This is a genomic window from Stenotrophomonas sp. I18B00994 (genome assembly GCF_014145825.1).
Taxonomy (GTDB): Bacteria; Pseudomonadota; Gammaproteobacteria; order Xanthomonadales; family Xanthomonadaceae; genus Stenotrophomonas; species Stenotrophomonas maltophilia.
On record NZ_JACIUW010000011.1, the window covers coordinates 1 to 57,201 of the forward strand.

Genomic DNA, 57,201 nt, shown 5'->3' on the forward strand with positions numbered 1-57,201 from the left:
CTGTACATCAGCGCGTCGAGCATCGCCCAGCACAACCTGAGGTTGCCGGCCAGCGGCCGGCACTACCAGATGAAACCAATTTTGCATCGCAGCACGACGCCCGATCTGGGATAGGCTTGGGGCCTGGATCCGTTGACCGAGGCCTGTGCGTCGCCGATGAACGAGTACCGCAGCAGCATCGAGTTTGCTTCTCCCGATCTTCCGCTTCGCGATGATGTGCGCCGGCTTGGCGCACTGGTCGGCGACCTGCTGGTCGAACAGGTGTCGGCCGCGTTTCTTGATGACGTCGAGGACGTGCGTACCCGCGCCATCGCCCGTCGCGAAAACCAGGCGCCGCTGTCGGAGCTGGCCGATGGCCTGGCCGGGCGCACGCCGCAGCAGGCCGAGACCATGGTGCGGGCCTTCAGCACCTACTTCCAGGTGGTCAACATCGCCGAGCGCGTGCATCGCATCCGCCGCCGCCGTGACTACCAGCGCGCCGGTACCGCGGGTGCGCAGCCGGATGGCCTGCAGGATGCACTGCAGCACTTGAGGGCGCAGGGCGTGGGCCTGGACGAACTGGCGCAGTGGCTGCCGCGCATCGACATCGAACCGGTGTTCACCGCGCATCCGACCGAAGCCGTGCGCCGCGCGCTGCTGGAGAAGGAGCAGCTGATGGTGGCCAGCCTGGTCGACAACCTCGACGGCCAGCGCACGCCGGGTGAGGCTGCCGCCGATGCCGCGCGCTTCCGCATGGCGCTCACCGCGTCGTGGCAGACCACCGATTCTTCACCGGTGCGGCCGACCGTCGATGACGAGCGCGAGCATGTGGGCTTCTATCTGGTGCAGGTGCTGTACCGGGTGATCCCGGTGCTGTACGAATCGCTGCAGCAGGCGCTGCGCGATACCTATGGCGAAGAATTGCCGCTGCCGCGGCTGCTGCGCTTTGGTACGTGGGTGGGCGGCGACATGGACGGCAATCCGAACGTGGATGCCCACACCATCCGCAATACGCTGGATGCGCAGCGGCAGGCGGTGCTCGGGCGCTACCAGAAGGAACTGCTGCAGCTGGCCAGCCTGCTCAGCCAGTCCACCGAGCGGGTAGGGGTGAGCGATGCGCTGCAGGCGCGCGTGGCGCAGTACCAGCAGCTGCTGCCGCAGGTGCAGTCGCGCCCGCGCCATGCCGACATGCCGTACCGCCTGCTCAATGACCGCATGCGCGCGCGCCTGCAGGCGACGCTGGACAATGGCGAGGGCGCCTACGCCGGCCCCGCCGAACTGATCGACGACCTGCAGCTGATCCTCGACAGCCTGCTTGCGAACCGTGGCGAGCACGCTGGTGGTTTTGCCGTGCAGCGTCTGCTGTGGCGGGTGAAGACCTTCGGCTTCCATCTGGCGCGGCTGGATGTGCGCCAGGAGTCGAGCGTGCATGCGCGCGCGCTGGCCGCCGTGCTGGGTGGCGAAGAGGCCTGGCAGGCGCTGGATGTGGCGGGCCGAGCGCGGCTGCTGAGCCCGCATGCCAGCGGTGAAACGGCATTGCCCAACGGCGACGACGAGGGCAACCAGCGGCTGGATGCGGTGTTCGCCGCGCTGGCCGATGCGCGTGCGCGGCATGGCAGCGATGCGCTGGGCAGCTACATCATCTCGATGGCGCACGACCGCAGCGACGTGCTGGCCGTGCTGGCGCTGGCGCGGCGTGGTGGCCTGGTCGATGCCGATGGCGGCGTGCCGCTGGACATCGCGCCGCTGTTTGAAACCGTGGACGATCTCAAGCGCGGCACCGCCACGCTGCGCGACCTGCTGGAGGATCCGGTGTACCGCGCGCACCTGCGTGCACGCGATGATGTTCAGATGGTGATGCTGGGCTACTCGGACAGCAGCAAGGACGGTGGCATCGCCGCCTCGCGCTGGGGCCTGCAGCGCGCGCAGGTGGAACTGCTGGAGGTGGCGGCCGAGGCGGGCATCCGGCTGACCTTCTTCCATGGCCGTGGCGGCTCGATCAGCCGTGGCGGTGGCAAGACCACGCACGCGGTGGATGCTTCACCACGCGGCAGCATCGATGGCCGCCTGCGAGTGACCGAGCAGGGCGAGGTGATCCATCGCAAGTACGGCATCCGCGCGCTGGCCCTGCGTTCGCTGGAACAGGCCACCGGTGCGGTGCTGCGCGCCAGCCTGCGCCCGCGTGCCGCCGAGCCGCGCGAGGATGAGTGGCGACCGGTGATGGATGCGGTGGCTGCGGCCAGCAGCGAGGTGTATCGCGGGTTCGTTGGCCAGGCCGGCTTCATGGATTACTTCCGTACCGCCACGCCGATCGATGTGATCGAACGGATGACGCTGGGCTCGCGTCCGTCGCGCCGGCTCGGCCAGGACGCAGCACTGGGCAACCTGCGTGCGATTCCCTGGGTGTTCGCCTGGAGCCAGGCGCGTGCCGTCATTCCCGGCTGGTACGGCGTAGGCAGCGGCCTGCAGGCGGCGGTGGATGCCGGCCACGAACAGACCCTGCGCGAAATGGCGCGTGACTGGCCGTTCTTCCGCACCTTCCTGGATGACATCGCGATGGTGCTGTCCAAGGGCGATATCACCATCGCCGAGCAGTTCTCGCTGTTGTCGGGCGGCCTGCACGACCGCTTCTTCCCGCAGGTGCAGCGCGAACTGGAACTCACCCGGCACTGGCTGCTGGCATTGATGGACCAGCAGACGCTGCTGGACCACGATGCGCGACTGGCGCTGTCGATCCGCCTGCGCAATCCCTATGTCGATCCGATCAGCGTGCTGCAGGTGGACCTGCTGCAGCGCTGGCGGGCCAGCGGACGCGAGGATGACGATCTGCTGCGCGCGCTGGTGGCCTGCGTGAACGGTGTTTCGCAGGGCGTGCAGAACACCGGGTGAGGTGTCGCGGTAGTGCCGGCGACGGCGGGTTCGACGCCAGCAGTTCCAGATGGCGCTGTTCCATTTCCTGGCGCAGCTGGCGGCGGATCAGCGCGGCAGCCTGGCGGCGCTTTTCGTCCGAGGTGACCGGCTGCAAGGGTGGCACCGGCGTCGGCCGGCCTTCCTCATCCACCGCCACCATGGTGAAGAAGCAGCTGTTGGCGTGGCGCACGCTACGCTTGAGGATGTCCTCGGCCACCACCTTGATGCCGATCTCCATCGACGAGGTGCCCGTGTAGTTCACCGATGCCAGGAAGGTGACCAGCTCGCCCACCGCGATGGGCTGGCGGAACATCACCTGGTCCACCGACAGGGTGACTACGTAGCTGCCGGCGTAACGGCTGGCGCAGGCGTAGGCGACCTGGTCGAGCAGGCGCAGGATCGCACCACCGTGGACCTTTCCGGAGAAATTGGCCATTTCCGGCGACATCAGCACGGTCATGGACAGCTGGTGGGTTTTCAGTTCGGTCGACATGCGGCGGATTGTATCGGCAACCGCGCGATTGTTTCCGGAGGCCATGAAAAAGCCGGCCAGCGGCCGGCTCTACCAGAAAGCAGAAGGGCCGCTTGCGCGGCCCTTCCTCAACGTCAGCCGACTAACAGTCGGCTCTACCGGTCGGCTCTACCCGCCGGCTTTACTTCAGCTTCGCATCGGCGCGCAGGGCGGCGGCGCGGTCGGTCTTCTCCCAGGAGAAGGCCGTGGCGTTGACGGTCTCGCCTTCGCCGTTGAGGTAGCTGAACTCCTTCGGCTTGCGGCCGAAGTGGCCGTAGGCCGCGGTCTGCTGGTACATCGGGTGGATCAGGTCCAGCATCTTGATGATGCCGTACGGGCGCAGGTCGAAGTGCTTGCGGATCAGCTTCTCGATCTTGTCGTCGCTGATCTTGCCGGTGCCGAAGGTGGTGACCGAGATCGAGGTCGGCTCAGCCACGCCGATGGCGTAGGAGACCTGCACTTCGCAACGGTCGGCCAGGCCGGCGGCAACCACGTTCTTGGCGACGTAGCGGGCCGCGTAGGCCGCCGAACGATCGACCTTGGACGGGTCCTTGCCGGAGAAGGCGCCACCACCGTGACGGGCCCAGCCGCCGTAGGTGTCGACGATGATCTTGCGGCCGGTCAGGCCGCAGTCGCCCACCGGGCCGCCGATCTCGAACTTGCCGGTCGGGTTGATGTGGAACTTGGTGCCCTTGTGCAGCCACTTGGCCGGCAGCACCGGCTTGATGATCTCTTCGCGGACGGCCTCGATGAGGTCCTTCTGCTTGATGCCCGGGGCATGCTGGGTCGACAGCACCACGGCGTCGATGGCCGAGACCACGCCGTTCTCATAGCGCAGGGTGACCTGGCTCTTGGCGTCCGGACGCAGCCACGACAGCGGCGAGTTCTTCTTCTTGCGGATCTTGGCCTGCTGCTCGACCAGGCGGTGCGACAGGTGGATCGCGGCCGGCATGTAGCTGTCGGTCTCGTTGGTGGCGTAGCCGAACATCAGGCCCTGGTCGCCCGCGCCCATTTCTTCCGGCTTCTTGCGGTCCACGCCCTGGGCGATGTGCGGCGACTGCTTGCCGATCAGGTTCAGCACGCCGCAGGTGGCGCCGTCGAAGCCGACGTCGGAGCTGTCGTAGCCGATGTCCGTGATGACCTTGCGGGTCAGGGCTTCCAGGTCGATCCAGGCGCTGGTGGTGATTTCACCGGCCACGATGGCAACGCCGGTCTTGACCATGGTCTCGCAGGCCACGCGGGCGCGCTGGTCCTGGGTCAGGATCGCGTCCAGCACCGCATCGGAGATCTGGTCGGCAACCTTGTCCGGATGGCCTTCGGAGACCGACTCGGAGGTGAAGAGATAGCTGGACATCAGGCGTAATATCCCTTGATTCGGATGGAAAGATGGGCGCGCATGATACACGGGGTGCGCCGCCTGTGCATTGTGAACCTGTACCGGTTGCCGGTGGTTAAGCCCGCGTAGGCCCGGCGAGGGCCGTCCTGACGGGATTGGGCCCCGGCTTCGAGGCCCAGTGTTCCAGCAGCGTGACAGCGGGCCGGGTGGCGAGGTGGGGCGGTTGCGGCCCCTCCGGCCGGGGGCGACCGTCATCGTTCTGCCCCGAAACCGCCATCTGGCTGCCGCCTGCCGGGCGCAGGCTGTCGGCCAATCCGGCCGCCGGGCATGAGTGGATCCGCCATGCAGGAACTTGAACAGCGTCTCCAGCAACGCTTTCCCGATTGGTTCCATGGCCGCCGTGGCCAACTGGCGCGGCCATTGCTTCGCAGCGTCGGGCGCTGGTCGCGGTTGGACCAGATCGAAGCGTTCCTGCAGCGCAGTGCAGGATTGCGCGGATTCGGCTTCGTCGCCGCCGGGCTGGAGTTCATCGATGGCCAGTACCAGGTGGATCCGGCCGCGTTGGCGAAGATCCCGGCCACCGGTCGCTTGCTGATCGTCGCCAACCACCCGTCCGGCGCACTGGACGCGCTGGCCCTGCTGGACGCGGTCGGCCGCATCCGCCGCGATGTGCGGATCGTGGCCAACGACCTGCTGGGGGCGATCGCGCCACTGCAGGACCTGCTGTTGCCGGTGCGCATCCTCGGTGGCAAGGCCCAGCGTGGCAGCCTGCACGCTGTGGAGGAGGCGCTGGCCGCCGAGCAGTGCGTGATCGTGTTCCCGGCCGGCGAGGTCTCGCGCCTCTCGCTGCGAGGCATCCGCGATGGTCGCTGGCAGCGCGGGTTCGTCCGCTTTGCCCGTGCCGCCGGGGCGCCGGTGCTGCCGGTACGGGTGGAAGCGCGCAATTCGGCGCTGTTCTACGGCGCCTCGACCCTGTTCAAGCCGGCCGGCACCGCGCTGCTGGCGCGCGAGATGTTCACCCGCCGCGGCCGCCCGCTGCGCCTGAGCATCGGTGAGCCGATGCAGCTGGGCAAGGGCGGTGACCCGGGCGCGCAGCTGCTGTCGGTACGCCGCGCGCTGTATGCGCTGGGCCGCAATGGCGCGGCCGGCAATGCCGCTGCCTTCGCAGGCCCCGAGCCGCTGGCGGCCCCGGTGCCACCCTCGCAGGTCGCCGCTGGGATTGCCGCAGCCACCCAGCTGGGCCAGACCGCCGACGGCAAGCAGATTCTGCTGGCCACTTGTACTGCCGATTCGCCGCTACTACTGGAGCTGGGCCGCCTGCGCGAACTGACCTTCCGCCAGGTGGGCGAGGGCACTGGGCGCAGCCGCGACCTGGACGATTACGACCCGCAGTACGAGCACATCGTGATCTGGGACGCGGCCGCGCAGCGCATCGCCGGCGCGTACCGGATCATGCGCGGCGCCCATGCGCTGGCCCGGCACGGACTGTCCGGGCTCTACAGCGCGTCGCTGTTCCGCTATTCCGACGATGCCATCACCCACATCGCCGAAGGCCTGGAACTGGGCCGCAGCTTCGTGGTGCCCGACTACTGGGGCAGCCGCAGCCTGGACTACCTGTGGCAGGGCATCGGTGCCTACCTGCAATGCAGGCCGGGCATCCGCTACCTGTTCGGCGCCGTGTCGATCAGCGCGGCGCTGCCACGCGATGCGCGCGAGCAGCTGGTGGCGTACTACCAGCGCTATTACAGCGGTACCGCTGGCCTGGCCGAATCGAACCGGCCGTTCCAGTACTTCGCCGCACCGCCGAGTTTCGGTGAGCTGGATGCAGGCGCCGCGTTCGACGTGCTCAAGGCCAACCTGGCCGCACTCGGCACCGGCGTGCCGACGCTGTATCGCCAGTACACCGATCTGTGCGAACCCGGTGGCGCGCGCTTCCTCGCCTTCGGTGTGGACCCGGACTTCAGCGATTCGATCGACGGCCTGATCGAAGTGGACCTGTGCGCGATCCGGCCGAACAAGCGCAAACGCTACCTGCGCGATGCGGGGACGCCGGCATGAGCGTGCTGGCGAACCTGTCGCCGCACCGGCGCGCAGTGTTCGTCTCCGACGTGCACCTGGGTTCACGTCATTGCCATGCCACCGAACTGGCACGTTTTCTCTCGCAGCTGCGCTGTGAGCGTCTGTACCTGGTCGGCGACATCATCGACCTGTGGTGGATGGCCCATCGCCGTGCCAACTGGCGGCAGTCGCACAGCGAGGTCATCCAGGCCCTGCACGCGCTGCGCCGTGCCGGCACCGAGATCATCTACATTCCCGGCAACCACGATGCCTCGCTGCGCCAGGTGTGCGGGCTGATGCTGCCAGCGATGCAGGTGCGCCGCCGCGCCATCCACGTGACCGCCGATGGCCGTCGCCTGCTGGTCGCGCACGGCGACGAGTACGACGGCGTGACCCACTTCGGTGGCCTGCAGGAGAGATTCGGCGACTGGCTGTACTACCGCATCCTGACCGGCAACCAGGCCTTGAATGCAGTGCGGCGCCGGCTGGGCATGCGCTACTGGTCGCTGTCGGAATTCCTGAAGAAGCGCAGTGGTGCCGCCGAACGCTACATCGAGCGTTTTGTGCAGGCCGGGCTGGATGACGTGCGCCGGCGCGGACTGGATGGCATCGTCTGTGGTCACATCCATCGCGCTGCGTTGATCGAACGCGATGGCCTGGTCTACGCCAACGACGGCGACTGGGTGGAGAGCCTGACCGCGCTGGCCGAAGACCACGATGGCGCGCTGCGCCTGCTCGATCACAACGGCCAGACCCTGGTGAAACTGCCGGGCGCGCGGTTGTCGCAGGCGGCGTAACCCGTTCCGTAGAGTCGACTGTCGCGTGTAGCGCGTGGTTTCCGCAGCCTGATGGGAGAGCAGTCGACCAGCAGTCGACTCTACAGACGCGGTGTCCGGGAGTGAGACGGCGCGCCCGCAAGCCGCTAGCATCGGCCCATGGATTCCCTGACCCAGATCGTGCTCGGCGGCGCCGTCGCTGCTGCCATCGCTCCGCCCGGCCATCGCCGCGCGGCCCTGCTGGCCGGTGCCGCGCTCGGCACCCTGCCGGACCTCGATGCCCTGTGGTTGGGCTTCACCGCCGCCGACCCGGTGGCGAACATGATCGAGCACCGCAGCTTCAGCCATTCGCTGCTGGTGCTGCCCTGGGTGGCGGCACTGATCTGGTGGTTGTTCAGGCGCTTCGGCAACGGCCGCGTCGCGCAGTCACCGGTGCGCTGGTTCTGGGCGATCCAGCTGGCGCTGGTCACCCATCCCGTGCTGGATGCGTTCACCGTCTACGGCACCCAGTTGTGGTGGCCGCTGCGCCCACACCCGACCATGGGTTCCAGTGTCTTCATCGTCGATCTTGGCTACACGGTGTGGCTGCTGCTGGGTTGCGTGCTGGCCTGGTTTGGCCGCGTCCGCCCCTGGGCTGGCAAGGTGCTGGGCGTGGCGTTGCTGGTCAGCAGCGCCTACCTGGGCTGGGGCCTGATCGCAAAGGCCCAGGTCGACCGTGCTGCCCAGCAGAGCCTGGCGGCGATGGGTCTGGGCGATGCACCGCGCTTCTCGGTGCCGATGCCGTTCAACACCCTGCTGTGGCGCGTGGTGGCGATGACGCCGAACGGCTACGTGGTGGGCGACCGCTCGCTGGTGGCCGACCATGGACCGATGCAGTTCGAAGGCCATGCGTCCAAGGTGCAGGCGTTGCGCGAAGCAGGGAGCATCCCGGCAGTGCAGCAGCTGACGTGGTTCAACCGTGGCTTCATGCGTGCACAGGTGGTGGATGGGCGGCTGGTCCTGAGTGACCTGCGCATGGGGCTGGAGCCTGACTACACCTTCAACTTCGCCGTGGCCGAGCAGGTCGACGGGCAGTGGCGACCGATCACACCCGAGCAGGTGCGGACGGATTACAGCAGCCCGGCCGCGCGCGCGGATGCCGGGCGCCGGCTGGCGGCGATATGGCAGCGGATCTGGCACGAGCCTGCAGCCTCCGGGACTGGTGCGGCACACCCGTAGATCCACGCCATGCGTGGATGGCGGGACCATCGGCAGTGCTGCGTTGGCTCAATACACCGTCGCGCGGCCCTGCACGAACGAGTAGAAGAACACCGCGTTCGGATCGTTCTGCACCAGGCGGAACTCGCGGCGCATACCTTCCACGGTTTCCTCGTCCACCGAGCCGGCCTGCAGCAGCTGGTCGGCGGCCGACAGCAGCAGCTGTTCCCAGAACGCGATCATCGTCTTGCGACGCGCCGGCTCGCGGTTGTCCAGGTGGATGGTCTTGATCTCGGTGTGCACGTCGCGGAAGCCGCCGGCCAGCAGCAGGTTGCCCAGTTTGGCGCCGACGAACGGGTCGCCCCCGTGGTCGTACTGGAAATCGTTGAAGGCCATCCAGTAGCGCCAGATGTGCGGCGAGTACGGATCGAGCAGGAACGAGGCATTCATCACTTCGGTGATGTACACCGGCGAACCCGGTGCCAGCACCCGGCGCACTTCGCTCAGCACACGTGCGGGTGACGGCACGTGCTCCAGCACCCAGCACAGGAACGCCGCGTCGAAGCTGCGTGCCTCGAACGGCAGCTCACCGGCATCGGCCTGCTGCAGGGTGTAGCGGTCGCTGCACCACGGCGTGCGCGCCAGGTTCTCGCGCGCGGTGGCCAGCTGCGTTTCGCTCAGGTCCACGCCGGTCACGTGCAGCTCGGGGAAGCGGCGCAGCAGGATCTCGGTCTGTGCGCCCACGCCGCTGCCGACTTCCAGCAGGCGCCGCGCGCCGCTGTAGTCGATCTGGCCGAAGATGCTCGATTCCAGCAGCCGGGCCTGGGTCATCAGGCGCTGCTGCTCGGTGCCGGAAAACCCGTGCAGATAGGTCGGGGAGGAAATCGGCGGGGTCATGGTGGGCTCTTGTAGCGTCGAGCTGGCTCGACTGTTCGCAAACGCGGGGCTGGCGGCTCAGGCCGCCGAAGGCAGCGCCGGTTCCCCGGCGATCAGGCGGTCGAAGTATTCGGTGGTCAATGCGATCTGGCTGGCCGGATCCTCGGCACGGTTGACCACCGCGCGGAAAGCGGCATTCTCCGGCCGGTCCTTGGCATACCAGCCCAGGTGCTTGCGCGCGATGCGCACGCCCTGCGGCTCGCCATAGAACGCATGCAGCGCGTGCAGGTGGCCAAGCAGGATGTCGCGCACTTCCGCCAGTGATGGCGGTGGCAGTTCCTCGCCGGTGGCCAGGTAGTGCGCCACTTCGCGGAAGATCCACGGCCGGCCCTGCGCCGAGCGACCGATCATCACCGCATCCACGCCGGTTTCCTTCAGGACGTAGGCGGCCTTCTGCGGCGAATCGATATCGCCGTTGGCGATCACCGGAATGCGCAGCGCGGCCTTGATCTCGCCGATCGTGGCGTACTCCGCCTGGCCGGTGTAGTGCTGGTCGCGGGTACGGCCGTGCACCGCCAGTGCCGCGATACCGCTGTCCTCGGCGATGCGTGCGATCAGCGGGCCATTGCGATGGTCGCAGTCCCAACCGGTGCGGATCTTCAGCGTGACCGGCACGTCCACTGCGTTGACCACGGCCTCGAGGATGCGCGCCACCAGTTGCTCGTCGCGCATCAGTGCCGAACCGGCCCAGGCGTTGCACACCTTCTTGGCCGGGCAGCCCATGTTGATGTCGATGATCTGCGCGCCGTGGTCGACGTTGTAGCGCGCGGCCTCGGCCAGCTGCTGCGGCTCGGTGCCGGCGATCTGCACGCTGATCGGGGCCGGTTCGCCGTCATGGTCCATGCGGTGGATCGACTTGCGCGTGTTCCAGAAGCGCGGATCACTGATGGTCATTTCCGAGGCGGCCAGACCCGCGCCCAGCCGTTTGCACAGCAGGCGGAAGGGCTTGTCGGTGACGCCGGCCATGGGCGCCAGCACGACGTTGGGGGCAATGGTGTACGGGCCGATCTGCATGCGCTCATTGTAGGGCGCGCGCGGCGGTACGGCCGCGTCGGGCGCGGTCCGGTTCAGGCCGATCGGCACCGACCTCATGCCGTACCGGCATCAGCAGATGCTTGACGGTTGCTTCCGCCGCCCCCACGGGCGGGCGATGGTGGGCGGCTACCCCAGGCTCTGCCAGGCCTGGCCGGTACCCAGCGCGAAGGCCAGCCCCAGGCTGAGGCAGACCACTGAACTGACCACCCAGAAGCGCCGGCCGTTGTAGCCGGGCCGGAGCAGGGCCAGCCCGAAGCCCATCGCCGCGCGCAGCAGCAACAGCAGGGCGATGCCCGACAGGACCAGACGGCTGGCCGGCAGCGGCGAATGCCAGCCCGCGGCTGCCAGTGCGTACAGCGTCCAGGCCACCAGCACGGCAGTGATGCCGGCGGTCATCAGCGGCGGCCACCAATGCCCGGCCTGTGCCAGCCGGACCATGCGCTGGCCAGCACCGAAGTACCTGTACCACGCGGCGCCGAAGGCAATGCAGCCGATATGCAGCAGCGCCGCAGCGGCACTGCCTGCGGCCGCGACCAGCAACCAGGGGAATCCGTCCATGTCCTGCCCGTGCAAGGAAGCTGCGCGGATCGTGAGCGAGGGGCAGGATGTGGGCAATGCGACAGGCGGTCGCAGGGGCTGGGCAATGGGCGAAATAAAGGCCCAGGTGCCTGTGCACCCGGGCCTTGTCATCCACGCGTGGCGTGGAATTACTTGGCTTCGGCGTCGGCCGGGGTGAAGCGCGGCATCGCCGCTGCAGCGCCTTCCTTCTCGGTCGAGCGACCGGCGAACTGGTTGGCAAAGCGCACGTGGCGGGCGAACGGTGCATCGGCCACCTGTGCCAGCGACGCAGCCAGCGCACCGTTGAAGGCATCACCGGCACCGGTGGTGTCGATGGCCTGCACCTGTTCGGCACCGACGCGGTAGTACGGCTGGGTATCGCCGCGCAGGTTCTCGTCGGCGTGAGAGACGAACACGCCCACCGAACCCAGGGTCACCACCACCGTGCCGTTGCCGACCAGCTTGCGGCACAGCGCATGCAGGCTGGCGCCATCCAGCGCCGCGACGTCGTTGGCATCCACGCGCTCGCCGACATGGCGGCCGAGCAGGGCGGCGAACTCGGTCTCGTTCGGGGTGATCACATCGGCCAGCTTGAGCAGGCCGATGGTCGAGGGCGCATCGGCCGGCGCGGTGTTGAGCACGGTGGTGACACCGGCCTCGCGGGCCGTGGCCAGCGCCGCTTCGATGGTCTGCACCGGCGATTCCAGCTGCACCAGCACCACCTTGGCACCGGCCAGCAGGGCCTGCTGCTGTTGCAGGAAATCGGTGCCCAGCGCGGCATTGGCGCCGGGGCCGATCACGATCGTGTTGCGGCCACGGGCATCGACGTAGATGCCGGCGGTGCCGGTCGGCTCGCTGCTGGCCTCGGCGATCAGCGCGAAGCCATCATGCGCAGCCAGTTCGCGCGCAGTGGCGCCACCGGCGTCATCGCCCAACGCACACACGAAGTGGGTGTCCGCACCAGCGCGGCAGGCCGCCACGGCCTGGTTGAAGCCCTTGCCACCGGGGCCGGTGCTGTAGCGGCCGGCAATGGTCGCACCCGGTGCCGGCAGCGTTTCGCACCGCCACACGTGATCGACATTGAAGGAACCGACGACAACGACACTGCTGCTCATAGGAAATCTTTTCTCAACCAGGGGTTCAACTGAAGTGCGTCAGCACGCCGGCGATGGTCGCCGTCATGAAGGTGGCAATGGTACCGCCCAGCACCGCGCGCAGGCCGAACTTGGCCAGGTCGTGGCGGCGCTCCGGCGCCAGGCCACCGATACCGCCGATCTGGATCGCGATCGAGCTGAAGTTGGCGAAGCCGCACAGCGCGTAAGTGGCAATCAGGCGGCCTTCGGCGGACAGGCTCACGCCCGGGATCTGGCCGTTCACGATCTGCGACAGTTCGGTGTAGGCGACGAACTCGTTGATCACGACCTTCTGGCCGATCAGCGAGCCGACGGTGGTGGCGTCGGCCCACGGCGTGCCGATCACCCAGGCGATCGGGGCCAGCAGATAGCCGAAGATGGTCGACAGGTTGGTCGGCTTGCCGATGGCAGCGGCCAGGCCGGTCACTTCGCCCACCCAGGTCAGCGGCGCGTTCAGCAGCGCGATAAGGGCGATGAAGGCCAGCAGCATCGCGCCGATGTTCAGCGCCAGCTTCAGGCCGTCGCCGGCGCCGGCCGCAGCCGCGTCGATGATGTTGCTGGAGGTCTTTTCGACTTCCATCTTCACCGTGCCGCGGGTGAGCGGGGTGCCGGTTTCCGGGATCAGCAGCTTGGCCACGACCAAGGTGGCCGGCGCGGCCATGATGCTGGCCGCCAGCAGATGCTTGGCGTAGAAGGCCTGCTGCGCTGGGTCGCCGCCGCCAAGCATGCCCACGTAGGCCGCCAGCACGCCGCCGGCGATGTGTGCCATGCCGCCGATCATCATGGTCAGCAGCTCGGACTGGGTCATCCTGGCGATGTACGGGCGCACGGTCAGCGGCGCCTCGGTCTGGCCGATGAAGACGCTGGCGCAGACGCTGGTGGTTTCCGCACCGGACACACGCATGACCTTGGTGATCGCCCACGCCATCACGCGCACGATCGCCTGCATGATGTTCAGGTGGTACATCACCCCCATCAGCGCCGAGAAGAAGATGATGGTCGGCAGCACCTGGAAGGCGAAGATGAAGCCGTAATTCTTGGTGTCCATCAACGAGCCGAAGATGAAACCGGAACCCTCGTTGACGAAGCTCAGCACCTTGACGAAGCCGTGGCCCAGCGCGTCGAACACGTCGCGCCCGCCCGGCACCAGGATCACCAACGCCGCGAAGGCGATCTGCAGGGTGATACCGGTGGCAACCAGCTTCCAGTCAACCGCGCGCTTGTTATTGGAAAACAACCAGGTGATGCCGATCAGCACCGCCAACCCGAACAGGCCGAAGCCGATCCTGCCCAAACCTTCGACCATGTGAGTGACTCCCCTGGGGCGTCGCGAAAAACGGGAAGCCTAGTGCAGGGCAGGGGCCGGGGCAAGAAAAAGCAGCGTGCGCGCGGCCAACGGTACCGATCAGGCCAGCAACGGCAAGGGCTTGCGGCTGGCGGCGGCAGGTAGAATGGGGGTCGATCCCGGCCCGGATGCGGGCCCGCAGCAGGAGATTCGCATGCAATACCGTCGCCTGGGCTCCACCGGCCTGCCGATTTCCGCCCTTTCCTTCGGCGCCTGGGTGACCTTCGGTGACCAGATCCCGCGTGATGAGGCCCGCAACCTGGTGGCCGCCGCCTGGGATCATGGTGTCAACTTCTTCGACAACGCCGAGGGCTATGCCAACGGCCGTGCCGAACAGGTCATGGGTGACGTGATCGCCGACCTGCGCCTGCCGCGCGACGGTTTCTGCGTGTCCAGCAAGGTGTTTTTCGGCAGCGCCAAGGACCCGCGGCCGACCCAGCGCGGGCTGTCGCGCAAGCACGTGACCGACGCTTGCCACGCTGCACTCAAGCGCCTGCGGGTGGACTACCTGGACCTTTACTACTGCCACCGCCCGGATCCGGACGCGCCGATTGCCGAGACCGTGCATGCGATGGACACCCTGGTGCGGCAGGGCAAGATCCTCTACTGGGGTACCTCGGAGTGGTCGGCGGTGCAGATCCAGCAGGCGCTGGACATCGCCGAGGCGCGCAACCTGCAGGGCCCGTCGATGGAGCAGCCGCAGTACAACCTGCTGCACCGCGAGCGGGTCGAGGTCGAGTACGCGCCGCTGTATGCCGGTGCCGGCCTGGGTACCACCATCTTCTCGCCGCTGGCGTCGGGCCTGCTCACCGGCAAGTACGACCAGGGCATTCCGGCCGATGCACGGCTGGGGCGGGAAGGCATGGAGTGGTTGCAGGACCTGGTGCTGGGGTCCGACGCCGGGGCCCGCCTGGGCCAGGTGCGGCGCTTCAGCGAGGTGGCACGCGCGCTGGGCCACGCCCCGGCCACGCTGGCCATCGCCTGGTGCCTGCGCAACCCGAACGTTTCCAGCGTGATCCTCGGCGCCAGCCGGGTCAGCCAGCTGCTGCAGAACCTGCAGGCACTGGACGTGCTGGAGCAGGTCGACGCGGCCGGCTGGGCGCAGGTCGAAGCCGTCTTCGCCTGAACCCCGGGGCCGACCGGGCCTCAGGGGCCTCGCTCGGGCCGGTTCGGCCGAGGGAACGGGACGGGAACGCGAACGGGAACGGTAGAGTCGCCTGTCAGTCGACTGCTTCGAATAACCGACTGCTTCGAGCAACAGCAGTCGACCAACAGTCGACTCTACACACCTACGTCGCCATTTAATTGATGCGATCTATCGAATTACGGAACTCGATCATTAATCCCATCAATGAAATTGAGAATGGTTGTTGATTGTCAACTGAGAATCATTATCATTTAACTCGTCCCTCGCACGAGTCCAGATGCTCATGAATGCTCAACCTGTACTGCTGCGCCCCGAAACACTGACCCTCCGCGATCGACCGGTCCGCGTCGTTCCGCCGGAAGAGGTCATCGACAGCGAAGCCCTGCTCAAGGGCCGTCGTGAAATCCTGATCCAGCACGGCGACCGCTTCTATCGCCTGCGGCACACCAGCAACGACAAGCTGATCCTGACCAAGTAATCGCGGTCTGGTCGCCCGCCTCCCTCCCTCCTGCCGGCAGCGCCGACAGGGTGGGCGACCCGTCCGTTCCCGCTCTCTCCCCCTCGGTCTACCGCGTGCACCTTCCGGGTGTGCCGGTAACCGGGGGTTCCCCTGCCTGACCGAACGAACCCGATGACCCGCCATACCGCCCTTTGCCTTGCTGTCTGGATGGCGCTGCCGCTGTCCGCCCACGCTGCTGCCCCCGATGCGCGCGAATTCGATCGGGTGCAGGTCACCGCCACCCGCACCGAGCGGGCGGTGAGCGACGTGGCGGCCACGGTGGATGTCATCGACCGTGAGCAGATGGACCGGAACCTGGTGCAGGACATCAAGGATCTGGTGCGCTACGAGCCGGGCCTGTCGGTCACCCGCAGCGCGACCCGCTTCGGCCTGGATGGTTTCCGCATCCGTGGCCTGGACGGCAACCGCGTGCGCATCCAGACCGACGGCATCGTCATGCCGACCCGGTTCGACATCGGTTCGTTCGCCAGTTCCAACCGCAACTTCACCGACCTCGATACGCTCAAGCGCGTCGAGATCGTGCGTGGACCGGCCAGCTCGCTGTACGGCTCCGACGCACTCGGTGGCGTGGTCGCGTTCGTGACCAAGGACCCGGCCGACTATCTCAAGGACGGCAAGAACAGCTACTTCGGTCTGAAATTCGGCTACGACGGTGAGTGGAAGGGCCTGCTCGGCGGTGCCACCGCCGCCTTCGGTGGCGACCACTGGAGCGGCCTGGTCAACGTCAACCATCACCAGGGCCAGGAAACGGACAACAAGGGGACGGTGCGCAGCGACAACGACACCCGCACCGCGTCCAATCCGCAGGATCGCGACGGCCACAGCCTGCTCAGCAAACTGGTCTATGCACCCAGCGAGGACCAGCGCTTCCGCTTGACCGTGGAAGGCAACGAAGACACCACCGATACCAATGTGCTGTCGGCGATTGCAAGCGTTGCACCGCGCCCCGGCGCGATGGCTGCGGCCACTGGCATGACGTCCCACGACACCCAGAAGCGCAACCGTGTGTCCTTCGCCCACGAGATGGATGCGCTGGACCAGCCGTTCGCCGACAGCCTGCATTGGCAGGTGTACGCGCAGAACAGCGAAACCCGGCAGCAGACCGACGAGACCCGCACCGACGGCACCCGCCGCCACCGCGTGTTCTCCTTCGACCAGCATGCCTATGGCCTGCAGGCGCAGTTCAACAAGGCGTTCACCACCGGCAGCGTCGAGCACGCATTGACCTACGGTTTCGAAGGCACCCGTACCGAGATCCGCCAGAAGCGCGACGGCTATCAGGTCAGCAAGGCTGGCGTGGTCAGCAACACGGTGCTGCCGGACACCTTCCCGGTGCGTGACTTCCCGATCAGCAAGACCACCGAGCTGGGCCTGTATGCACAGGATGAGATGCGCTTTGCCGATGGCAGGCTGTCGCTGGTGCCGGGCGTGCGCGTGGACCGCTACGAGCTGAAGCCGGAAGTGGACAGCATCTTCGCCGAAGACAACCCGACCACGGCCGTGGCGCAGCTGAAGAAGACCAGCGTGTCGCCGAAGCTGGGCATGGTCTGGCGCTTTACCGACGAATGGTCGCTGTTCGCCGGTTATGCGCGTGGCTTCCGTTCGCCGCCGTACAACGACGTCAACATCGGCCTGACCAACGTCGCCTTCCGCTATACCGCCATCGCCAACCCGGATCTGAAGCCGGAAACCAGCGACGGCTACGAACTGGGTCTGCGCTTCATCGCGCCGGCGGCGTACGTCAGCGTCAGCGGCTACTACAACGACTACAAGGATTTCATCCAGTCCAACGTCGATACCGGTCGCAACGCACAGGGTTTGACCGTGTTCCAGTCGCAGAACATCGCCGACGCGCGCATCTATGGCGCGGAAATGAAGGCCGGCATCGAGTTCGGCGAACTCAGCCCGGCGCTGAAGGGCTGGGCGCTGCGCAGTGCGTTGGCATGGTCGCATGGTGACAACCGGACCGATGACGAACCGCTGGCCTCGGTCGATCCGCTGCGTGGCACGCTGGGACTGATGTACGACACCGATACCTGGGGCGTCGAACTGGCCGGTACCTTCGTGCAGCGCAAGAAGCGCCTGCCGCCGCCTGCGGCGCAGACCAATCCGAACGCACCGGCGCCGTTCGTCTACCAGCCGGCCGGCTACGGCGTGCTGGACCTGATGGCGCACTGGAACTTCGCGCCGGGTGCCACCTTCAATGTCGGCGTGTTCAACCTGGCCGACAAGCGCTACATCGAATGGTCGTCGATCACCCCGAGCCTGATCACCGATCGCGCACTGAGTGATCGTTTCAGCAGCCCGGGCCGCACCTTCTCCGCCAGCCTTGCCGTTTCCTGGTGACCTCATGAGCCGAGCACTGTCCGCACGCAGGAATGACTCCATCGCCGCGCCGAACAGCGCGGCCTGGCCGACCCCGGCACAGCTGGCCACGCTCGGCACCGTGTTGTGCCTGTACCACGCCGACGGCAACGAGCTGGGCGGCTGGCGCCAGGCCGTACGCGTACACGCCTGCCAGGGCGTGGACAGCGAGGGCCTGCGCGAAAGCCTGTGCTTCCTTGATGGCCGCGGCCGCTGCGTGTGGCGCCTGTACCTGCTGCCCGACAGCGATTTCCTGGCCTGGGACCGTCTGGTCGCGGCGCTGCCGCCGGGACCGGAACACGACAGCGAGGCGAGCGTTGGCGAACGCCTGTGGCGGCGCCTGGCCGGCCATCTCGGTGGCCAGCGCTGGCGGCTGTGTGCGCTGCGCCTGCATGCCGCCGACGACGGCCGCACGCTGGCGGCCAGCCTGTCGACGCTGTCGTCGCTGGGCGCGACCGCCGCGCGACGTATTGCACGCCTGGAAGGTGCTGAAGGCGAGCTGGCGATCGACGACTGCTGCTGTGCCGACGCCGCCCGGCGTCCGGCTCCCCGGATTCCCGGCGACCTGCCGCTGATCCGCCTGTGACCCTCTCCTGATGGAACGCCCGTTGGCCACGGATGGCCCCTCAATGAATCTGCAACCCCGAAGGAAGACCCCGATGAAGCTCCAGACAGCCAGCGCCATGCTGCTGCTCGCCGCCAGCGGCGTGGCCAGCTCGCAGCCCTCCGATATCGCCCGCGACCACGACAGCATCCTCGCCATGCAGGGTGAGTACACCGTGGACTTCGCCTTCGACGAGACCGTGCTGCTGAAGCCGGGCTACGAGCGTGCACCGGCGATGCGCAGCGGCGGCAGCGAAGTGGTCATCGTGGTCGAGGACACGCCGAAGCGCATCGTGCTGCAGCACCTGCTGCTGGATGAAAAGAGCGGCCACATCACCAAGCACTGGCGCCAGGACTGGGTGTACGAAGCACCGAACCGTTTCGAGTTCAGCGCCGACCAGACCTGGAAGGTGCGCAGTATTCCGTCGGCGGTGAACCAGGGCGCCTGGACCCAGTGCGTGTACGAAGTGAGCGACGCACCGCGCTACTGCGGCACCGGCACCTGGACCTACACCAACAACGTGCCGAGCTGGACCAGCGATCTGAGCTGGCGCCCGCTGCCGCGCCGTGAGTACACCAAACGCAGCGACTACAACGCGCTGGCCGTGGTCAACCGCCACACGCTCACGCCCAATGGCTGGACCCACGAACAGTTCAACACCAAGGTGCAGCGCAACGCCGATGGCAGCCAGGTGGAGATCGCACGCGAGTTCGGCTTCAACGACTACGTGAAGACCACCGAGGTCGACTTCACCCCGGCGCGCAACTACTGGAAGGCCACCGCCGGTTACTGGGCCAAGGTGCGCCAGCGCTGGGACGGTTTCCTGACCCAGGCCCCGGGCGTGCACCTGAAGACCAGGATCGACGGCATGGCGATGATCATTCCGCTGTTCACCCAGGCCGAAGCGATCCAGGCCGGCAAGAAGGTGAAGGACACGCAGATCGACGACGTGTTCGCCAAGTACGTGGAAAAGGCCCAGTAGATCCACGCCATGCGTGGATGTGCTTGTTCCTTGAACACTGGCAACGCCGTCATGTGCTCTTGGTAGGTGCCGAGCTTGCTCGGCACGCGCCCCGGTCCGGCGCCGCCTCAGGCCTCGCGCAGCGCCAATGCCGGTGGCGTATGCAGGATCGCCCGCGTACCCCACCAGCCTGCCAGCAGGCTCAGCCCGATGCCGACCACGCCGCCGATCAGCAGGCCCGGCCACGGCGGCAGCAATGGCAGCTCGAACACCTTCTGCGAGACTGCCACGCCGATGGCGGCTGCCGCGCCCACCGCGAGCAACGCGGCCAGCGTGCCCAGTGCGCCGAACTCCACCAGCACCGCACCGCGCAGCTGGCGCCGGGTCGCGCCCAGCGTGCGCAGCACAGCGCTGTCGTAGCGACGCTCGCCCGCCGTGGCCTGCAGCGCGGCCAGCAGCACCAGCACGCCGGCCAGCAGGCTGAACACCATCACCAGCTGCACCGCCTGTGCCACCCGTTCCATCACATCGCGCACCTGCGAGATCACCGCGTCCACGTCCAGCAGCGACAGGTTGGGCTGCGCGCGCACCAGCTCGCCCAGTCCGGCTGCCTTGCCGGCCGGCAGGTGGAATGCCGACAGCAGGTTGTGCGGTGTATCGCCCACCGCGTTCGGGTTCAGCAGCACGAAGAAGTTCGGCCGGAAGGTGTTCCAGTCGGCCTTGCGCACACTGGTCACGGTGAACTCGCGCTCCTGCTCGCCTACTGCAATGGTGATGCGGTCGCCCGGATACACGCCGTAGCGCTTGGCCCAGCCGATTTCAACCGACGCCTCCAGCGCCGTGCTGTCGGGCGTCCAGAAGGTGCCGTTCATCAGCGTATTGGCCGGCGGGAAGCTGCTGCGCCAGCTGAAGTTCAACGGCCGGTTCTCGTCGTCATCATCGCGCTGACCTTCGCCCTGTGCCGCTTGTCCGTCCTGACCGGGCTCGCGATCCACGCGCAACGGCGGCTTGCCGTTGATCGCGATCAGGCGGCCGGTGGCCATCGGTTCGATGCTGGCGTCGTTGGCGCCCAGTCCACGCAGCGCGGCCAGCACGCTGTCGCGCTGTTCGGGCTGGATGTTGATCAGGAAGTAGTTCGGCGTATCCGCGGGCAGGCGTTCGCGCCATTGCTGCAGCAGGCCGGGGCCGGTCACCGCCAGCAGCAACAGCGCGCACAGCGACAGCGACAGCCCGACCAGCTGCATCACCGCCAGCATCCGGCGCCGGGTCAGCGCCGCCAGGCCCAGCCGCCAGTGGCCGTGCAGGCGGTGCTGCAGGCCGCGCAGCAGCTGCAGCAGCACGAAGCCGACCACGCCGGCCGCCACCGCCAACGCGGCCAGGCCGCCCAGCACCCATAGCGCCAGCTTGAGATCACCGGTCACCTGCACCGCCAGCAGCAGGCTCGCCGCCAGCGCTGCTACGTAGGCCAGCAGCGAGGCCGGGGGCAGGGCGGCGAAGGAGCGGTTGAGCACGCGCATCGGCGGCACCCCGCGTAGGCGCAGCAGCGGCGGCAGGCCGAAGCCGAACAGCAGCAACAGGCCGATGCCGGCGCCGGTCAGCGCCGGCATTGCCTCGGGCAGCGGCAAGCGCTGCGGCACCAGGCTGCCCAGCACCTGCACCAGGCCTTCCTGCGCGGCCATGCCCAGGCCGATGCCGAGCGCACAGGCCGGCACCGCCAGCATCAGCAGCTGCAGCGCCAGGCCAAGCAGGATGTCGCGCTGGCGCGCGCCCAGGCAGCGCAGGATCGCCACCTGGTCGATGCGGCGCAGGGCAAAACGGTTGGCCGCCAGCGCGGTCGCCACGCCGGCCAGCAATACCGCCAGCAGCGCGCTCAGGCCGAGGAAGCGCCCGGCCAGATCAAAGGCCTGGCGCACGCCGCGCTGGGTGTCGTCCACGCTAAGCAGGCGAAGGCCTTTCACCTGTGGCAGCAGCCACTCGCGCAGGGACGCGACCTGTCCTGCCGGTCCTGCAAACATCAGCCGGTAGTTGATGCGGCTGCCCGGACCGAGCAGGCCCGTGCCTTCCACATCGGCGCGGTTGACCAGCAGGGTGGGGGAGAGCGTCAGCAGGTCGCCACCGGTATCCGGTTCGGCCTCGATGATGCCGGCGATGCGCAGCGTGCCAGCGCCGAACTCGAGATCGTCGCCGGCCTTCAGTCCCAGTCCCTGCAACAGGCGCGGGTCGGCATAGGCCTGGCCCTTGGGCGGCGTGCCGGCGTTGGCGATCAGCGCGCCACCGGGCGTGCTGCGCACCCGCAGCGTGCCACGCAGCGGATAGCCCGCCTGCACCGCCTTGATGCTGGCCATCTGGCTGGCATCACCGTTGAACAGCACGCTGCCGAAGCTGGCGATGCGGGTGAAGGCCAGTCCACGCCGCTGCGCCTCGTCGACGAATGCCTGCGGCGGGTCATCGCGCCCGGCGATGCCGAGGTCGCCGCCGAGCATCTCCGCCGCGCTGCCGGTCAGTGCCAGGTTGACCCGGTTCACCAGCGTGCCGACCGCGGTCATCACCGCCACGCCCAGCACCAGTGCGGCGAACACGGTCAGCAGGTCACCGGCCAGCGCCTCGCGGCGCAGCGCGCGCCACGCATGCCGCAGCAGGTTCATGCCTGCGCCCCACGCTCGACCGGCAGCAGGCGGCCGTCGTCGATGCGGTGGATGTACTGGCAACGCTGGGCCAGGCGCAGGTCGTGGGTGACCAGCACCAGGGTGGTGCCGCTGCCGGCGTTGAGTTCGAACAGCAGGTCGCTGATGTGCTGGCCGGTGGCGTGGTCCAGCGAGCCGGTCGGTTCGTCGGCGAACAGGATGCGCGGGCGGGTGACGAACGCACGTGCCAATGCCACGCGTTGCTGCTCGCCGCCCGACAACTGGCGCGGATAGTGGCGGGCGCGATGGGCCAGCCCGACCTGGGCCAGCACTTCATCGACCCGCGCCCGGTCTTCGCGCCCGGCCAGTTCCAGCGGCAGCGCGACATTCTCGGCGGCGGTCAGCGCCGGCAGCAGGTGGAAACTCTGGAACACGAAGCCGACCTCACGCGAGCGCAGCTGGGCGCGGGCCTCCTCGTCCAGCGCCGACAGGTCCTGGCCAGCCAGCGCGACGCGGCCGCGACTGGGCAGGTCCAGCCCGGCCAGCAGGCCAAGCAGGGTGGTCTTGCCGGAACCGGAGGCGCCGACGATGGCCACGCTGGTGCCTTCATGGACCTTCAGGGTGATGTTGTCCAGTATGTGGACTTCGCCCTCCGGGCCCTGCACGGACTTGCCGACCTGGTCGACGGCGATGGCGACGGGCGCGCTGCGGGGGGACAGGCTGTCGATGAGGAGACTCCAATGCGCAAGACGGGATGGAGCCGGCGAGCCGGCGCGATGATGGTGCTGCTGCTAGGGTTCCTGCTGCTGCCGGGGCTGGCCTGTGCCAAAGGTCCGGCCGGTACCGTGCTGGTGCTCGGCGACAGCCTCAGTGCTGCCCACAATATCCCTGCCGACGCCGGCTGGGTCAGCCTGCTGCAGCAGCGGGTCAGGCAGCAGTCGAAAACCCCGGCGCGCATCGTCAACGCCAGCATGAGCGGCGAGACCACCGCCGGCGCACTCACCCGCCTGCCGGCCCTGCTGGCGAAGGAAAAGCCGACCGTGGTAGTGATCGCCCTTGGCGGCAATGACGCACTGCGCGGGCTGACCCCGGCGCAGGTGCAGGGCAACCTGGGAAAGATGGTGCAGGCCAGCCAGAAGGCGGGCGCGAAGGTGCTGCTGCTGGGCATTGACGTGCCGCCCAACTACGGGCCGGCCTATCGCCAGCGCCTGGCGGCGGCCTACAAGGCGCTGGCCACGCAGTACAAGGTGCCGCTGCTGCCCTTCCTGCTGGAGGGCGTCGCCCTGCAGCCGGGCATGATGCAGGCCGACGGCCTGCACCCGACCGCACAGGCGCAGCCAAAGGTGCTGGACAACGTCTGGCCGCTGCTGAGGCCGCTGCTCTGAACCGTTTGTGTACCTCTTGACGGAACTTCACATCGCGTCCACCGTCGATCCGGCATGTTTCACAAAGCTGAAGTTAGAGGGAATCACATGCGTCAGACGAAGGAGACCTCCGGCTTGGTGCTGGTGGTCGAAGACAACCGCAACATCTCCGAGATGATCGGGGAATACCTGGAAGGTCGCGGCTTCGAAGTCGACTATGCACAGGACGGCCTGGATGGCTACCGCCTTGCGGCGGAGAACAGCTATGACGTCGTGGTGCTCGACTTGATGTTGCCGCGCCTGGATGGCATCGAAGTGTGCCGTCGCCTGCGCAACGATGCGCGCAAGTCCACCCCGGTGCTGATGCTCACGGCACGCGACACGCTGGACGACAAGCTCACCGGCCTGGGTTTCGGTGCCGATGACTACCTGACCAAGCCGTTCGCGATCCAGGAGCTGGAAGCCCGCCTGCGCGCGCTGATCCGTCGCGAACGTCGCCAGGTCGGTTCGGAAGTGCTGAAGGTGGCCGACTTGGTGCTCGATCCGGTCAGCATGCGTGCGACCCGTGCCGGCACCGAGCTGCAGCTTTCGCCGATCGGCCTGCGCCTGCTGACCATCCTGATGCGCGAATCGCCGCGCGTGGTCACCCGCCAGGAGATCGAGCGCGAGATCTGGGGCAATGGCCTGCCGGATTCGGACACCCTGCGCAGCCACCTGTACAACCTGCGCAAGATCATCGACAAGCCGTTCGACCGTCCGCTGCTGCACACCGTGCAGAGTGCCGGCTACCGCATTGCCGACATCGCCCAGCCGATGGCCTGAGCAGGATACCCGCCGGTGCAGCAGCAGGCCCGGCCGGGTTGTGGCCACGTACGAGGGCAGGGCATGACCGGCCGGCGTTGCCGCCGGTCATCGCCCATGCACCCGCACGGCGTGGCGCGCTGCCTATAATCGCAGCGCTCTGACCGGGACTCCGCAATGCCGCACGGCCTGCCGCGCAAGATCCGTATCGCCTTCATCCTGCAGGCAGTGCTGGCCAGCCTGGGTATCCTGCTGGGTGCGTGGCTGGTCTCGCTGGTGATCAAGCACAGCCTGGTGGGCGCTGCCCTGCGCGAGGAGGCGGCGTACTACTGGACGCTGCACGAAGCGTCCCCGGTGCAGCCACCGCCCAATACCCAGAACATCCGCGGCTACCTGCTGGAAAGCGGGCAGTCGGCACTGTCGTTGCCGGCCAACCTGCGCAATCTGGAGCCCGGCTTCCACGAACTGCCCAAGGACGACCAGCTGGTGCTGGTTGATGTGCGCCCGGCTGGCCGCCTGTACCTGGTGTTCCTGCGCTCGCGCGCAGAGATGCTGGCGTTCTGGTTCGGCATCGTGCCGGTGCTGCTGACCCTGCTGGCGGTGTATGGCGCCAGCTGGGTGACCTACCGCGCGTCCAAGCGCCTGGTGTCGCCGGTGAACTGGCTGGCTCGACGCGTCTCGCGCTGGGACCCGGGGCATCCGGAAGCGGCCGACCTGGAGCCCAACAAGCTGCCGGCGGACATGCAGGGCGAGACCCGGCAGCTGGCGGCCGCGTTGCACTCGCTGGCCAACCGGGTCAGCGCGCACGTGGCACGCGAGCGCAACTTCACCCGCGATGCCAGCCATGAACTGCGCACGCCGCTGACCGTCATCCGCGTTGCCAGCGACATGGCACTGGGTGATGAAAGCCTGCAGCCGCGCCTGCGCCGCAGCCTGCAGCGCATCCAGCGGGCTGGCCGCGACATGGAAGCAGTGATCGATGCGTTCCTGATCCTGGCCCGCGAGGCAGACGTCGAACCGCAGATCGAGCTGTTCGACGTCAACGATATCGTCCGCTATGAAGTGGACAACGCCAACGAACTGCTGGGGGCTCGCCCGGTGTCGGTGCACCTGCACAGCGATGGCCCGGTGCAGCTGCATGCGCCGCCGCGGGTGCTGCAGGTGGTGGTCAGCAACCTGGTGCGCAATGCATGCAGCTACACCGACGAGGGGCGCATCGACGTGCATGTGCACAACGATCGGGTGGTGGTGCACGATACCGGCATCGGCATGTCCCCCGAAGCGCTGTCCCGGGCGTTCGAGCCGTTCTATCGCGCCGAACCCAGCCGGCCGCAGGGTACCGGCCTGGGCCTGTCGATCGTACGCAGGCTGTGTGATCGCTTCGGCTGGAAGGTCAGCCTGGCCAGCGAGCCAGGTCAGGGCACCGAAGCGACGGTGGTGTTCCGCTGACCGGGCGCCTGCTGCCTTGGTAGTTGCCGACCTTGGTCGGCGCTTTCAGCAGGATTCACGCCGGTGTCCCATGCCAACCAAGGTTGGCATCTACCGGAGCGCGTGCGTGGCGCCCTCCGGCGCACGTCCGCCTCAGTTGCAGTTGACCTTCGGCGCCAGCGCCTTGGTCCAGATGTCATAGCCGGCCGGGGTCATGTGCAGCATGTCCTCGCGGAACAGCGTTGCATCCGGCTGGCCATCCGCGCCCAGCATCGGCGTGTAGATATCGGTGAAGCCGGTGTTGGGCAGCTTGGCCAGCGCGGCCTTGATCAGCGTGTTGGCCTCGTTGATCGCCGGCAGCAGGTGCGCACGCGACGGGCTCGGCTTGATCGACAGGTACTCGACCTTGGTCTTCGGCAGGTCGCGATGCACGCGCTGCACGAAGGCGACCACGTCGTCGCGCACCTGGGTCGGGGTGCGGCCGCTGTTGAGGTCGTTGTCACCGGCGTAGAAGAACACCTTGCACGGCGCATACGGCACCACGATCTGGCCGGCATACCAGGTGCTGTCACGCACTTCCGAGCCGCCGAAACCGCGGTTGAATACAGGCTGGCCGGGGAAGTCGGTGGCCAGGTTCTCCCAGAAGCGGATGGAGGAGCTGCCGATGAATTCGATGCCACCGCGGGGCGGCGGGTTGGCCTGGTCGGCGCTGGCGAACCGGGCCATGTCGCCGGCCCAGGCCACGTTGGAGACCTGTTCGGGTACCCGGGGCGACGTGGTCGGGCCCAGGGCCTGGGCCAGCGGTGCGGCGGTCAGCAGGCCCAGCATCAGCAGGCAGGTACGGCGACGGGACATCAGGCGCTCCAGCAGGGAAGGGAACGTCATCATAGAAGCTGGGGCGGGCCGGGGCTTGCCCCTGGCAGTCCATTCACCGGGCCGGTGCCGGGATGCGGCTGGCGGCCTTGTGGCAAAATGGCGGCCATCTGCCTATTCCTGTGCACCCATGATTCCCTGCCGTGCGTCTGAGCGGTCGCTGCGCCGCGCCCCTGTTGCTGGATGTTCCACCCGTGGCTGATCAGTTCGGCCATCTGCCGCGCGGCCCGCGCCGCATCTTCCAGGCCGCCCGCTGGTCCTGGCAGGGCCTGCGCGCCGCCTGGCTGCACGAATCGTCGTTCCGGCTGGAGGTCTACCTGCTGATCCTGCTGGCGCCGGTCGCGGTCTGGCTGGGGCAGACGCCGGTCGAGCGTGCGCTGATGATCGGTTCGATGCTGCTGGTGCTGGCGATGGAACTGGCCAACTCGGCGATCGAGGCGGTGATCGAACGTTACGGCAGCGAAATCCACGAGTTGGCTGGCCGCGCCAAGGACATGGGCTCGGCGGCGGTGTTCGTGCTGATGATGAACGTGCTGTTGTGCTGGGCCCTGGTCGTGGTTCCGCACGCGCTGGCCGGCAGCTACGGCTGAAACCCCATTCCCCCACTGCCTTGAAGAGATTCCATGTCCTTTGAGTTCCTCGCCGACCCCAATGCCTGGGTAACCCTGTTCACGCTCAGCGCGCTGGAAATCGTGCTCGGCATCGACAACCTGGTATTCATTTCCATCGCGGTCAGCAAGCTGCCGGAAGAACATCGCCCGTTCGCACGCAAGCTCGGTATCGCCGTGGCCTGCATCACCCGTATCGGTCTGCTGGTGTCGCTGGCGTATCTGGCGCACATGGCGGCCAACCTGTTCACGGTGGCCGGCATGGGCATCTCCATCCGTGACCTGGTGCTGATCGTCGGTGGCCTGTTCCTGATCATCAAGGGCTGCATGGAGATCAAGGAACTGATCAGCGGCGGCGAGGATGAAGATCCGAGCACCACCAAGGCCTCGGCCGTGTTCGGCTACGTGATCGCGCAGATCGCGGTGATCGACATCGTGTTCTCGCTGGACTCGGTGATCACCGCGGTTGGCATCGCCGACCACATCCCGGTCATGGTCGCCGCCATCCTGCTGTCGGTGTTGGTGATGCTGCTGGCCGCCAACCCGCTGGGCCGCTTCATCGACGCCAACCCGACCGTGAAGATGCTGGCGCTGGCCTTCATCCTGATGATCGGTGCGGTGCTGATCCTGGACGGCCTGGACGTGCACGTGCCCAAGCCCTACATCTACGCCGCGATGGGCTTCTCGGTGCTGGTGGAATGGCTGAACCTGCTGATGCGCCGTCGCGCGCGCGAGCACAACGTGCCGGGCGCCGGCAACTGGTAAGCGCCTCTGGCATGTAAGTCCCTCAGAACCCCCGGCCCGGCCGGGGGTTCTGCGTTTGTGGGGGGGGGCACGGCTCTGCTACGGCGCTGCGGTTTTTGCACTTGCAGCGGGTTTCCGTGCCTCACTTGTGAACCAGAATCAACAGTGTTTTCCCGGGGCGAGGCTTAATCCGCCACAGCAAAGCGCGCAGGCTACGCACTCCCGAATCCCTCCCCCAGGACCCCCCCATGAATTCCAGAGCCGCCTTGCTGGCGCTTGCCGTCGGCGCCTTCGCCATCGGAACCACCGAGTTTGCGCCGATGGGCCTGTTGCCGGTCATCGCCGACGGCGTGGGTGTGGGCATTCCCACTGCCGGCATGCTGATCACCGCTTACGCCGTGGGCGTGATGCTGGGCGCACCGGTGATGACCCTGCTGATGGGCCGCTTCGGCAAGCGCACCGCGCTGATGCTGCTGATGTCGATCTTCGTGGTCGGCAACCTGCTCTCGGCACTGGCCCCGAACTACGGCCTGCTGTTGCTGTCGCGCCTGGTCACCAGCCTCAACCACGGTGCCTTCTTCGGCATCGGTGCGGTGGTTGCCGCCAGCCTGGTGCCGAAGGACAAGCAGGCCGCCGCCGTGGCCACCATGTTCATGGGCCTGACCATCGCCAATATCGGCGGCGTGCCGCTGGCGACCTGGGTGGGCCAGCAACTGGGCTGGCGCCTGTCCTTCGCCGGTACTGCAGTGTTGGGCCTGATTGCGATCACCGCGCTCGGCTTCGCGCTGCCGGCATCTGCACCGGGGCCGCGCCCGGACGTGCGCCGCGAACTGAAGGCGATCCTGCAGCCGCAGGTACTGCTGGCGATGGGCACCACGGTGCTCGGCGCGGGTGCGATGTTCACTCTGTACACCTACGTGGCGCCGGTGCTGACCGAACTGACCGGCGCCTCCAACACCTTCATCGCGATGTCGCTGGCCCTGATCGGTATCGGCTTTACGTTTGGCAATGGCATCGGTGGGCGCATGGCCGACTGGTCGCTTGATGGCGCGACCCGCATCCTGCTGGCGGTCCTGGCCGTGCTGATGTTCGTGCTGCCGCTGGCCTTCATGCACCACGCCACTGCGGCGCTGGGCGTGCTGCTGTTCGGCGCGGCGACCTTCGCCATCGTGCCGCCGCTGCAGATCCGGGTGATGCAGGCGGCGAGCGAGGCGCCGGGCCTGGCGTCGTCGATCAACGTGGGTGCGTTCAACCTCGGCAACGCGGTGGGTGCCGCGCTGGGGGGCGCGGTGATCAGCTCGGGTTTGGGTTACGCGGCGATTCCGGTGGCCGGTGGCCTGCTGGCGGCATCGGGCCTGCTGCTGGCGTGGCTGGGGCGTCCCCGCACTGCGGTGGCTGAAGCCTGCTGAGGGGAGAGGGTTTCCGGCAGGGCTTGCAGCCCTGCACCCGCTGCAATCAACGTCAACGTCAAAAGCTGGTTATCCGTGGGGGGGGGGGGGGGGGGGGGGGGGGGGGGGGGGGGGGTGTCAGCCGCATGGATGCGGCTGCCAAGCCTCCAGGGACGGATTCACGGCGTCCCCCGAACAGCCCACCCGCCCGGCCCAATCACATGATCCCGCTTCCACGAACCACCACCGCAGAGGGGGCTCAGCCCGGTGGCCGGGAAACCTCAATACCCCGCCGCCTGCCCGTCCTTGCGGCTCTCCGAAGCGCCGTAGTAAACCCCGCTCTCGGGATCGCGCATGATCGCCTGGTACCCGCCATAAGGCCCATCGGCGAACACGATGCGATGCCCCTTGCGCATCAGCGCGCGCACGGTCTCGTACGGGAAGCCGGTTTCCAGATTCACTTCACCACCATCGGTCATCGCCGTGGCCTGACCCGTCGGTTCAGTCGAGCCTTCGTGCTGGATGCGCGGTGCATCACCGGCTTCCTGCAGGTTCATGCCGAAGTCCACCAGGTTCATCACGATCTGCGCGTGGCCCTGCGGCTGCATCGCGCCGCCCATCACGCCGAAGCTGGCATACGGCTTGCCGCCCTTGGTGATGAAGGCCGGAATGATGGTCTGGAAGGGGCGCTTGCCCGGCGCGTAGCCGTTGGGATGGTTCTTCTGCAGCACGAACATCTCGCCGCGGTCCTGCAGGATGAAACCCAGACCGGGCGGTGCCATGCCGCTGCCCATGCCACGGTAGTTGGACTGGATCAGCGAAACCATCATGCCGTCGGCGTCGGCCACGGTCATGTAGATCGTGTCGCCCTCCTCCAGCTGCTTCGGCGTGCCCGGCTGCACTTCCTTCAACGCCTTGTCCATCGAGATCAGCGCACGACGCTGCGCGGCGTACTCCTTGGAGATGAGCTTCTGCACCGGTGCCGGCTGGAACGCCATGTCGGCGTAGAAACGCGCACGGTCGGCAAAGGCCAGCTTCTTCGCTTCGACAAACAGGTGCACGTGTTCCGGTGAACCGAACGGGATCTTCGAGAAGTCGTAGCCTTCCAGCACGTTGAGGATCTGCAGTGCGGCGATGCCCTGGCTGTTCGGCGGCAGTTCCCAGACGTCGTAGCCACGGTAGTTGCTGCTGACCGGTTCGACCCACTCGCCATGATGGTCAGCCATGTCCTGGTAGCTCAGGTAGCCACCGTTGGCCTTGAAGTAGTCGCCGATGGTGTGGGCGATCTCGCCCTTGTAGAAGGCGTCGCGGCCACCGTCGGCGATCTTCTGCAGGGTGCTGGCCAGGTTCGGGTTCTTCCACATCTCGCCCTTGCGCGGGGCGTGGCCGTTGATCGTGAACTGCTCCTTGAAGCCCGGGTACTGCGACAACTTGGGCACCGAGCGGTCCCAGTAGTAGGCGATCACCTCGGCCACCGGGTGACCCTCGCGGGCGTAGCGGATGGCCGGCGCCAGGTTGTCGGCCATCGGCTTGCGACCGAAGCGGTCGTGCAGCGCGAACCAGCCATCGACGGCACCCGGCACCGACACCGGCAGTGGACCGGTGGCCGGGATGTCCTTCAGGCCACGGCGCTGGAACTCGGCCAGGGTGAGCGACTTCGGCGAGCGGCCCGAGCCGTTGTAGCCGTAGAGCTTCTGCGTCTTCGGATCCCACACGATGGCGAAAAGGTCGCCGCCGATGCCGTTGCCGGTCGGCTCCATCAGACCGAGCGCGGCGTTGGCGGCAATCGCCGCGTCCACTGCCGAACCGCCGCCCTTCATCACGTCCAGCGCGATCTGGGTGGCCAGTGGTTGCGAGGTCGCGGCCATCGCATGCGGGGCGATCACCTCCGAACGGGTGGCGAAGGTGTGGCCGGTGATGCGGTCGGCGGCGAAGGACAGCGCCGGTACGGCAGCCAATACGGCGGCGGCGAGCAGGGAACGGGCAAGGCGTCGGGACACGGTCGGGTTCCGATGGACGGGTGGTTCCCCGATCTTCGCCGGTGCGGCCTTCAAGCGGTATCGGACAGACGTCATGGACGTTGATCCTTGGGCGGAAAAATCCACCGGATTCCGCGCAAAAACCGCCCCGAAAGGAGTGAATTCGGGTTCACCGAAACACTTTCAGCAGCAACCATCCTTGTGCCGCAAGCAATTGCGCTGGATGCAGCGGAAACCGATAGAAAATCCGTCGCGAGGGTTGACACCGCCGAAATGGCTGTGTTTCTCTCGATCACATGTTGCATCACAACACGCCACCGCGAACCCACATCGAAGCCGCCGACACCGGCGCCGCCTCGCTGCGTTCGATTCTTGTGCTCGTACTTATTACCCAACCAACAGGTGCGGGACGAGCCAGCGTGTAAGCAACACACACACCGGAACTCTTCAAAAACCCGCACCCGCCCCGGTGCGGGTTTTTTCATTTCAGAACCTGGTTTCAGACGCAACCACCATGACCAACGCTCATCGCACAACCCGGACCTGCACCACCACGCCTTGTGGTGGCTGTGCCTGTGCGATGCGCGGCGCCTCCTCCACCGCTTTCCCCTGACCGGCCGGCACGTCACCTCGACGACCGGCCGTTCTTTTTTCTTCCCACCGCAAGGAACCTCCCCCATGAGCACCAACGACCTGCCCCAGACCAAGATCGCCGTCATCGGCTACGGCAGCCAGGGCCGCGCCCACGCACTGAACCTGCGCGAATCCGGCTTCGACGTGGTGGTAGGCCTGCGTCCGGGTGGGCCGACCGAAGCCAAGGCCCAGGCCGATGGCTTCACCGTGATCGCGCCCGCCGAGGCCGTGAAGGACGCCGACCTGGTTGCCGTGCTGACCCCGGACATGGTGCAGAAGAAGCTCTACAACGACGTGCTGGCGCCGAACATGAAACAGGGGGCGTGCCTGCTGTTCGCGCATGGCCTGAACGTGCATTACGGGATGATCGAGCCGCGTGCCGACCTGGACGTGGTGCTGGTCGCGCCGAAGGGCCCCGGCGCGCTGGTGCGCCGTGAGTACGAGATCGGCCGTGGCGTGCCGTGCATCTGGGCGGTCTACCAGGACATCAGCGGCAAGGCCGCGCAGCATGCGCAGGCCTATGCCGCCGGCCTCGGCGGTGCGCGCGCCAACCTGATCCAGACCACCTTCAAGGAAGAAACCGAAACCGATCTGTTCGGTGAGCAGGCGGTGCTGTGCGGCGGTGCCTCGGCGCTGGTGCAGGCCGGATTCGAGACCCTGGTCGAAGCCGGCTACCAGCCGGAGATCGCCTATTACGAAGTGCTGCACGAACTGAAGCTGATCGTGGACCTGTTCTATGAAGGCGGTATCTCGCGCATGTTGGAGTTCATCTCCGAGACCGCGCAGTACGGCGACTACGTCAGCGGCCCGCGCGTGATCGATGCCGGCACCAAGGAACGCATGAAGGAGGTGCTGAAGGACATCCAGGACGGCACCTTCACCAAGAACTGGGTGGCCGAGTACGAAGCGGGCCTGCCGAACTACAACAGGTTCAAGCAGGCCGACCTGGAGCACCCGATCGAGAAGGTGGGCAAGGAACTGCGCGCCAAGATGGTCTGGTTGCAAGGACAGGCTGCGTAACCACGCGGCCCTCCCCCACCCGCTTTGCAAGGTTCCCCCATGAACTCTTCGACACATCGCAGCGCGCCGCCCAACGGCGCGCGCTGGCTGACCCAGGCGCTGGAGGCCGAAGGCGTCCGCACGCTGTTCGGCTATCCCGGTGGCACCATCATGCCGTTCTACGACGCGCTGGTGGATTCGTCGCTGAAGCACATCCTGGTACGCCATGAGCAGGGCGCGGCGCTGGCCGCCAACGGCTTCGCCCGCGCCAGCAACCAGGTGGGCGTCTGCGTGGCCACCTCCGGCCCGGGCGCCTCGAACCTGGTCACCGGCATTGCCGATGCGATGCTGGATTCGGTACCGATGGTCTGCATCACCGGCCAGGTCGGCACGCCGCTGCTGGGCACCGACGCCTTCCAGGAACTGGATGTGTTCGGCCTGACGATGCCGATCGTCAAGCACAGCTGGCTGGTGCGCAGCGTCGATGACCTGCCGCGCGTGGTGGCCGATGCGTTCCGCATTGCCCGTGAGGGTCGCCCCGGCCCGGTGCTGATCGACCTGCCCAAGGATGTGCAACTGGCCGATGCCAGCCATCTGCCGGCGCATGTGCCCAGCAGCGTCGAACCGCCGCCGGCGCCGGCCGAGGCCGCCATCGCCGAGGCCATCGCCGCGCTGGCGGCGGCCGAAAAGCCGGTGGTCTACGCAGGTGGCGGCATCGCCCTGGGTGATGCCGTGCAGGACCTGCGCGACTTCGTCGAGGCCAGTGCCATCCCCACCGTGATGACCCTGCGCGGCCTCGGTGCACTGCCGGCCCACCATCCGCAGTCGCTGGGCATGCTGGGCATGCATGGCACCCGCGCGGCCAACATGGCGGTGCAGGAAAGCGACCTGCTGCTGGTGCTGGGCGCGCGCTTCGACGACCGCGCGACCGGCAAGCTGGCCGAGTTCGCGCCATTCGCCCGCGTCGTCCACATCGATGCGGACGCCTACGAGATCTCCAAGCTGCGCACTGCCGACATCGCCGTGCCTGGCAACGTCGGTCACGCCATCCGCGCCCTGCGTGCGGCCTTCCCCTCCCCCAGGGCCCACCAGGACGCGTGGCGCAAGCGCTGTGCGCAGCACCGCGATCGCTTCGCCGCCCGCTACGACGCACCGGGCCAGCACATCTACGCCCCGGCGCTGCTGAAGCGACTGAGCGAGCTGGCCCCGGCCGATGCGGTGATCGCCTGCGATGTCGGCCAGCACCAGATGTGGGTGGCCCAGCACTGCCGCTTCAACCACCCCCGCAACCACCTGACCAGTGGCGCACTGGGCACGATGGGCTTCGGCCTGCCAGCGGCGATGGGTGCGCAGTTCGCCTGCCCGGAGCGCACAGTGGTACTGGTGTCCGGCGACGGCAGCTTCATGATGAACGTGCAGGAGCTGGCGACCATCGCCCGCTGCCGCCTGCCGGTGAAGATCGTGCTGCTGGACAACAGTTCGCTGGGCATGGTGCGGCAGTGGCAGGAACTGTTCTTCGCCGAGCGTTACAGCGAGATCGACCTGTCCGACAACCCGGACTTCGTAGCCCTGGCGCAGGTGTTCGGCATTGCCGCCACCCGCATCGACAACCGCGACGACGTGGAAGGCGGCCTGGCCGCGCTGCTGGCCGAGCCCGGCCCGGCGCTGCTGCACGTGGCCATCGATGCACGCGCCAACGTGTGGCCGCTGGTGCCGCCGAACACCGCCAACAGCACGATGCTGGAAAGCAATCCCGCCCACGCCCGCCAGGAGACCCCCAATGCAATACCGGCTTGACCTGGTGCTGCACCCGGCCGAAGGCGCGCTGCTGCGCGTGATCGGCATGGCCGAACGCCGCGGCTTTGCGCCGCGTGCGATCAGCGGTGCGCCGGTGGCCACCGACGATGGCCGCTGGCACCTGCAGCTGGTCGTCGATGGCCAGCGCCCGGCGGAAACGCTGTGCCGGCAGATCGAGAAGATCTACGACTGCGTGTCCGTGCAGGTCACCGCCGTGGAAGGAGTATCGCCATGAACACCCGTACCGTAGCGACCACGGTGCCGGTACGGAGGCGTCTTCTTCGCCGTCCGTGCCCGCATGCGGCGGTCTTCCGCACCGCGCTGGTGGCCCATGCCGGCCGCTGACACCAGCCAGGAAAGCGATGTCGGCGACGTAAGCGTCGCCGACGTCCTGGCAGCGCAGGCCCGCCTGCGCCGCTTCCTGCCGCCCACCCCGCTGCACCACGCCGAACGCTTCGGTACCTGGCTGAAACTGGAGAACCTGCAGCGTACCGGTTCCTACAAGGTGCGCGGCGCATTGAATGCACTGCTGGCCGGCCGCGAACGCGGCGACACCCGGCCGGTGATCTGCGCCTCGGCCGGCAACCACGCCCAGGGCGTGGCCTGGGCCGCCTATCGCCTGGATGTGCCGGCCATCACTGTGATGCCGCATGGTGCACCCGCCACCAAGATCGCCGGCGTCGCCCACTGGGGCGCGACCGTGCGCCAGCACGGCAACAGCTATGACGAAGCCTACGCCTTCGCGGTCGAACTGGCACAACGCCACGGCTACCGCTTCCTGTCCGCGTTCGACGATGCCGACGTGATCGCCGGCCAGGGCACGGTCGGCATCGAGCTGGCCGCGCATGCCCCGGACGTGGTGATCGTGCCGATCGGTGGCGGTGGCCTGGCTTCCGGCGTGGCCCTGGCGCTGAAATCACAGGGCGTGCGCGTGGTCGGCGCGCAGGTGGAAGGCGTTGATTCGATGGCACGCGCGATCCGCGGCGACGTGCGCGAGATCGCACCCGTCGCCTCGCTGGCCGACGGCGTGCGGGTGAAGATCCCCGGCTTCCTGACCCGTCGCCTGTGCACCTCGCTGCTGGACGATGTGGTGATCGTGCGCGAAGCCGAACTGCGCGAAACCCTGGTCCGGCTGGCACTGGAAGAACACATCATTGCCGAGGGTGCCGGCGCGCTGGCGCTGGCCGCTGGCCGCCGCGTCGCGGGCCGCCGCAAGTGCGCGGTGGTGTCCGGCGGGAACATCGATGCCGGCGTGCTGGCCGGCCTGCTTACCGACATCCGACCGCGCCCGCCGCGCAAGCCACGGCGACGGCGCAGCGAAACACCCCGCTCGCCCGCCAAGGCCAGCGCGCCGCCCTCCCCCATGCCTTCCCCTTCCCACCTGCAAGCCGCAACGCCCGCTGTCGAGGAGATTTCCCTGTGACCACCATCGAACGAATTACCACCCCGCGCATCCGCATCTTCGACACCACCCTGCGTGACGGCGAGCAGTCCCCCGGCTGCAGCATGAGCCCGCCGCAGAAGCTGGTGATGGCGCGTGCGCTGGACGAACTGGGCGTGGACATCATCGAGACCGGCTTCCCGGCCAGCTCGCAGTCCGACCGCGAAGCGATGGCACTGATCGGCCGCGAACTGCGCCGCCCGAGCCTGACCCTGGCGGTGCTGTCGCGCTGCCTGCAGGCCGACATCGAGACCTCGGCACGCGCACTGGAAGCCGCGGCCAACCCGCGCCTGCATGTGTTCCTGTCGACCAGCCCGCTGCACCGCGAGCACAAGCTGCGCATGACCCGCGAACAGGTACTGGAGTCGGTACGCAAGCACGTATCGCTGGCCCGTTCCTATATCAACGATGTCGAATTCTCGGCCGAGGATGCCACCCGTACCGAGCTGGACTACCTGATCGAAGTCGCGCGCGTGGCGATCGCCGCCGGCGCCACCACCATCAACCTGCCCGACACCGTCGGCTTCACCACGCCGGAAGAAATCCGCGCGATGTTCCAGCAGGTCATCGCCGGCGTCGCAGATGTACCGAACGCGACCAACGTGATCTTCAGCGCGCACTGCCACAATGATCTGGGCCTGGCCGTGGCCAACTCGCTGGCCGCCATCGAAGGCGGCGCGCGCCAGGTCGAGTGCACCATCAACGGCATCGGCGAACGCGCCGGCAACTGTTCGCTGGAAGAGATCGCGATGGTGCTGAAGGTGCGCCAGGCCTTCTACGAGCAGGACAGTTCGATCAACACCCCGCGCATCGTCGGCACCTCGCAGCTGCTGCAGCGCCTGGTCGGCATGCCGGTGCAGCGCAACAAGGCCATCGTCGGCGCCAATGCGTTCGCCCACGAATCGGGCATCCACCAGCACGGCATGCTGCGCCACCGCGGCACCTACGAAATCATGCGCCCGGAAGACGTGGGCTGGGAGGATTCGCAGATGGTGCTGGGCCGCCACAGTGGCCGTGCCGCCGTTGAAGCGCGCCTGCGTGCGCTGGGCTTCTGGCTGGACGAAGACGAACTGAAGCTGGTGTTCGAGCAGTTCAAGGGCCTGTGCGAACAGCAGCGCGTGGTCACCGATGCCGATCTGCAGACGCTGATGCAGGGTGGTTCCAACGCACAGGGCTACCGCCTGGCCTCGATGACCATCAGCGATGTCGGCAGCCGCGCCAACGCACTGGTCGAACTGTCCGACCCGGACGGCAACCGCGTGGCCGAGACCGCGCAGGGCGACGGCCCGGTCGATGCGCTGTTCGGCGCACTGTCGGCCGCCACCGGCGTGCAGCTGATGCTGGACAGTTACCACGTGCACAGCGTCGGCATCGGCGCCGATGCGCGCGGCGAAGCCAATCTGAGCGTACGCCACGAGGGTGTGGAGTACGACGGCACCGGCACCAGCAAGGACATCATCGAAGCCTCCGCGCTGGCCTGGCTGGATGTGGCCAACCGCCTGCTGCGCCAGCGCCAGGCTGCCGCCCACAGCAACACCGACGTTGCCACCGCCGCCACCGCCTGAGGACCCCGCCATGAGCGCCTTCGACATCCCCACCCCGGCCAGCGCCGCTGGCCAGCAGTGGAACGCCCAGGACTATGCGATCGATGCCGGCTTCGTGCCGCTGCTCGGCGGCGCGGTATCGCGCCTGCTCGACCCGCGCGCCGGTGAGCGCATCCTCGACCTGGGCTGTGGCGATGGCGTACTCAGTACCGAGCTGGCGCTGAGCGGCGCACGCATCCACGGTGTGGATGCTTCGCCGGAACTGGTGGTCGCCGCCCGCGCACGCGGTGTCGACGCGCAGGTGATGGACGGCCACGCGCTGTCGTTCGACAGCGAGTTCGATGCAGTGTTCAGCAATGCCGCACTGCATTGGATGACGACTCCGGACCGCGTGCTGGAAGGCGTGCGCCGCGCCCTGCGCCCCGGCGGCCGCTTTGTCGCCGAATTCGGTGGCCACGGCAACGTGGCCACGATCATCGCGGCGGTACAGGCCGCGCGCGTGGCCCACGGCCATGGCGCCAGCACCTTCCAGTGGTATTTCCCGACCGCCGATGCCTACGCCGACCGCCTGCGCCAGCATGGCTTCCAGGTGCAACTGATCGAGTGCACGCCGCGCCCGACCGCACTGCCGACCGGCGTGGCCGGCTGGCTGCGGGTCTTCGCCGCACCACTGCTGGACGACCTGCCGGCCGAGGCCCGCGCTACCGTGCGCGAGGCCGCCACCGCGTTGCTGGCCGAGCTGCCGCGCAATGCCGCCGGCCAGCCGCTGGCCGACTACGTGCGCCTGCGCGTGCTCGCCCGCCGTCGCTGACTTGACCGTTCCGTTTTCTTTACTGATGTTCGCTCTTTCGTACTTCTGCCAGGCATACGCATGACTTCCGCACCCCGCACCCTGTACGACAAACTGTGGGACGCCCACGTGGTGGTTCCCGAAACCGACAGCGCCCCCGCCGTGCTGTACATCGACCTGCACCTGATCCACGAGGTGACCTCGCCGCAGGCGTTCACCGAACTGCGCGAGCGCGGCCTGTCGCCGCGCCGCCCGGACCGCACCAAGGCGACGATGGACCACTCCACGCCAACCCTGCCGCCTGCCGCCGACGGTACGCTTCCCTACGCCAGCGCTGCGTCCGAAGCTCAGGTCGCCACCCTGGCACGCAACTGCGCCGAGCACGGCATCGAACTGTTCGACATGGCCTCGGACAACCGCGGCATCGTCCACGTGATCGCGCCGGAACAAGGCTTCACCCAGCCCGGCATGACCATCGTCTGCGGCGACAGCCACACCTCCACCCATGGTGCGTTCGGTTCACTGGCCTTCGGCATCGGCACCAGTGAAGTCGGCCACGTGCTGGCCACGCAGTGCCTGCTGCAGCGCAAGGCGAAGACCTTCGCGATCACCGTCGATGGCCCGCTGGCGCCCGGCGTCGGCGCCAAGGACGTGGTCCTGCACATCATCGGCGTGATCGGCGTCAACGGCGGCACCGGCCACGTCATCGAGTTCCGTGGCAGTACCATCGAAGCGATGGACATGGAACAGCGCATGACCCTGTGCAACATGTCGATCGAGGCGGGTGCGCGTGCCGGCATGGTGGCGCCGGACCAGGTCACCTTCGACTTCGTCGCTGCTACCCCGCGCGGCCCCAAGGGTGACGACTTCGACGCGGCCGTCGCACGCTGGCAGCAGCTGCGCAGCGATGACGGCGCGCGCTTTGACAGCGAAGTGCACATCGACGCCGCCGACATCCGCCCGACCCTGACCTGGGGCACGCATCCGGGCACCGCCATCGCGGTGGATGCACCGATCCCCGCCGCCAACGATGCCGCCGCACAGAAGGGTCTGGACTACATGCATTTCCAGGCCGGCAAGGCGCTGGCGGGCACGCCGGTGGACGTGGTGTTCGTCGGCTCGTGCACCAATGGCCGCCTGAGCGACATGCGCGAGGTGGCGCAGGTGCTGCGCGGTCGTCGCGTCGCTGACCGGGTGCGCATGCTGGTGGTGCCGGGCTCGGAGATCGTCAAGCGCGAGGCCGAGGCCGAAGGCATCCACGAGATCGTGCGCGCGGCCGGTGCCGAGTGGCGCGAGCCGGGCTGCTCGATGTGCATCGCCATGAACGGCGATCTGGTCGCGCCCGGGCAGCTGGCCGTCAGCACCAGCAACCGCAATTTCGAAGGCCGCCAGGGTCCTGGTTCGCGCACGCTGCTGGCCTCGCCGATGAGCGCGGCGTGGGCCGCGGTGAACGGGCACGTCGCCGATACCCGCGAACTGTTCGCACAGGAGGTGGCGTGATGGCCGGTTTCCGTACCCTGAGCTCGGCCAGCGTGGTGCTGCGCCAGACCAACATCGACACCGACCAGATCATTCCGGCGCGGTTCCTGTCCACCACCGAACGCGCCGGCCTGGGCCGCCACGCGTTCAATGACTGGCGCTGGCAGGCCGACGGTTCGCCGGTGGCCGACTTCGCCTTCAACCAGCCGCACAACGCCGGCCGCAGCATCCTGCTGGCGGGCCGCAACTTCGGCTGCGGCTCGTCGCGCGAGCATGCACCGTGGGCACTGACCGACCTGGGCCTGCGCGCCATCGTCAGCAGCGAGATCGCCGACATCTTCCGCGGCAACTCGCTGAAGAACGGCCTGCTGCCGATCGTGCTGGACGAAGCCGACGTGCAGGCGCTGATGCAGCGCCCGGACGACGAGCTGACCATCGACGTGGCCGCGCGCGAGCTGCGCACGCCCGATGGGCGCGTCTATTCCTTCCCGCTGGATGGCTTCTCGCAGACCTGCCTGCTGGAAGGCGTCGACCAGTTGGGGTATCTGTTGGGCCGTGTCCCTGAAATCGAACGCTACGAGAGTGAGCATGCACGCTGAAATTGTTGTCCTGCCCGGTGATGGCATCGGCCCGGAAGTGGCCGCCGCGGCAGTCGCCGTCCTGAAGTCTGTCGCCACACGCTTCAACCACACCTTCACCTTCAGCGAGCACGACATCGGTGGCATCGCCATCGACCGCCACGGCGAGCCGCTGCCGGCCTCTACGTTGACTGCCTGCCAGGTCGCCAACGCGGTGCTGCTGGGTGCGGTCGGCGGCCCGAAGTGGTCCGATCCCAACGCCAAGGTGCGCCCGGAACAGGGCCTGCTGGCGATCCGCAAGGCGCTGGGCCTGTATGCCAACCTGCGCCCGGTGCGTACCCACGAAGCCGCACTGCACGCCTCGCCGATCAAGGCCGAGCTGCTGCAGGGCGTGGACTTCGTGGTGGTACGCGAGCTGACCGGTGGCATCTACTTCGGCGACAAGACCCGCGACGCCGACAGCGCCAGCGACCTGTGCCGCTACACCGTGGCCGAGATCGAACGCGTGCTGCGCAGTGCCTTCCGCCTGGCCCGGCAGCGCCGCGGCAAGGTCACCTCGGTGGACAAGGCCAACGTGCTGGAGACCTCGCGCCTGTGGCGTGACGTGGCCGCGCGCATCGGCCGCGAGGAATTCCCGGACGTTGCACTGGAGCACCAGCTGGTCGATTCCATGGCCATGCACCTGCTCGCCAAGCCGCGCGAGTACGACGTGATCGTGACCGAGAACATGTTCGGCGACATCCTCACCGACGAAGCCTCGATGCTGGCCGGCTCGCTGGGCCTGCTGCCGTCGGCCTCGCTGGGCGAGCCGGGCGCGGTCGGCATCTACGAACCGATCCATGGTTCGGCCCCGGATATCGCTGGCAAGGGCATCGCCAATCCGTACGCGACGATCTTCAGCGCCGCGATGCTGCTGCGCCATTCGCTGGGTTTGGAAACGGAAGCCGCTGCGGTGGAAGCCGCCGTGCACGCCGTGCTGGACGATGGCGTGTTCACCGCCGATCTGGCCGCCAAGGGCCAGTCGGTGAGCACGGCAGCCGCCACCGACGCGGTGCTGGCCAAACTCAACTGATCCGATAGCGCCACGCCACGCGTGGCGCCTCTCCCTTCGCACATTGCGGACAGCCACCCATGGGGTGGCTCTACTGTAGAACCACCCCATGCGTGGCCGCATTATTTGGTGGTGTACCCACCATTGACCAGGATGGTCTGCCCGGTCATCCACCAGCCGTCAGTGACCAGGAAGCGGATCCACGGCACGATGTCGGCGATGTCGGTCAGGCCGGTGCGGGTGAACGCCGAGAGCGCGGCCGCGGTCTTGTGGTATGCCTGCGCATCGGCACTCTCGGCCGGGTAGAAGAACGGCGTGTCCATCGGGCCCGGCCCGATCGCAGTCACCGAGATGCCGCGCTCACCGAACTCCTTGGACGCCGCGCGGGTGAAATGCTCAACCGGCGCCTTGGTGCCGGCATAGCTGGAATAGAACGGCGTGAACGCACCCAGCAGTGAGGTGACCAGAGTGCAGACGCGGCCACCGTCGTTGACGTGGCGTCCAGCCTCCTTGAGGAAGAAGAACGCGGCCTTGGCGTTGACCGCGCTCATCTCGTCGTACTCGGCTTCGCTGATCTCCAGCAGCGGCTTCTTCAGCACCTTGCCGACCGTATTGATGGCGATGTCGGGACGGCCGACTGCGGCCACGGCATCGGCGAACAAGCGCTCCATCGCTGCCGCCGACGTCAGGTCGCCCTGCAGGGCAACGGCCTTGCTGCCAGCGGCCTGCACGGCGGCGACGGTCGCCTCTGCATCGGCCTGGGTGGCGGCGCTGTTGTAGTGGATGACGATGGCTTTGGCGCCCTGGCTGGCGAAGTCGCGGGCGATCAGTCCGCCCAGGTTCTTGGCGCCACCGGCGATCAGCACGGTCTTGCCCTTGAGGGAATGGTCGGTCATGGCGTCGGTCTCGGGAGGGGGCTGCCCGGGGTGGCAACCCTGCCCTGACGACGATATCGTGCAGAAAATGCGGATAAAGCCCGCCGCATTGACTTAACCTTCCAGAGCCAGCGAACAATGGACCGGATCGATCGCTTCCGCATCTTCACCCGGGTGGTGGAGTGCGCCAGCTTCACCCGCGCCGCCGACCAGCTCGGCCTGCCCCGCTCCACCGTCTCGGCAGCCATTGCGGAGCTGGAGCAGCGGCTCGGCACCCGCCTGCTGCAGCGCTCGACCCGACGGGTGTCCACCACCCACGACGGCGACGTGTTCCATGCCCGCTGCCTGCGCCTGATCGCCGAAGTTGAAGACGCCGAAGCGCTGTTCCGGCAGGACGACGCGCAGCCGGTGGGCCAGCTGAAGATCGACGTGCCCAGCCGCATCGGCCGCCGCATCCTCGCCCCGGCGCTGCCCGACTTCTTCGCGCGCCATCCGCAGGTGGAAGTCGACCTGGGCATGACCGACCGCGCGGTGAACCTGATCGAAGACGGCTGCGACGCCGTGCTGCGGGTCGGGCAGTTGGGCGATTCCAGCCTGGTCGCGCGCACGCTGGGCCAGCTCGACTTCGTCAACGTGGCCGCGCCGGCCTACCTGCGCGAGTACGGTGTGCCGCAGCAACCTGCCGACCTGCAGCAGCACCGGGCGGTGAACTACGCGTCGCCGACCACGGCGCGGGTGGAAGCGTGGGAATGGCAGGAGGGTACGCAGCTACGCACATTGCCGATGCCCGGCTGGGTGCGGGTGAACAGTGCCGAGGCGTCGATCGCGTGCTGCGTGGCGGGGCTGGGGCTGCTGCAGATTCCGCGCTACGACGTACAGGCCGAACTGCAGTCAGGCGCATTGGTGGAGGTGATGCCGCAGTACGTGGCGCAGCCGTTACCGGTGACCCTGCTGCAGCCGCATCGGCAGCACCGCGCACAACGCGTGCAGGTATTCGTCGAATGGCTGCTGCCAGTGCTACGGAGCGGCCTGCAGCTGCTGTAGATCCACACCATGCGTGGATGCATGCGTCAGTGCCAACCAAGGTTGGCACCTACCAGGGCGGTGGCCGCAGAACCCGGGGCATTACGCCCCGGATTCGTCCGGCTTCACCCGGAACCATGCCGCGTACAACGCCGGCAGGAACACCAGGGTCAGCACCGTGCCGACGATCAGGCCGCCCATGATCGAGATCGCCATCGAGCCATAGAACGCGCTGCGCGACAGCGGAATCATCGCCAGCACGGCCGCCAGCGCGGTCAGTACGATCGGGCGGAAGCGGCGCACCGTCGCGTCGATGATCGAATGCCAGCGGTCATGCCCGGCATCGATGTCCTGCTGGATCTGGTCGATCAGGATCACCGAGTTGCGCATGATCATGCCGGCCAGCGCGATCGTGCCCAGCAGTGCCACGAAGCCGAACGGCGCGCGGAACAGCAGCAGGAACAACGTCGCGCCGATGATGCCCAGCGGCGCGGTCACCAGCACCATCGCCGCACGCGAGAAGCTGCGCAGCTGCAGCATCAGCAGCGTGGCCACCACCACCAGGAACAGCGGCATGCCGGCCTTGATCGAGTTCTGGCCACGTGCCGAATCCTCCACGGTACCGCCGGTTTCCAGCAGGTAACCGTTCGGCAGCTCGGCACGGATGCCATCCAGCGTCGGCAGGATCTGATGCACCACGTCCAGCGGCTGCATGCCATCGCTGATGTCGGCACGCACGGTCACCGTCGGCAGGCGGTTGCGGTGCCAGATGATGCCGTCCTCGAAGCCGTACTCCATCGTCGCCACCTGCGACAGCGTGATGCTGCCGCCGTTGGCGGTCGGCATCGACAGGCTCGACAGCAGCTCCAGCTGGTTGCGCTCGTCGGCCGGGCCACGCAGCAGCATCTCGATCTGGCGGTTGCCCTCGCGGTACACGCTCACCGACTGCCCGGCCAGCGAACTGGACAGGAACTGGCTGACCTGGGCACTGCTCACGCCCAGCGCCCGCGCACGCTCCTGGTCGATCACCAGCCGCACCACCTTGCTCGGCTCGCTCCAGTCCAGGTTGACGTTCATCACGTGCGGGTTCTCGCGCACCTTGGCTTCGACCTGGCGCGCGATCGCCTGCACCTTCTCGATGTGCTCGCCGGAAATGCGCATCTGCACCGGATAGCCGACCGGCGGGCCGTTCTCCAGGCGGGTCACGCGCATCTGCACGTCCGGGAACTTCGGAATCACCTCGTGCAGCAGCCAGTCACGTGTGCTTTCGCGCGCCTTGATGTCCTTGGCCAGTACCACGAACTGGGCGAAGTTGGTGGCCGGCAGCTGCTGGTCCAGCGGCAGGTAGAAGCGCGGCGAACCGGTGCCCACGTAGGACACGTAGTTCGCGATGCCCTCGCGGCTGGACAGCAGCTTCTCCAGCTTCTCGGCCTGGGCCTGGGTCGAGCGCAGCGATGCGCCCTCGGCCAGCTCGATGTCCACCATCAGTTCCGGCCGGGTCGAATCCGGGAAGAACTGCTGCGGCACGAAGCGGAACATCATCAGCGAGAACACGAACAGGGCGATGGTCGCGGCAATCACCCACCAGCGGTGGCGCAGGCAGCCATCGAGGAAGCGACGGAAGCTGCGGTAGAACGGGCGCTGGTACGGATCGTGGTCGTGCCCGTGCTGCGGCGGCGCGATCAGGTTGGCCAGCGCCGGATAGCGGTCGGCCCACTGCTGGCGCTTGGCATGCCAGCGCGCGGACACGCTGCCCGGCTTCGGCGGCTGCGGATTGAACAGGTCCGGCAGCATCTTGTCGCCCAGGTACGGGATGAACAGCACCGCCGCGATCCACGACACCACCAGCGCGATGGTCACCACCTGGAACAGCGAACGCGTGTACTCACCGGTGCTCGAGGCCGCCGTAGCGATGGGCAGGAAGCCGGCCGCCGTGATCAGCGTGCCGGTCAGCATCGGGAACGCGGTGGATTCCCAGGCGAAACTGGCCGCGCGCAGGCGGTCGTAACCCTGCTCCATCTTGGTGGCCATCATCTCCACCGCGATGATCGCATCGTCCACCAGCAGGCCCAGCGCCAGCACCAGTGCACCCAGCGAAATCTTGTGCAGGCCGATGTCGAAGTAGTGCATGACGAAGAAGGTCATCGCCAGCACCAGTGGAATGGTCACGCCCACCACCAGGCCGGTGCGCAGGCCCAGCGAGAAGAAACTGACCAGCAGCACGATCACCACCGCTTCGGTCAGCACCTGCACGAACTCGCCGACCGACTCTTCCACCGACTGCGGCTGGTCGGACACCTTGCGCAGCTGCATGCCCGCCGGCAGGGTCTTCTGCAGGCGCTCGAACTCGGCATCGAGATTGGCGCCGAGCTTGAGGATGTCACCGCCATCCTTCATCGCCACTGCCAGGCCGATGGCCTCTTCACCCATGAAGCGCATCTTCGGCGACGCCGGATCGGCGAAGCCACGCTTGACCTCGGCGATGTCGCCCAGGTGCACGGTGCGGTCACCGGCGCGGATCGGGAACTGGCGGATCGCTTCGATGTCGTTGAACTGGCCGGTCACGCGCAGCTGCACGCGGTCGGTGGCGGTCTCGAAGAAGCTGGTGCCGGTGACCGCATTCTGGTCGGCCAGCGCCTGCTGTACCTGCTGCATCGACACACCCAGCGTGGCCAGGCGGGTGTTGGACAGCTCGATCCACACCTTCTCGTCCTGCAGGCCGACCAGGTCGATCTTGCCGACATCGGGCACGCGCTGCAGTTCCAGCTGGATGCGGTCGGCGTAGTCGCGCATCACAGCGTAGTCGAAGCCCTTGCCGGTCAACGCATAGATGTTGCCGTAGGTGTCGCCGAACTCATCGTTGAAGAACGGACCGACGATCTCGCGCGGCAGCGTCGCACGGATGTCGCCCACGCGCTTGCGCACCTGGTACCACAGGTCCGGGATCTGCCTGGAACGCAGGCTGTCGCGGGCCATGAAGATGACCTGCGATTCGCCGGGGCGCGAATAGGAGCGGATGAACTCGTACTCGCCGGTGTTCATCAGCGCCTTCTCGATCGGCTCGGTCACCTGCCGCGAGACCTGTTCGGCGGTGGCGCCCGGCCACAGCGTGCGCACCACCATCGCCTTGAAGGTGAATGGTGGATCCTCGGACTGGCCCAGGTGCTTGTACGACCACGCGCCGATCAGCGCGAAGGCCAGCATCGCGAACAGCACCAGCGGGCGGTTGGCCAGCGCCCACTCGGAAAGATTGAAGCGGCGCACCGGCTTACTCCTTGGCCTTGGCGGCAGCGGCCGGCGCGGCCGGCTTCAGCACCGGGCGGTTCTGCCGGTCCACGGCGATCACCGGCTGGCCCGCCCGCAGCAGGTGGCCACCGGCGGCAACCACCCAGTCACCCGCGTTCACGCCGGACAGCACCGGCACGGTCTCGCTGCCAAACGCACCGGTGGTGACCGAGGCGGCCTTCAGCGTGCTGTTGGCCGGATCGACCACCCACACGCTGGCGGCACCGTTGGCACCGCGCTGCAGCGCGCCCAGCGGCAGCTGCAGGGTACCGTGGCGACCGGCGCTGCTGTAGACGCGTGCGCTCTGGCCCAGTTCGACATCGGCCAGCGCATCGGCGGCCAGGCTGACGCGGGTGGCATAGGTGCGTGCCTGCGGATCGGCGGCGGCGGCGATCTCGCGGATCGTACCGGGCAGGCGCTGGCCCGGGCGGTTCCACAGTTCCACCTCGACCGGCTGGCCGACCGCGTAGTCGCGGATGGTCGCCTCGGGCAGGTCGATCAGCACTTCGCGGCCGCCATCGGCGGCCAGGTTGAAGATGGTCTGGCCGGCGGACACCACCTGCCCGGCTTCGGCCTCGCGGCTGGCGATCACGCCATCGGCCGGCGCGCGCAGCTGCGCGTAGTCAGCCTGGTTGCGCAGCACATCGAGGTTGGCGCGGGCCGCATTGGCCTGGCCCTGCGCGGCCTTGAACGCCGCGGACTGCTGGTCCAGCTGCGAGCGGCTGACCAGTTGCTGGTCGGCCAGCACCTGGTAGCGCTTCAGGTCATCGCGGGCACGCACCAGGTCGGCCTCGGCCGCAGCCAGCTGCGCCTGTGAGGCACGGGCCTGCAGCGCGAAGTCAGCCACGTCCAGTTCGGCCAGCACGTCGCCCTTCTTCACCCGCTGGCCGGCATCGACGTGGCGCTTGACCAGGTTGCCTCCGACGCGGAACGACAGCGGGCTTTCCTGACGGGCACGCACCGTGCCCGGGAATGCCGCCGGCGCCTGTCCGGCCTGTTCGCCGGGGTGAACCACCAGTACCGGCACGGCCGCCTGCGGCGCCTGTTCCTGTCCCGAACAGGCTGCCAGCGCAGCCACCCACACCATACCGCCCATCCAGCGCACGATCTTCATCGGTCAACGTCCTGAAAACGCAGGGTTGCAACAAGGGGGAGCCGCGACTGCCGGCCCAATTTAATAAACCGGCCGGTATAGTATAAATATCGAACCGCTTGGTCTAGTATTGTTGCGATGAGTTCTTCCACTTCCCGCAAGCCGTCGGCCAAGCCCGCTGCCAAGGCCGCCGGACCCGGGCGCCCCAAGGATCTGGGCAAGCGCGCGGCGATCCTCGAAGCAGCCAAGGTACTGTTCATCGAACAGGGGTATACCGGCGTGAGCATGGACGCCATTGCCGCCCAGGCCGGCGTCTCGAAGCTGACCGTGTACAGCCACTTCGGCGACAAGGAGACCCTGTTCTCCGAGGCCGTGCAGTCAAAGTGCGTTGAAATGCTGCCCGATGCCCTGTTCGTGGCCGACGCGGACGGCCCGCTGCGCGACCAGCTGATCGGCATCGGCCTGGCCTTCTTCGAACTGATCACTTCCGATGCGGCGATCTCGATCCAGCGCATGATGATGGCGCCGGAGACCGACGAACGCCTGCGCGAGCTGTTCTGGAAGGCAGGACCGGAACGTACCTGCGAGGCCCTGGCTGACTTCCTGCGGGCACGCGCCGAGCGCGGCGAGCTGGAAATCACCGACTATTCGCTGGCTGGCGAGCAGTTCCTGACCCTGGTCAAGGGCGAAGTGCACATGCATATGATGTGCGGCATGCCACTGTCACCGGTGGAGTGCGACCCTCTTGCCCACGTGACCGCCAGCATCGACTTCTTCCTGCGCGCCTATGCGCCGCGAGGGGCCGGGACGGCTGAATAACCAAAACTGAACGAACCGGAGGTCGCGATGACTTCCGGCACTGCGACCCCGGCCACCCGGCAGCTGATGCTCTGGGCGCGCCGCCGGCCTCCGGCACCGGTAAAATGGCCGGCCCACTGCGCTGGATTTGAACCTCATGACGATTGATTACGCCCACGCCCGCGAACTGATGGTGGAACAGCAGATCCGTCCCTGGGACGTGCTGGACATCAAGGTGCTCGACGTCCTGGCCCGCCTGCCGCGCGAGGCTTTTGTCGCCGATGCACACCGGGCGCTGGCCTACGCCGATGTCGAACTGCCGATCGGCCACGGCCAGAAGATGATGAAGCCGGTCATCGAGGGCCGTACCCTGCAGGCACTGGATCTGCAGCCGGGTGACGAAGTGCTGGAAATCGGCACCGGCAGCGGCTTCCTGTCCGCCTGCATCGGCGCGCTCGCGCGCGACGTGCTGAGCCTGGAGATCGACCCGGAGCTGGCCACCGCCGCGCGTGCCCGCCTGGACGCCTCCGGCCTGGGCACCAACGTCCGCGTGGAAGTGGCTGACGCCCTGTCCTGGCAGACCGAACGCCGCTTTGACGTGATCTGTGTCACTGGTGCGGTCGACGTGGTGCCGTCACAGTTCGCCTCGTGGCTGCGTCCGGGTGGTCGCCTGTTCGTGATCCACGGCCGCTCGCCGGCGATGGAGGCCCTGCTGGTCAAGGCCGACGGCAGCACCGAGTCCCTGTTCGAGACCGATATCGATTACCTGCGTGGTGCCGCCCCGGCCCCCCAGTTCCACCTCTGAGTCCAAGGAAGCCGCAATGATCCGCCGATCCCTCGCTGTTGCGCTGGCCACTGCCCTGCTGCCGTTGTCTGCCCATGCCGCCGACCTGCTGCAGGTCTACGAAATGGCACGCAACGGCGATCCGCAGCTGTCCGCCGCCGAATCGACCCGGCTGGTCGACAAGGAAGGCGCCGTGCAGGCGCGCGCCGCCCTGCTGCCGCAGATCAACGGCCAGGCCACGCTGAACCGCACGCGCAGCGAGCCGAACGCCGACATCAACTCCGGCTCGTTCACCAACAAGCGCCGCAATTACACGATCGATGGCAGCCAGACGCTGTTCAACTGGACCCAGATCAACAACCTGCGTTCGCAGCGTGAGCTGAGCAAGGCGGCGGACTTCACCCTCGAATCTGCCAACGACAGCCTGATCGTGCGCACCTCGGCGGCCTACTTCAACGTGCTGGTGGCGATCGAATCGCTGAACGCCGCACAGACCAATGAAGCGGCTGCGAAGAAGCAGTTCGACTTCGCCGACAAGCGCCTGGAAGTGGGCCTGGCGCCGATCACCGACGTGCACGAAGCACGCGCCCAGTACGACCAGGCGCGCGCCAACACCATCGTTGCGCAGAACACCCTGGCCGATAACTACCAGGCGCTGACCGAACTGACCGGCCAGCCGGTGACCAACCTGCGTGGGCTGCCGGCCGACTTCCGTCCGGAAGTGCCGGCCAACCGTGGCAACATCGACGAGCTGGTGCACCAGGCCACCACCCAGAATCCGGCGCTGAAGGCGCAGGAACTGAAGGTGAGCGCCGCCGAAGCCGGCGTGCAGGCCGCGCGTGGTGGCCACTACCCGACCCTGTCGCTGGGCGGCAGCTGGGGCAAGACCGCGACCTGGGGCGACAGCACCGGCTCCGGCTCGCTGTCCCCCGACGCCCGCACCAACAGCATCGGCCTGACCCTGAACGTGCCGATCTTCGCCGGCGGCGCTACCCAGTCCGGCGTGCGCCAGGCGCTGGCCCAGCGTGACATTGCCCAGGACGGCTACGAGCAGCAGAAGCGTGCCCTGGACCGCAACACCCGCAATGCGTACCAGACCCTGGTACAGGGCATCAGCGAAGTGGAAGCCCGCCGCCTGGCGGTGGTCTCGGCACAGAGCGCCTATGACGCCTCGCAGGTCGGCCTGGAAGTCGGCACCCGTACCGTGCTGGACGTGATCCAGAACCAGCGCATCCTGTTCTCGGCGCAGCTGGACTACGCCCAGGCCCGTTACACCTTCCTGCAGAACCGCCTGCTGCTGAGCCAGTCGCTGGGTGCGCTGGACGTGGCCGAGCTGCAGGACGTCAACCGCCTGCTGACCCAGGACGCGGGCAACCCGGCAACCACCACGCACTGAGTCGTCAGCCTGCCGGTCACGAAGAAGCCATCCGCGAGGGTGGCTTTTTTGTTGGTCGCGCGGACGGAAGCATGCACCCACCGACCGTCAGCCGGGCCAGACCCGCATCCGTTCGACTGCGGCCAGCAGACACAGTGCGATGGCGACGGGAGCCAGCACCGGCAGGGCGCGTGACCGCGGTGCCCGTCCGCGCAGCACGGCCACGCACACGGCCCCCATCACCAACAGGGTTGCCGGACCAGGCAGTACCGGCAGGCTGCCCATGGGCGCCCACAACGCCAGCAATGCCGCCGACAGGACGACGGCAACCGGCACCAGTCTCTCCAGGAACTCCAGGGATCGGTCACCTGCCGTCGGCCACAGCTGCATCGCCACCCGCGCAGCCAACATCAGCAGCACCAGGATGAGCGCCACCAACCCTGCCACTCCGGCCAGCGGCAGCAAGGGCATCGCCCAGTACAACTGCGGGTGATGCTGCAGGGCGACCGACAAAGGCCGCGTGCTGGCCAGGGCCGGAAATTCGACCAGGCCCGCCTGCAACGCGGCCAGTACAATCAGCAGCACCATGGCCAGCAGCACGCACGCCGGCAGCAGCGGCGGCCGTGCCCTCGCCTGCCTGCCGATGCCAGGAAATCCCATCGCCAGGCCAACGGTGGCGAACACACCGTACAGCGGCACGCTCGCCGCCAGTACACCGCCGATCCCGAAGCGATAGGGTGCCGTTGCCGGCGGCAGCCATGGAATCCAGTACGCGTAGTGCACATGGCGGGCTGCCAGCACCAGCAACAGCAGGCCGGCGCCGACCTTCACCGTCAGCAGCACGCAGGCAACCAGCACCACACGGTGTGGCCGCAGCGACCCGACCGCTGCAAGCAACAGCAGGCTGGCAGCAGCCATCAGTTGACCCGGCATCCCGTTGCTGGCCTCGATTCCACAACCAGCCAGCAGAACATGCAGATGGTTGGCGACGGACTGCGCAACGCCAGCGGCAGTCACCACCAGTTCCAGCAGCAGCGCGCCACCGAGCAGAACGGCCGGCACGCCTCCCCAGCAGTCCCGCACCACGCCATGCAGGCCATCGGCAGCGGGCCTTTGCTGGTTCAGAACGTGCAGGCAGTACAGCAGCGGCCCTGTACCCAGCGCGGCCAGCAGCAGGCTCAGGACGATGGCCGGGCCTGCCTGGGCTGCGGTGTGCTGCCCGACCAGCGCGACCACGCCGCCTCCCAGCAGCAAGGTCAGTGCCACCACCACAAGGCGATCGCCGTACCCGGGCTCATCGATGCCGGGGCTGCTGTCGCTGTCCATCGCAAGTTCCCTTGATATCCGCCCAAGCGCGGTCGACAGCAGACTGACAGCCTGTGCCGGGAGGCGGTATCGGAATACGCGCCATGCGCATCACGATGTGACGGCAGGCACGTTGGCAAGCAAGCTCCCGGTCCCGCTACGACAGATTCCAGGTCGCTAAGCAGAATTGACGCGGTCTTTCACGACAGTCACGTCGCGTGCGCCGGCCCTTCGGACTCAGCGGCAAGGCGGCGGCAGGTGCGGTCCGACCAGCGCCAGCGTACGCTGCAGGGCACCGCGTCCGTTGCTGATCAGCGTGCAGCCTGCCCGCGCCATGTCCTCGCGTGCCTGCGGATCTTCGAGCAGGTGCTGCAGCAGTTCGCCGACCGCCTGCACGTCTTCGCCGATCAACAGCGCGCCCGCCTCGCGCATGCGGCGGGAAATCTCCGAGAAGTTGTGCAGGTGCGGGCCCGTCACCGCAGCGGTGCCCATCGCCGCCGGCTCCAGCAGGTTGTGGCCACCGATCGGCTGCAGGCTTCCACCGACAAACGCCACCTGCGCGCAGGCATAGAACGGCATCAGCTCGCCCAGGGTATCGATGACGAACACATCGGTTCCAACCTCCGGCCACTGCTTCGCGCGCCGGGTTGCCACGTTCCAGCCCTGCTCCCGCGCCAGCGCCTCCACCTTCGGGAAGCGCTCGGGATGCCGGGGCGCCCACAGCAGCAACAGGTCGGGGTGCTGCCGGCGCAGGCGACGATGCAGATCGATCACCGCCTGTTCTTCACCATCATGGGTACTGGCGGCGATCCACACCGGCCGCCGGGCCGGCACGCGGGCATGGAACTGCTCGACGAAGCCCTGCACGTCCGGCGTAGTGATGTCGAACTTCAGGTTGCCCAGCGCCTGCACCTGCTCCGGCGCGGCACCCAGCTGCACGAAACGCTCGGCATCGTCCTGCGACTGAGCGGCTACGCAGGTGACCGTGCGCAGTGCGCGGCGGATCAATGACGCCAGCAGCCGGTAGCCCCGCAGCGAACGCGCCGAGAGGCGCGCGTTGAGGATGTAGACCGGAATGCCACGGTCACGGCAGCCGAACAGCATGTTCGGCCACAGTTCGGTTTCCAGGATCAGCGCCAGGCTGGGCTGGAAGTGGCCGAGGAAGCGGTTGACGCTGCCGGGCACGTCATACGGCAGGTAGACGTGGTCCAGGGCGTCGCCCCACAGCGCACGCACGCGCTCGGAGCCGGTCGGGGTGATGGTGGTGATGACCCAGCGGATGTCCGGGCGCTCCTTGCGCAGCGCGTTCACCAGCGGCGCAGCGGCATTGACTTCGCCCACCGAGACCGCGTGCAGCCAGACCCGCGGTTGGCCGGTGGGCTGCGGATAGGAAGCATAGCGCTCATCCCAGCGCCGGAAGTATTCACGGACCCGGAAGCCGCGCCAGACCAGGTGGTACACGGTGATCGGCAGCAGGATGTAGAGCACGACCGAGTACAGGCCGCGCAGGATCCATTCGACAGGGTCTTTACGCATGCGGCAAGGATACGGGAGCCCCCCGGGAAAGACACGCGGCCGCCTTGGTAGAATGGGCCAATGTCCGATGCCACCACCGCCGTCCGCCCGTCGCTGCGCGATCCCCGCAACTGGCCGATGTTCGCCGCCATGCTGGGCGCCTTCGCCATCGCCCGCCTGCCGTGGATGCTGCAGCGTGCGCTGGGCCGGGGCGTCGGCTGGATCACCTGGCGCCTGCTGGGCAGCCGTCGCCGCGCCGCCGAGGTCAACCTGCAGCTGTGCTTCCCCGAGAAGGACGAGGCCTGGCGCCAGCGCCTGGTGCGCGACAGCTTCGATGCCCTGGGTGTGGGCGTGTTCGAGTGCATCCGCGCCTGGTGGGGCAGCATCGACAGCATCCGCCCGCAGGTGCAGATCGAAGGACTGGAACATCTACGGCAGATGCAGGCGGAAGGTCGTGGCGTGCTGCTGGTGTCCGGCCATTTCATGACCCTGGAAATGTGCGGGCGCCTGCTGTGCGACTACGTTGATCTTTCAGGCATGTACCGCAAGCACAAGAACCCGGTGTACGAGTGGGCGGTGAAGTTCGGCCGCCTGCGCTACGCCAAGGCAATGTTCGCCAATGAGGACATCCGCGCTACCGTGCGCCACCTGAAGAAGGGCGGCTTCCTCTGGTACGCGCCCGACCAGGACATGCGCGGCAAGGACACCGTGTTCGTGCCGTTCTTCGGCCACACCGCTTCGACCATCACCGCCACCCACCAGCTGGCGCGGATGACCGGCTGTGCGGTGATCCCGTATTTCCATCGCCGCGAAGGCGGGAAGTACTTCCTGAAGATCGGCGCGCCACTGGAGAATTTCCCCAGCGACGACGTGGAAGCCGATACCACGCGGGTCAACCAGGCCATCGAAGAGATGGTGCGCGAGGCGCCCGACCAGTACCTCTGGATCCATCGCCGATTCAAGCGGCAGCCGGGTGGCCGGAGCGCTTTCTACAAGTAACGCGGGGAGCGGATTGGCTCTATCCACGCATGGCGTGGATGCGCAGTTACTTCAGCGCCGGCGATTCATCCGCGTCGCGCGCCAGCAGGCTGCCGGCGAACAGCGCGGCCAGCAATACGGTCAGGCCACCCCAGAAGGCCGAATAGAACGCCAGATGGGTGTTCAGCGGGAACACGGTCACCGCCAGCGCCAGCATCGCCGGACGCGCGCGTTCGCGGGCCATTGCCGGCGCGTAGCGCCATGCGCGCCAGGCCTGGGCCACCGCCGCCAGCCACAGCAACAGACCAATCACTCCAGTCTCTGCGAGGATTTCCAGCACGATCTGATGGGCATGAAGCGCCGGGGCATTGCCCCACACTGCCGGCCCTTCCTCCGCCACGCAAGCGGAATAGGCATCGCGGAAACCACGTGCACCCACGCCATTGATCGGGTGCTCTTCAATCATGCAGGCGGCGGCTTCCCAGATCCGCGCGCGCCCTGACAGGGCCTCGTCGACACCACGCTCGCCCCCATCCAGGGCCATGGCCGTACGCGCGAAGCGCTCGCGCAGCTGCGGCACGCTGGCGGTCAGCGCACCGGCGCCGAGCACCGCCACCAGCGCCAGCGCGGCCAGCCGTTTCCAGCCGAACTGGCGCACGCCGCTGTAGGCCAGCACCAGCGCGAAGGTGATCCACGAGGCGCGCGAACCGGCCAACAGCAGCACGCTGCCCAGCGCTGCCGCAGCCAGCAGCCAGCCCGTGTTGCCAAAGCGCCGCGCGGCGGGCAGCAGCAGGAACGGCGACAGGCTGGCCAGCACCTGGCCGAACTTCAGGTTGCACGGTCCCAGTGCGCCACTGAGGCGATCTGCCAGTGCGGCCTCGTCGGCCGGGCACAGTGCGTGGCCACTGACCGCCAGCTTCAGGTGTTCCAGCGACCAGAACCATGGGCTGGTGCCGGCCACCGCCTGCACCAGTGCATCCAGCGTCCATGCGCCGGTGATCAGTGCCAGCCCCGCGAAGGTCAGCCGCCGCCGCTCCGGCGTAGCCACCGCGATCGCCACCAGCCACATGAAGGGCAGATAGCGCAGGCCCGCAGCAGCCTTGGTCCACGAGGCCGCCGGATCGATCGCATCGAATGCGGAGAATGCCTGCGGCAGCCAGTAACCAAGGAACAGGATCGAAGTCAGTGCCCAGGCCGCCGTGCTCAACAGATGCGGGCGGCGCTGCAGGCGGCGCGTCACCATGCGCGCCGCCGCGTACAGCGCGCCCAGGCCCAACACGGTTTCGGCGATGCCTGGCAACGGCCACATCGCCACGTACGCCAGCACCCACCAGGGCGCCCAGCGCCCGGCGCGGTCGTCGCGCACGATGACGGCGGGGTCAGCCGGCGAGGTCGGCATAGAGGCGGAGGGTATCGCGCTGCATGGCCTGCAGGGTAAACGGGATGCGGGTCGGCAAGGACGGGGGCTGGGCCAGCAGGGCCAGCGCACGTTCACCCAATGCCCGCGCATCGCCGAGCGGCACGGCACCTGCGGGTTGCAGCTGCCGAAGCAGCTCACCAACGCCGCCATGGTCCCAACCCAGCACCGGCCGGCCCACCGACAACGCCTCGACCACGGTGCGGCCGAACGCTTCGGGCTTGTCCGACAGCTGCAGTACCAGGTCGCTGGCCGCGTAGGCCTGGGCGATGCGTGCGGTCGGCGTGCTGATGTGCACGGCCTCGGCCACGCCGAGCGCGGCCGCCTGCCGGCGCAGGTCGGCCACGTAGGCTTCACGGCCGGGTTCATCGGTGCCCAGCATCCACAACTGTGCCGGCACGCCGGCGGCGCGCACATCCGCCAGCAGCTGCAATGCGTGTGCGTGACCCTTCAGACGGGTGCCACGCCCCGGCAACAGCAGCAAGGGGCCTTCAACCTGCGCCAGCCATGGGTACTCTGCCGCAAGCGCCATCCGCGCACGGCGATCGGCACGCGCCACGCGCGGGAACTGGGCCACATCGACGCCACGCGGAATCACCTGCAATGCCTGTTCGGGCACGGTCGGGTAGTGGCGCTGCACGTAATCGCGCACGGTGTTGGACACGCAGATCACGCGTTCGCCGCTGGTCATCACCGCGCTGTAGCGGCTGGGCGAATTCAGCCCATGCACGGTGGTCACCCAGTGCGGGCGTTGCGCGGCAGGCAGGGCACGGATTGCGTACAGGCCCAGCCAGGCCGGCAGCCGCGAGCGGGCATGCACGATGTCCGCACCAACCTCGGCAAACAAGCGACGCAGGGTCGGCAAGTGGCGCAGGGTCAGCAGCGACTTGCGGCCAATGTCCAGGGTGAGGTGCTCGGCACCGCTGTCGAGCAGCGGCTGCACCAGGCGGCCACCGGCGGAAACCACCAGCGCGCGATGGCCGGCGGCGACCAGGGCCGCAGCGATTTCCAGGGTCGAGCGCTCGACGCCGCCGGAGTGCAGCGCCGGCAGCAACTGCACCACGGTCAATCGGCGCATCAAGGGGGCGGCCGCTTAGTCGGCCAGCACGAACACGGAACCGCAGTACGGGCACTGCGCTTCGCCATTGGGCTCGTCTTCGATCGGCAGGTACACGCGCGGATGCGAGTTCCACAGCGCCATTTCCGGGGTCGGGCAGCTCAGCGGCAGATCGCTGCGGTGCACGGTGTAGCGCTTCTCGGCG

At 67.7% G+C, this 57,201-nt stretch carries 47 protein-coding genes and 1 pseudogene (1 of these 48 only partly in view); 29 read left to right on the forward strand and 19 right to left on the reverse strand.

What is annotated here, in order from left to right:
* The first annotated feature begins 156 nt into the window (after positions 1-156).
* The gene (gene ppc / locus H4O10_RS13445; RefSeq protein WP_049454860.1) at positions 157-2,868 is read left to right on the forward strand and encodes a phosphoenolpyruvate carboxylase; all 2,712 of its coding nucleotides are present in this window, start codon (positions 157-159) and stop codon (positions 2,866-2,868) included.
* A gap of 40 nt (positions 2,869-2,908) precedes the next feature.
* Here the strand turns inward: ppc and H4O10_RS22410 are convergent.
* Together H4O10_RS22410 and metK are read right to left on the reverse strand one after the other, a co-directional pair.
* Positions 2,909-3,382, reverse strand: a pseudogene (locus H4O10_RS22410) (acyl-CoA thioesterase); the annotation flags it as partial.
* A gap of 160 nt (positions 3,383-3,542) precedes the next feature.
* On the reverse strand, positions 3,543-4,754 hold the full coding sequence (gene metK / locus H4O10_RS13455) for a methionine adenosyltransferase (RefSeq protein ID WP_005408103.1): 1,212 nt from the start codon (positions 4,752-4,754) through the stop codon (positions 3,543-3,545).
* A gap of 324 nt (positions 4,755-5,078) precedes the next feature.
* Between metK and H4O10_RS13460 the strand changes: the two genes are divergently transcribed.
* The 3 genes from H4O10_RS13460 (at position 5,079) to H4O10_RS13470 (ending at position 8,788) form a co-directional block, all read left to right on the forward strand.
* Positions 5,079-6,794, forward strand: a complete 1,716-nt coding sequence (locus H4O10_RS13460; protein WP_033834452.1) for a lysophospholipid acyltransferase family protein — start codon at positions 5,079-5,081, stop codon at positions 6,792-6,794.
* Positions 6,791-7,591 (forward strand): UDP-2,3-diacylglucosamine diphosphatase, encoded by an 801-nt coding sequence (locus H4O10_RS13465; RefSeq protein WP_033834453.1) that lies wholly within the window; start codon positions 6,791-6,793, stop codon positions 7,589-7,591. Before H4O10_RS13460 ends, H4O10_RS13465 begins: the two co-directional genes overlap by 4 nt.
* A 138-nt stretch (positions 7,592-7,729) precedes the next feature.
* Positions 7,730-8,788, forward strand: a complete 1,059-nt coding sequence (locus H4O10_RS13470; protein WP_049454858.1) for a metal-dependent hydrolase — start codon at positions 7,730-7,732, stop codon at positions 8,786-8,788.
* A gap of 48 nt (positions 8,789-8,836) precedes the next feature.
* On the opposite strand, the gene H4O10_RS13475 is transcribed toward H4O10_RS13470, so the two are convergent.
* From H4O10_RS13475 to H4O10_RS13495, 5 genes are all read right to left on the reverse strand, one after another.
* On the reverse strand, positions 8,837-9,664 hold the full coding sequence (locus H4O10_RS13475; RefSeq protein ID WP_005408109.1) for a class I SAM-dependent methyltransferase: 828 nt from the start codon (positions 9,662-9,664) through the stop codon (positions 8,837-8,839).
* Between the two features lie 57 nt (positions 9,665-9,721).
* Positions 9,722-10,717 (reverse strand): tRNA dihydrouridine synthase DusB, encoded by a 996-nt coding sequence (gene dusB / locus H4O10_RS13480; RefSeq protein ID WP_012479176.1) that lies wholly within the window; start codon positions 10,715-10,717, stop codon positions 9,722-9,724.
* A gap of 147 nt (positions 10,718-10,864) precedes the next feature.
* Positions 10,865-11,296 carry a hypothetical protein gene (locus H4O10_RS13485; RefSeq protein WP_049402351.1) on the reverse strand — a complete coding sequence of 144 codons (432 nt, stop codon included), beginning with the start codon at positions 11,294-11,296 and terminating at the stop codon, positions 10,865-10,867.
* Between the two features lie 149 nt (positions 11,297-11,445).
* Entirely contained in the window at positions 11,446-12,411 is a 966-nt protein-coding gene (locus H4O10_RS13490; RefSeq protein WP_019661097.1) for a ribokinase, read from the reverse strand.
* Positions 12,412-12,436: 25 nt separating this feature from the next.
* The gene (locus H4O10_RS13495) at positions 12,437-13,735 is read right to left on the reverse strand and encodes a nucleoside transporter C-terminal domain-containing protein (protein ID WP_049454856.1); all 1,299 of its coding nucleotides are present in this window, start codon (positions 13,733-13,735) and stop codon (positions 12,437-12,439) included.
* Positions 13,736-13,928: 193 nt separating this feature from the next.
* Between H4O10_RS13495 and H4O10_RS13500 the strand changes: the two genes are divergently transcribed.
* From H4O10_RS13500 to H4O10_RS13520, 5 genes are all read left to right on the forward strand, one after another.
* Positions 13,929-14,900: an aldo/keto reductase gene (locus H4O10_RS13500; protein WP_049454878.1), complete on the forward strand. Its 972-nt coding sequence runs from the start codon at positions 13,929-13,931 to the stop codon at positions 14,898-14,900.
* A gap of 304 nt (positions 14,901-15,204) precedes the next feature.
* The gene (locus tag H4O10_RS13505) at positions 15,205-15,399 is read left to right on the forward strand and encodes a hemin uptake protein HemP (protein ID WP_005412278.1); all 195 of its coding nucleotides are present in this window, start codon (positions 15,205-15,207) and stop codon (positions 15,397-15,399) included.
* A 153-nt stretch (positions 15,400-15,552) separates the two neighbouring features.
* Positions 15,553-17,787 carry a TonB-dependent hemoglobin/transferrin/lactoferrin family receptor gene (locus H4O10_RS13510; RefSeq protein ID WP_278251384.1) on the forward strand — a complete coding sequence of 745 codons (2,235 nt, stop codon included), beginning with the start codon at positions 15,553-15,555 and terminating at the stop codon, positions 17,785-17,787.
* Between the two features lie 4 nt (positions 17,788-17,791).
* Positions 17,792-18,391, forward strand: a complete 600-nt coding sequence (locus H4O10_RS13515) for a hypothetical protein (protein WP_049454852.1) — start codon at positions 17,792-17,794, stop codon at positions 18,389-18,391.
* Between the two features lie 73 nt (positions 18,392-18,464).
* The gene (locus H4O10_RS13520) at positions 18,465-19,391 is read left to right on the forward strand and encodes a DUF6607 family protein (RefSeq protein WP_049454850.1); all 927 of its coding nucleotides are present in this window, start codon (positions 18,465-18,467) and stop codon (positions 19,389-19,391) included.
* A gap of 107 nt (positions 19,392-19,498) precedes the next feature.
* Here the strand turns inward: H4O10_RS13520 and H4O10_RS13525 are convergent, their stop codons facing one another.
* Together H4O10_RS13525 and H4O10_RS13530 are read right to left on the reverse strand one after the other, a co-directional pair.
* On the reverse strand, positions 19,499-22,015 hold the full coding sequence (locus tag H4O10_RS13525; protein ID WP_033834740.1) for an FtsX-like permease family protein: 2,517 nt from the start codon (positions 22,013-22,015) through the stop codon (positions 19,499-19,501).
* Positions 22,012-22,659 (reverse strand): ATP-binding cassette domain-containing protein, encoded by a 648-nt coding sequence (locus H4O10_RS13530; protein WP_049454848.1) that lies wholly within the window; start codon positions 22,657-22,659, stop codon positions 22,012-22,014. The genes H4O10_RS13525 and H4O10_RS13530 overlap by 4 nt, the downstream gene beginning before the upstream one ends.
* A 75-nt stretch (positions 22,660-22,734) precedes the next feature.
* Here H4O10_RS13530 and H4O10_RS13535 point away from each other — a divergent pair, with 75 nt between their 5' ends.
* The 3 genes from H4O10_RS13535 to H4O10_RS13545 all read left to right on the forward strand — a co-directional run bounded on the left by H4O10_RS13535 (position 22,735) and on the right by H4O10_RS13545 (position 25,608).
* Positions 22,735-23,379 (forward strand): arylesterase, encoded by a 645-nt coding sequence (locus tag H4O10_RS13535; RefSeq protein ID WP_033834742.1) that lies wholly within the window; start codon positions 22,735-22,737, stop codon positions 23,377-23,379.
* 87 nt (positions 23,380-23,466) lie between these two features.
* Entirely contained in the window at positions 23,467-24,180 is a 714-nt protein-coding gene (locus H4O10_RS13540; RefSeq protein WP_002811889.1) for a response regulator transcription factor, read from the forward strand.
* Positions 24,181-24,336: 156 nt separating this feature from the next.
* Positions 24,337-25,608 carry a HAMP domain-containing sensor histidine kinase gene (locus tag H4O10_RS13545; RefSeq protein WP_005408124.1) on the forward strand — a complete coding sequence of 424 codons (1,272 nt, stop codon included), beginning with the start codon at positions 24,337-24,339 and terminating at the stop codon, positions 25,606-25,608.
* 132 nt (positions 25,609-25,740) lie between these two features.
* Here H4O10_RS13545 and H4O10_RS13550 read toward each other — a convergent pair whose 3' ends face one another.
* Positions 25,741-26,442, reverse strand: a complete 702-nt coding sequence (locus H4O10_RS13550) for an SGNH/GDSL hydrolase family protein (RefSeq protein WP_033834753.1) — start codon at positions 26,440-26,442, stop codon at positions 25,741-25,743.
* Positions 26,443-26,654: 212 nt separating this feature from the next.
* Here H4O10_RS13550 and H4O10_RS13555 point away from each other — a divergent pair, with 212 nt between their 5' ends.
* The 3 genes from H4O10_RS13555 (at position 26,655) to H4O10_RS13565 (ending at position 29,221) form a co-directional block, all read left to right on the forward strand.
* The gene (locus H4O10_RS13555) at positions 26,655-27,050 is read left to right on the forward strand and encodes a diacylglycerol kinase (protein ID WP_005408126.1); all 396 of its coding nucleotides are present in this window, start codon (positions 26,655-26,657) and stop codon (positions 27,048-27,050) included.
* A 33-nt stretch (positions 27,051-27,083) separates the two neighbouring features.
* Positions 27,084-27,833, forward strand: a complete 750-nt coding sequence (locus tag H4O10_RS13560; protein WP_088470261.1) for a TerC family protein — start codon at positions 27,084-27,086, stop codon at positions 27,831-27,833.
* 227 nt (positions 27,834-28,060) lie between these two features.
* Positions 28,061-29,221 carry an MFS transporter gene (locus H4O10_RS13565; RefSeq protein WP_012479186.1) on the forward strand — a complete coding sequence of 387 codons (1,161 nt, stop codon included), beginning with the start codon at positions 28,061-28,063 and terminating at the stop codon, positions 29,219-29,221.
* Positions 29,222-29,481: 260 nt separating this feature from the next.
* Here the strand turns inward: H4O10_RS13565 and ggt are convergent, their stop codons facing one another.
* Positions 29,482-31,200: a gamma-glutamyltransferase gene (gene ggt / locus H4O10_RS13570; protein ID WP_049453159.1), complete on the reverse strand. Its 1,719-nt coding sequence runs from the start codon at positions 31,198-31,200 to the stop codon at positions 29,482-29,484.
* Between the two features lie 657 nt (positions 31,201-31,857).
* Between ggt and ilvC the strand changes: the two genes are divergently transcribed.
* The 9 genes from ilvC to leuB all read left to right on the forward strand — a co-directional run bounded on the left by ilvC (position 31,858) and on the right by leuB (position 41,512).
* Positions 31,858-32,832 (forward strand): ketol-acid reductoisomerase, encoded by a 975-nt coding sequence (ilvC, locus tag H4O10_RS13575; protein WP_005410945.1) that lies wholly within the window; start codon positions 31,858-31,860, stop codon positions 32,830-32,832.
* 39 nt (positions 32,833-32,871) lie between these two features.
* Positions 32,872-34,608, forward strand: a complete 1,737-nt coding sequence (gene ilvG, locus H4O10_RS13580) for an acetolactate synthase 2 catalytic subunit (protein ID WP_049403575.1) — start codon at positions 32,872-32,874, stop codon at positions 34,606-34,608.
* Complete coding sequence (locus H4O10_RS13585) at positions 34,592-34,843, forward strand: ACT domain-containing protein (protein ID WP_049453141.1); 252 nt, start codon at positions 34,592-34,594, stop codon at positions 34,841-34,843. Before ilvG ends, H4O10_RS13585 begins: the two co-directional genes overlap by 17 nt.
* Before the next feature lie 96 nt (positions 34,844-34,939).
* Positions 34,940-36,031 (forward strand): threonine dehydratase, encoded by a 1,092-nt coding sequence (locus H4O10_RS13590; RefSeq protein WP_033835631.1) that lies wholly within the window; start codon positions 34,940-34,942, stop codon positions 36,029-36,031.
* Positions 36,028-37,614: a 2-isopropylmalate synthase gene (locus H4O10_RS13595; RefSeq protein WP_049453143.1), complete on the forward strand. Its 1,587-nt coding sequence runs from the start codon at positions 36,028-36,030 to the stop codon at positions 37,612-37,614. The genes H4O10_RS13590 and H4O10_RS13595 overlap by 4 nt, the downstream gene beginning before the upstream one ends.
* A 10-nt stretch (positions 37,615-37,624) precedes the next feature.
* Positions 37,625-38,404: a class I SAM-dependent methyltransferase gene (locus H4O10_RS13600; RefSeq protein ID WP_033835633.1), complete on the forward strand. Its 780-nt coding sequence runs from the start codon at positions 37,625-37,627 to the stop codon at positions 38,402-38,404.
* Positions 38,405-38,464: 60 nt separating this feature from the next.
* Positions 38,465-39,883 (forward strand): 3-isopropylmalate dehydratase large subunit, encoded by a 1,419-nt coding sequence (gene leuC / locus H4O10_RS13605; protein ID WP_049453145.1) that lies wholly within the window; start codon positions 38,465-38,467, stop codon positions 39,881-39,883.
* Positions 39,883-40,461, forward strand: coding sequence for a 3-isopropylmalate dehydratase small subunit (gene leuD / locus H4O10_RS13610; RefSeq protein WP_049453147.1), 579 nt, complete (start codon positions 39,883-39,885; stop codon positions 40,459-40,461). Before leuC ends, leuD begins: the two co-directional genes overlap by 1 nt.
* Positions 40,451-41,512: a 3-isopropylmalate dehydrogenase gene (leuB, locus tag H4O10_RS13615; protein WP_049453149.1), complete on the forward strand. Its 1,062-nt coding sequence runs from the start codon at positions 40,451-40,453 to the stop codon at positions 41,510-41,512. The genes leuD and leuB overlap by 11 nt, the downstream gene beginning before the upstream one ends.
* 101 nt (positions 41,513-41,613) lie before the next feature.
* Here leuB and H4O10_RS13620 read toward each other — a convergent pair whose 3' ends face one another.
* Positions 41,614-42,387 carry an SDR family oxidoreductase gene (locus H4O10_RS13620; RefSeq protein WP_049403578.1) on the reverse strand — a complete coding sequence of 258 codons (774 nt, stop codon included), beginning with the start codon at positions 42,385-42,387 and terminating at the stop codon, positions 41,614-41,616.
* Between the two features lie 117 nt (positions 42,388-42,504).
* Between H4O10_RS13620 and H4O10_RS13625 the strand changes: the two genes are divergently transcribed.
* The gene (locus H4O10_RS13625; RefSeq protein WP_049453151.1) at positions 42,505-43,410 is read left to right on the forward strand and encodes a LysR family transcriptional regulator; all 906 of its coding nucleotides are present in this window, start codon (positions 42,505-42,507) and stop codon (positions 43,408-43,410) included.
* A gap of 81 nt (positions 43,411-43,491) precedes the next feature.
* Here the strand turns inward: H4O10_RS13625 and H4O10_RS13630 are convergent, their stop codons facing one another.
* Positions 43,492-46,653 carry an efflux RND transporter permease subunit gene (locus H4O10_RS13630; protein ID WP_005410957.1) on the reverse strand — a complete coding sequence of 1,054 codons (3,162 nt, stop codon included), beginning with the start codon at positions 46,651-46,653 and terminating at the stop codon, positions 43,492-43,494.
* A gap of 4 nt (positions 46,654-46,657) precedes the next feature.
* Positions 46,658-47,788: an efflux RND transporter periplasmic adaptor subunit gene (locus H4O10_RS13635; RefSeq protein ID WP_005410958.1), complete on the reverse strand. Its 1,131-nt coding sequence runs from the start codon at positions 47,786-47,788 to the stop codon at positions 46,658-46,660.
* Between the two features lie 117 nt (positions 47,789-47,905).
* Between H4O10_RS13635 and H4O10_RS13640 the strand changes: the two genes are divergently transcribed.
* The 3 genes from H4O10_RS13640 to H4O10_RS13650 all read left to right on the forward strand — a co-directional run bounded on the left by H4O10_RS13640 (position 47,906) and on the right by H4O10_RS13650 (position 50,745).
* Positions 47,906-48,586, forward strand: coding sequence for a TetR/AcrR family transcriptional regulator (locus tag H4O10_RS13640; protein WP_033835640.1), 681 nt, complete (start codon positions 47,906-47,908; stop codon positions 48,584-48,586).
* A gap of 136 nt (positions 48,587-48,722) precedes the next feature.
* Positions 48,723-49,370, forward strand: a complete 648-nt coding sequence (locus tag H4O10_RS13645) for a protein-L-isoaspartate O-methyltransferase (RefSeq protein WP_005410960.1) — start codon at positions 48,723-48,725, stop codon at positions 49,368-49,370.
* A 16-nt stretch (positions 49,371-49,386) separates the two neighbouring features.
* Complete coding sequence (locus tag H4O10_RS13650; RefSeq protein ID WP_033835642.1) at positions 49,387-50,745, forward strand: TolC family outer membrane protein; 1,359 nt, start codon at positions 49,387-49,389, stop codon at positions 50,743-50,745.
* Positions 50,746-50,832: 87 nt separating this feature from the next.
* On the opposite strand, the gene H4O10_RS13655 is transcribed toward H4O10_RS13650, so the two are convergent.
* Complete coding sequence (locus H4O10_RS13655) at positions 50,833-52,050, reverse strand: hypothetical protein (protein WP_033835643.1); 1,218 nt, start codon at positions 52,048-52,050, stop codon at positions 50,833-50,835.
* 216 nt (positions 52,051-52,266) lie between these two features.
* A complete protein-coding gene (gene waaA, locus H4O10_RS13660) occupies positions 52,267-53,565 on the reverse strand; it encodes a lipid IV(A) 3-deoxy-D-manno-octulosonic acid transferase (protein WP_049403581.1) in 1,299 nt (432 codons plus the stop codon).
* A 60-nt stretch (positions 53,566-53,625) separates the two neighbouring features.
* Between waaA and H4O10_RS13665 the strand changes: the two genes are divergently transcribed.
* Positions 53,626-54,543 (forward strand): LpxL/LpxP family Kdo(2)-lipid IV(A) lauroyl/palmitoleoyl acyltransferase, encoded by a 918-nt coding sequence (locus H4O10_RS13665; protein ID WP_033835645.1) that lies wholly within the window; start codon positions 53,626-53,628, stop codon positions 54,541-54,543.
* A gap of 46 nt (positions 54,544-54,589) precedes the next feature.
* On the opposite strand, the gene H4O10_RS13670 is transcribed toward H4O10_RS13665, so the two are convergent.
* The 3 genes in view from H4O10_RS13670 to H4O10_RS13680 are tightly spaced (at most 15 nt apart) and all read right to left on the reverse strand, a layout consistent with a single transcriptional unit that may run on beyond the window.
* Entirely contained in the window at positions 54,590-55,921 is a 1,332-nt protein-coding gene (locus H4O10_RS13670; RefSeq protein ID WP_049453153.1) for an O-antigen ligase, read from the reverse strand.
* The gene (locus tag H4O10_RS13675) at positions 55,902-57,017 is read right to left on the reverse strand and encodes a glycosyltransferase (RefSeq protein ID WP_049453155.1); all 1,116 of its coding nucleotides are present in this window, start codon (positions 57,015-57,017) and stop codon (positions 55,902-55,904) included. Before H4O10_RS13675 ends, H4O10_RS13670 begins: the two co-directional genes overlap by 20 nt.
* A 15-nt stretch (positions 57,018-57,032) precedes the next feature.
* Positions 57,033-57,201 carry the 3' portion of a zinc-finger domain-containing protein gene (locus tag H4O10_RS13680; RefSeq protein ID WP_005410967.1) on the reverse strand. It continues 29 nt past the right edge of the window, so 169 of the gene's 198 nt are visible here — the last part of the coding sequence; its start codon lies beyond the right edge, outside the window; it ends in the stop codon at positions 57,033-57,035.

What these genes read in the sequence shown, in the direction of transcription:
- H4O10_RS13500 (WP_049454878.1), top strand. Translation starts at nt 13,929, where the DNA reads ATGCAATACCGTCGCCTGGGCTCCACCGGCCTGCCGATTTCCGCCCTT.
- H4O10_RS13465 (WP_033834453.1), top strand. Translation starts at nt 6,791, where the DNA reads ATGAGCGTGCTGGCGAACCTGTCGCCGCACCGGCGCGCAGTGTTCGTC.
- H4O10_RS13470 (WP_049454858.1), top strand. Translation starts at nt 7,730, where the DNA reads ATGGATTCCCTGACCCAGATCGTGCTCGGCGGCGCCGTCGCTGCTGCC.
- H4O10_RS13650 (WP_033835642.1), top strand. Translation starts at nt 49,387, where the DNA reads ATGATCCGCCGATCCCTCGCTGTTGCGCTGGCCACTGCCCTGCTGCCG.
- H4O10_RS13655 (WP_033835643.1), bottom strand. Translation starts at nt 52,050, where the DNA reads ATGGACAGCGACAGCAGCCCCGGCATCGATGAGCCCGGGTACGGCGAT.
- H4O10_RS13635 (WP_005410958.1), bottom strand. Translation starts at nt 47,788, where the DNA reads ATGAAGATCGTGCGCTGGATGGGCGGTATGGTGTGGGTGGCTGCGCTG.
- H4O10_RS13565 (WP_012479186.1), top strand. Translation starts at nt 28,061, where the DNA reads ATGAATTCCAGAGCCGCCTTGCTGGCGCTTGCCGTCGGCGCCTTCGCC.
- H4O10_RS13670 (WP_049453153.1), bottom strand. Translation starts at nt 55,921, where the DNA reads ATGCCGACCTCGCCGGCTGACCCCGCCGTCATCGTGCGCGACGACCGC.
- H4O10_RS13520 (WP_049454850.1), top strand. Translation starts at nt 18,465, where the DNA reads ATGAAGCTCCAGACAGCCAGCGCCATGCTGCTGCTCGCCGCCAGCGGC.
- H4O10_RS13495 (WP_049454856.1), bottom strand. Translation starts at nt 13,735, where the DNA reads ATGGTCGAAGGTTTGGGCAGGATCGGCTTCGGCCTGTTCGGGTTGGCG.
- H4O10_RS13665 (WP_033835645.1), top strand. Translation starts at nt 53,626, where the DNA reads ATGTCCGATGCCACCACCGCCGTCCGCCCGTCGCTGCGCGATCCCCGC.
- H4O10_RS13545 (WP_005408124.1), top strand. Translation starts at nt 24,337, where the DNA reads ATGCCGCACGGCCTGCCGCGCAAGATCCGTATCGCCTTCATCCTGCAG.
- H4O10_RS13640 (WP_033835640.1), top strand. Translation starts at nt 47,906, where the DNA reads ATGAGTTCTTCCACTTCCCGCAAGCCGTCGGCCAAGCCCGCTGCCAAG.
- ilvC (WP_005410945.1), top strand. Translation starts at nt 31,858, where the DNA reads ATGAGCACCAACGACCTGCCCCAGACCAAGATCGCCGTCATCGGCTAC.
- H4O10_RS13675 (WP_049453155.1), bottom strand. Translation starts at nt 57,017, where the DNA reads ATGCGCCGATTGACCGTGGTGCAGTTGCTGCCGGCGCTGCACTCCGGC.
- H4O10_RS13515 (WP_049454852.1), top strand. Translation starts at nt 17,792, where the DNA reads ATGAGCCGAGCACTGTCCGCACGCAGGAATGACTCCATCGCCGCGCCG.
- leuB (WP_049453149.1), top strand. Translation starts at nt 40,451, where the DNA reads ATGCACGCTGAAATTGTTGTCCTGCCCGGTGATGGCATCGGCCCGGAA.
- H4O10_RS13510 (WP_278251384.1), top strand. Translation starts at nt 15,553, where the DNA reads ATGACCCGCCATACCGCCCTTTGCCTTGCTGTCTGGATGGCGCTGCCG.
- leuC (WP_049453145.1), top strand. Translation starts at nt 38,465, where the DNA reads ATGACTTCCGCACCCCGCACCCTGTACGACAAACTGTGGGACGCCCAC.
- H4O10_RS13460 (WP_033834452.1), top strand. Translation starts at nt 5,079, where the DNA reads ATGCAGGAACTTGAACAGCGTCTCCAGCAACGCTTTCCCGATTGGTTC.
- metK (WP_005408103.1), bottom strand. Translation starts at nt 4,754, where the DNA reads ATGTCCAGCTATCTCTTCACCTCCGAGTCGGTCTCCGAAGGCCATCCG.
- dusB (WP_012479176.1), bottom strand. Translation starts at nt 10,717, where the DNA reads ATGCAGATCGGCCCGTACACCATTGCCCCCAACGTCGTGCTGGCGCCC.
- H4O10_RS13475 (WP_005408109.1), bottom strand. Translation starts at nt 9,664, where the DNA reads ATGACCCCGCCGATTTCCTCCCCGACCTATCTGCACGGGTTTTCCGGC.
- H4O10_RS13590 (WP_033835631.1), top strand. Translation starts at nt 34,940, where the DNA reads ATGCCGGCCGCTGACACCAGCCAGGAAAGCGATGTCGGCGACGTAAGC.
- H4O10_RS13600 (WP_033835633.1), top strand. Translation starts at nt 37,625, where the DNA reads ATGAGCGCCTTCGACATCCCCACCCCGGCCAGCGCCGCTGGCCAGCAG.
- H4O10_RS13525 (WP_033834740.1), bottom strand. Translation starts at nt 22,015, where the DNA reads ATGAACCTGCTGCGGCATGCGTGGCGCGCGCTGCGCCGCGAGGCGCTG.
- leuD (WP_049453147.1), top strand. Translation starts at nt 39,883, where the DNA reads ATGGCCGGTTTCCGTACCCTGAGCTCGGCCAGCGTGGTGCTGCGCCAG.
- H4O10_RS13505 (WP_005412278.1), top strand. Translation starts at nt 15,205, where the DNA reads ATGAATGCTCAACCTGTACTGCTGCGCCCCGAAACACTGACCCTCCGC.
- ppc (WP_049454860.1), top strand. Translation starts at nt 157, where the DNA reads ATGAACGAGTACCGCAGCAGCATCGAGTTTGCTTCTCCCGATCTTCCG.
- ilvG (WP_049403575.1), top strand. Translation starts at nt 32,872, where the DNA reads ATGAACTCTTCGACACATCGCAGCGCGCCGCCCAACGGCGCGCGCTGG.
- H4O10_RS13560 (WP_088470261.1), top strand. Translation starts at nt 27,084, where the DNA reads ATGTCCTTTGAGTTCCTCGCCGACCCCAATGCCTGGGTAACCCTGTTC.
- H4O10_RS13625 (WP_049453151.1), top strand. Translation starts at nt 42,505, where the DNA reads ATGGACCGGATCGATCGCTTCCGCATCTTCACCCGGGTGGTGGAGTGC.
- H4O10_RS13490 (WP_019661097.1), bottom strand. Translation starts at nt 12,411, where the DNA reads ATGAGCAGCAGTGTCGTTGTCGTCGGTTCCTTCAATGTCGATCACGTG.
- H4O10_RS13585 (WP_049453141.1), top strand. Translation starts at nt 34,592, where the DNA reads ATGCAATACCGGCTTGACCTGGTGCTGCACCCGGCCGAAGGCGCGCTG.
- H4O10_RS13620 (WP_049403578.1), bottom strand. Translation starts at nt 42,387, where the DNA reads ATGACCGACCATTCCCTCAAGGGCAAGACCGTGCTGATCGCCGGTGGC.
- waaA (WP_049403581.1), bottom strand. Translation starts at nt 53,565, where the DNA reads ATGCGTAAAGACCCTGTCGAATGGATCCTGCGCGGCCTGTACTCGGTC.
- H4O10_RS13645 (WP_005410960.1), top strand. Translation starts at nt 48,723, where the DNA reads ATGACGATTGATTACGCCCACGCCCGCGAACTGATGGTGGAACAGCAG.
- H4O10_RS13550 (WP_033834753.1), bottom strand. Translation starts at nt 26,442, where the DNA reads ATGTCCCGTCGCCGTACCTGCCTGCTGATGCTGGGCCTGCTGACCGCC.
- H4O10_RS13535 (WP_033834742.1), top strand. Translation starts at nt 22,735, where the DNA reads ATGCGCAAGACGGGATGGAGCCGGCGAGCCGGCGCGATGATGGTGCTG.
- H4O10_RS13540 (WP_002811889.1), top strand. Translation starts at nt 23,467, where the DNA reads ATGCGTCAGACGAAGGAGACCTCCGGCTTGGTGCTGGTGGTCGAAGAC.
- H4O10_RS13485 (WP_049402351.1), bottom strand. Translation starts at nt 11,296, where the DNA reads ATGGACGGATTCCCCTGGTTGCTGGTCGCGGCCGCAGGCAGTGCCGCT.